Source organism: Streptomyces sp. NPDC057428 (assembly GCF_042803195.1).
GTDB lineage: Bacteria > Actinomycetota > Actinomycetes > Streptomycetales > Streptomycetaceae > Streptomyces.
On sequence record NZ_JBHVCT010000015.1, the window covers coordinates 1 to 56,537 of the forward strand.

At 69.8% G+C, this 56,537-nt stretch carries 49 protein-coding genes and 6 pseudogenes (1 of these 55 running past the window's edge); 21 read left to right on the forward strand and 34 right to left on the reverse strand.

What is annotated here, in order from left to right; all coding sequences use genetic code 11:
• Positions 1 to 106: 106 nt before the first annotated feature.
• Both ACFU5K_RS08595 and ACFU5K_RS08600 read right to left on the reverse strand, forming a co-directional pair.
• Positions 107 to 667 carry an aspartyl/asparaginyl beta-hydroxylase domain-containing protein gene (locus ACFU5K_RS08595; protein WP_384058287.1) on the reverse strand — a complete coding sequence of 187 codons (561 nt, stop codon included), beginning with the start codon at positions 665 to 667 and terminating at the stop codon, positions 107 to 109.
• Between the two features lie 6 nt (positions 668 to 673).
• Positions 674 to 859 carry a hypothetical protein gene (locus ACFU5K_RS08600; RefSeq protein ID WP_384058289.1) on the reverse strand — a complete coding sequence of 62 codons (186 nt, stop codon included), beginning with the start codon at positions 857 to 859 and terminating at the stop codon, positions 674 to 676.
• 400 nt (positions 860 to 1,259) lie between these two features.
• On the opposite strand from ACFU5K_RS08600, the gene ACFU5K_RS08605 reads away from it, so the two are divergent.
• Genes ACFU5K_RS08605 through ACFU5K_RS08615 form a run of 3 tightly spaced genes read left to right on the forward strand, consistent with a single transcriptional unit; the run spans position 1,260 to position 10,080 of the window.
• The gene (locus ACFU5K_RS08605; protein WP_384058420.1) at positions 1,260 to 8,222 is read left to right on the forward strand and encodes an amino acid adenylation domain-containing protein; all 6,963 of its coding nucleotides are present in this window, start codon (positions 1,260 to 1,262) and stop codon (positions 8,220 to 8,222) included.
• A 9-nt stretch (positions 8,223 to 8,231) separates the two neighbouring features.
• On the forward strand, positions 8,232 to 9,146 hold the full coding sequence (locus ACFU5K_RS08610) for a pyridoxal-phosphate dependent enzyme (protein WP_384058291.1): 915 nt from the start codon (positions 8,232 to 8,234) through the stop codon (positions 9,144 to 9,146).
• A gap of 28 nt (positions 9,147 to 9,174) precedes the next feature.
• Positions 9,175 to 10,080 (forward strand): fatty acid desaturase family protein, encoded by a 906-nt coding sequence (locus tag ACFU5K_RS08615; RefSeq protein ID WP_384058293.1) that lies wholly within the window; start codon positions 9,175 to 9,177, stop codon positions 10,078 to 10,080.
• Between the two features lie 518 nt (positions 10,081 to 10,598).
• Here ACFU5K_RS08615 and ACFU5K_RS08620 read toward each other — a convergent pair.
• Complete coding sequence (locus ACFU5K_RS08620) at positions 10,599 to 10,994, reverse strand: transposase (RefSeq protein ID WP_384058422.1); 396 nt, start codon at positions 10,992 to 10,994, stop codon at positions 10,599 to 10,601.
• Entirely contained in the window at positions 10,918 to 11,646 is a 729-nt protein-coding gene (locus ACFU5K_RS08625) for a transposase domain-containing protein (RefSeq protein WP_384058423.1), read from the reverse strand. Before ACFU5K_RS08625 ends, ACFU5K_RS08620 begins: the two co-directional genes overlap by 77 nt.
• A 748-nt stretch (positions 11,647 to 12,394) precedes the next feature.
• On the opposite strand from ACFU5K_RS08625, the gene ACFU5K_RS08630 reads away from it, so the two are divergent.
• The gene (locus ACFU5K_RS08630) at positions 12,395 to 12,928 is read left to right on the forward strand and encodes a TerD family protein (protein ID WP_384058295.1); all 534 of its coding nucleotides are present in this window, start codon (positions 12,395 to 12,397) and stop codon (positions 12,926 to 12,928) included.
• A gap of 150 nt (positions 12,929 to 13,078) precedes the next feature.
• Here ACFU5K_RS08630 and ACFU5K_RS08635 read toward each other — a convergent pair.
• The 3 genes and pseudogenes from ACFU5K_RS08635 to ACFU5K_RS08645 form a co-directional block, all read right to left on the reverse strand.
• Positions 13,079 to 13,226: pseudogene (locus tag ACFU5K_RS08635) on the reverse strand (helix-turn-helix domain-containing protein); the annotation flags it as partial.
• A gap of 128 nt (positions 13,227 to 13,354) precedes the next feature.
• Entirely contained in the window at positions 13,355 to 15,013 is a 1,659-nt protein-coding gene (locus ACFU5K_RS08640) for an ABC transporter permease (protein WP_384058297.1), read from the reverse strand.
• Positions 15,010 to 15,948, reverse strand: a complete 939-nt coding sequence (locus tag ACFU5K_RS08645; protein ID WP_384058299.1) for an ATP-binding cassette domain-containing protein — start codon at positions 15,946 to 15,948, stop codon at positions 15,010 to 15,012. Before ACFU5K_RS08645 ends, ACFU5K_RS08640 begins: the two co-directional genes overlap by 4 nt.
• A 91-nt stretch (positions 15,949 to 16,039) precedes the next feature.
• On the opposite strand from ACFU5K_RS08645, the gene ACFU5K_RS08650 reads away from it, so the two are divergent.
• Positions 16,040 to 16,534, forward strand: a complete 495-nt coding sequence (locus ACFU5K_RS08650) for a GbsR/MarR family transcriptional regulator (RefSeq protein WP_384058301.1) — start codon at positions 16,040 to 16,042, stop codon at positions 16,532 to 16,534.
• A gap of 305 nt (positions 16,535 to 16,839) precedes the next feature.
• Here ACFU5K_RS08650 and ACFU5K_RS08655 read toward each other — a convergent pair whose 3' ends face one another.
• The 6 genes from ACFU5K_RS08655 to ACFU5K_RS08680 all read right to left on the reverse strand — a co-directional run bounded on the left by ACFU5K_RS08655 (position 16,840) and on the right by ACFU5K_RS08680 (position 22,765).
• Positions 16,840 to 17,508: a collagen-like protein gene (locus tag ACFU5K_RS08655; protein ID WP_384058303.1), complete on the reverse strand. Its 669-nt coding sequence runs from the start codon at positions 17,506 to 17,508 to the stop codon at positions 16,840 to 16,842.
• A gap of 67 nt (positions 17,509 to 17,575) precedes the next feature.
• On the reverse strand, positions 17,576 to 18,745 hold the full coding sequence (locus ACFU5K_RS08660; RefSeq protein ID WP_384058305.1) for an ROK family glucokinase: 1,170 nt from the start codon (positions 18,743 to 18,745) through the stop codon (positions 17,576 to 17,578).
• Between the two features lie 132 nt (positions 18,746 to 18,877).
• Complete coding sequence (locus ACFU5K_RS08665) at positions 18,878 to 19,738, reverse strand: ATP-binding cassette domain-containing protein (RefSeq protein WP_384058307.1); 861 nt, start codon at positions 19,736 to 19,738, stop codon at positions 18,878 to 18,880.
• Positions 19,735 to 20,784, reverse strand: coding sequence for an ABC transporter permease (locus ACFU5K_RS08670; RefSeq protein WP_384058309.1), 1,050 nt, complete (start codon positions 20,782 to 20,784; stop codon positions 19,735 to 19,737). The genes ACFU5K_RS08665 and ACFU5K_RS08670 overlap by 4 nt, the downstream gene beginning before the upstream one ends.
• Positions 20,781 to 21,764: a sugar ABC transporter substrate-binding protein gene (locus ACFU5K_RS08675; RefSeq protein WP_384058311.1), complete on the reverse strand. Its 984-nt coding sequence runs from the start codon at positions 21,762 to 21,764 to the stop codon at positions 20,781 to 20,783. The genes ACFU5K_RS08670 and ACFU5K_RS08675 overlap by 4 nt, the downstream gene beginning before the upstream one ends.
• 239 nt (positions 21,765 to 22,003) lie before the next feature.
• On the reverse strand, positions 22,004 to 22,765 hold the full coding sequence (locus ACFU5K_RS08680) for a GntR family transcriptional regulator (RefSeq protein ID WP_384058313.1): 762 nt from the start codon (positions 22,763 to 22,765) through the stop codon (positions 22,004 to 22,006).
• 94 nt (positions 22,766 to 22,859) lie between these two features.
• On the opposite strand from ACFU5K_RS08680, the gene ACFU5K_RS08685 reads away from it, so the two are divergent.
• Positions 22,860 to 23,864 (forward strand): Gfo/Idh/MocA family oxidoreductase, encoded by a 1,005-nt coding sequence (locus ACFU5K_RS08685; protein WP_384058315.1) that lies wholly within the window; start codon positions 22,860 to 22,862, stop codon positions 23,862 to 23,864.
• A 41-nt stretch (positions 23,865 to 23,905) separates the two neighbouring features.
• Here the strand turns inward: ACFU5K_RS08685 and ACFU5K_RS08690 are convergent, their stop codons facing one another.
• Entirely contained in the window at positions 23,906 to 24,634 is a 729-nt protein-coding gene (locus ACFU5K_RS08690) for a response regulator (RefSeq protein ID WP_384058317.1), read from the reverse strand.
• Complete coding sequence (locus ACFU5K_RS08695; protein WP_384058319.1) at positions 24,631 to 25,848, reverse strand: sensor histidine kinase; 1,218 nt, start codon at positions 25,846 to 25,848, stop codon at positions 24,631 to 24,633. The genes ACFU5K_RS08690 and ACFU5K_RS08695 overlap by 4 nt, the downstream gene beginning before the upstream one ends.
• A 145-nt stretch (positions 25,849 to 25,993) precedes the next feature.
• On the opposite strand from ACFU5K_RS08695, the gene ACFU5K_RS08700 reads away from it, so the two are divergent.
• Positions 25,994 to 26,197, forward strand: coding sequence for a hypothetical protein (locus tag ACFU5K_RS08700; protein ID WP_384058321.1), 204 nt, complete (start codon positions 25,994 to 25,996; stop codon positions 26,195 to 26,197).
• A 20-nt stretch (positions 26,198 to 26,217) separates the two neighbouring features.
• On the opposite strand, the pseudogene ACFU5K_RS08705 reads toward ACFU5K_RS08700, so the two are convergent.
• Positions 26,218 to 26,388 (reverse strand): annotated as a pseudogene (locus ACFU5K_RS08705) (EamA family transporter); the annotation flags it as partial.
• Positions 26,389 to 26,635: 247 nt separating this feature from the next.
• Here ACFU5K_RS08705 and ACFU5K_RS08710 point away from each other — a divergent pair.
• Positions 26,636 to 27,280 carry a TetR/AcrR family transcriptional regulator gene (locus ACFU5K_RS08710; protein WP_384058323.1) on the forward strand — a complete coding sequence of 215 codons (645 nt, stop codon included), beginning with the start codon at positions 26,636 to 26,638 and terminating at the stop codon, positions 27,278 to 27,280.
• A 174-nt stretch (positions 27,281 to 27,454) separates the two neighbouring features.
• On the opposite strand, the pseudogene ACFU5K_RS08715 reads toward ACFU5K_RS08710, so the two are convergent.
• Positions 27,455 to 27,706, reverse strand: a pseudogene (locus tag ACFU5K_RS08715) (dihydrofolate reductase family protein); the annotation flags it as partial.
• A gap of 185 nt (positions 27,707 to 27,891) precedes the next feature.
• Here ACFU5K_RS08715 and ACFU5K_RS08720 point away from each other — a divergent pair.
• Positions 27,892 to 28,728 carry an aldo/keto reductase gene (locus ACFU5K_RS08720; protein WP_384058325.1) on the forward strand — a complete coding sequence of 279 codons (837 nt, stop codon included), beginning with the start codon at positions 27,892 to 27,894 and terminating at the stop codon, positions 28,726 to 28,728.
• Between the two features lie 49 nt (positions 28,729 to 28,777).
• Here the strand turns inward: ACFU5K_RS08720 and ACFU5K_RS08725 are convergent, their stop codons facing one another.
• From ACFU5K_RS08725 to allB, 3 genes are all read right to left on the reverse strand, one after another.
• The gene (locus ACFU5K_RS08725) at positions 28,778 to 29,107 is read right to left on the reverse strand and encodes a putative quinol monooxygenase (RefSeq protein ID WP_384058327.1); all 330 of its coding nucleotides are present in this window, start codon (positions 29,105 to 29,107) and stop codon (positions 28,778 to 28,780) included.
• Positions 29,108 to 29,195: 88 nt separating this feature from the next.
• On the reverse strand, positions 29,196 to 30,311 hold the full coding sequence (gene alc / locus ACFU5K_RS08730) for an allantoicase (protein ID WP_384058329.1): 1,116 nt from the start codon (positions 30,309 to 30,311) through the stop codon (positions 29,196 to 29,198).
• Positions 30,312 to 30,313: 2 nt separating this feature from the next.
• Positions 30,314 to 31,657 (reverse strand): allantoinase AllB, encoded by a 1,344-nt coding sequence (gene allB, locus ACFU5K_RS08735; RefSeq protein ID WP_384058331.1) that lies wholly within the window; start codon positions 31,655 to 31,657, stop codon positions 30,314 to 30,316.
• A 335-nt stretch (positions 31,658 to 31,992) separates the two neighbouring features.
• On the opposite strand from allB, the gene ACFU5K_RS08740 reads away from it, so the two are divergent.
• A complete protein-coding gene (locus ACFU5K_RS08740) occupies positions 31,993 to 32,793 on the forward strand; it encodes an IclR family transcriptional regulator (RefSeq protein WP_384058333.1) in 801 nt (266 codons plus the stop codon).
• Positions 32,794 to 32,930: 137 nt separating this feature from the next.
• Here the strand turns inward: ACFU5K_RS08740 and ACFU5K_RS08745 are convergent, their stop codons facing one another.
• Complete coding sequence (locus ACFU5K_RS08745) at positions 32,931 to 33,233, reverse strand: DUF5955 family protein (RefSeq protein WP_384058424.1); 303 nt, start codon at positions 33,231 to 33,233, stop codon at positions 32,931 to 32,933.
• Positions 33,234 to 33,435: 202 nt separating this feature from the next.
• On the opposite strand from ACFU5K_RS08745, the gene ACFU5K_RS08750 reads away from it, so the two are divergent.
• Together ACFU5K_RS08750 and aceB are read left to right on the forward strand one after the other, a co-directional pair.
• Complete coding sequence (locus ACFU5K_RS08750) at positions 33,436 to 34,041, forward strand: NTP transferase domain-containing protein (RefSeq protein ID WP_384058335.1); 606 nt, start codon at positions 33,436 to 33,438, stop codon at positions 34,039 to 34,041.
• Positions 34,042 to 34,307: 266 nt separating this feature from the next.
• A complete protein-coding gene (aceB, locus tag ACFU5K_RS08755) occupies positions 34,308 to 35,927 on the forward strand; it encodes a malate synthase A (RefSeq protein WP_384058336.1) in 1,620 nt (539 codons plus the stop codon).
• A 157-nt stretch (positions 35,928 to 36,084) separates the two neighbouring features.
• Here aceB and ACFU5K_RS08760 read toward each other — a convergent pair whose 3' ends face one another.
• On the reverse strand, positions 36,085 to 37,062 hold the full coding sequence (locus ACFU5K_RS08760; protein WP_384058338.1) for a fibronectin type III domain-containing protein: 978 nt from the start codon (positions 37,060 to 37,062) through the stop codon (positions 36,085 to 36,087).
• A gap of 561 nt (positions 37,063 to 37,623) precedes the next feature.
• On the opposite strand from ACFU5K_RS08760, the gene ACFU5K_RS08765 reads away from it, so the two are divergent.
• Positions 37,624 to 39,594: a multicopper oxidase family protein gene (locus ACFU5K_RS08765; RefSeq protein WP_384058340.1), complete on the forward strand. Its 1,971-nt coding sequence runs from the start codon at positions 37,624 to 37,626 to the stop codon at positions 39,592 to 39,594.
• 152 nt (positions 39,595 to 39,746) lie between these two features.
• Here ACFU5K_RS08765 and ACFU5K_RS08770 read toward each other — a convergent pair whose 3' ends face one another.
• Complete coding sequence (locus ACFU5K_RS08770; RefSeq protein WP_384058342.1) at positions 39,747 to 40,430, reverse strand: alpha/beta fold hydrolase; 684 nt, start codon at positions 40,428 to 40,430, stop codon at positions 39,747 to 39,749.
• A 64-nt stretch (positions 40,431 to 40,494) separates the two neighbouring features.
• On the opposite strand from ACFU5K_RS08770, the gene ACFU5K_RS08775 reads away from it, so the two are divergent.
• Positions 40,495 to 41,298, forward strand: coding sequence for a chitosanase (locus tag ACFU5K_RS08775; protein ID WP_384058344.1), 804 nt, complete (start codon positions 40,495 to 40,497; stop codon positions 41,296 to 41,298).
• A 104-nt stretch (positions 41,299 to 41,402) separates the two neighbouring features.
• Positions 41,403 to 42,272: a chitosanase gene (locus tag ACFU5K_RS08780; protein ID WP_384058345.1), complete on the forward strand. Its 870-nt coding sequence runs from the start codon at positions 41,403 to 41,405 to the stop codon at positions 42,270 to 42,272.
• Positions 42,273 to 42,396: 124 nt separating this feature from the next.
• Here ACFU5K_RS08780 and ACFU5K_RS08785 read toward each other — a convergent pair.
• The 8 genes and pseudogenes from ACFU5K_RS08785 to ACFU5K_RS08820 form a co-directional block, all read right to left on the reverse strand.
• Positions 42,397 to 43,160, reverse strand: a pseudogene (locus ACFU5K_RS08785) (solute carrier family 23 protein); the annotation flags it as partial.
• A gap of 111 nt (positions 43,161 to 43,271) precedes the next feature.
• Positions 43,272 to 44,669, reverse strand: a complete 1,398-nt coding sequence (locus ACFU5K_RS08790; protein ID WP_384058347.1) for an 8-oxoguanine deaminase — start codon at positions 44,667 to 44,669, stop codon at positions 43,272 to 43,274.
• 45 nt (positions 44,670 to 44,714) lie between these two features.
• Positions 44,715 to 44,954 (reverse strand): annotated as a pseudogene (locus tag ACFU5K_RS08795) (purine permease); the annotation flags it as partial.
• Between the two features lie 58 nt (positions 44,955 to 45,012).
• Positions 45,013 to 45,936 (reverse strand): factor-independent urate hydroxylase, encoded by a 924-nt coding sequence (gene pucL, locus ACFU5K_RS08800; RefSeq protein ID WP_384058349.1) that lies wholly within the window; start codon positions 45,934 to 45,936, stop codon positions 45,013 to 45,015.
• Positions 45,937 to 45,942: 6 nt separating this feature from the next.
• The gene (gene uraH, locus ACFU5K_RS08805; RefSeq protein ID WP_384058350.1) at positions 45,943 to 46,332 is read right to left on the reverse strand and encodes a hydroxyisourate hydrolase; all 390 of its coding nucleotides are present in this window, start codon (positions 46,330 to 46,332) and stop codon (positions 45,943 to 45,945) included.
• 5 nt (positions 46,333 to 46,337) lie between these two features.
• Positions 46,338 to 46,859 (reverse strand): 2-oxo-4-hydroxy-4-carboxy-5-ureidoimidazoline decarboxylase, encoded by a 522-nt coding sequence (uraD, locus tag ACFU5K_RS08810; protein ID WP_384058352.1) that lies wholly within the window; start codon positions 46,857 to 46,859, stop codon positions 46,338 to 46,340.
• Between the two features lie 155 nt (positions 46,860 to 47,014).
• A complete protein-coding gene (locus tag ACFU5K_RS08815; RefSeq protein ID WP_384058354.1) occupies positions 47,015 to 47,392 on the reverse strand; it encodes a helix-turn-helix domain-containing protein in 378 nt (125 codons plus the stop codon).
• Complete coding sequence (locus ACFU5K_RS08820; protein ID WP_327113012.1) at positions 47,389 to 47,640, reverse strand: hypothetical protein; 252 nt, start codon at positions 47,638 to 47,640, stop codon at positions 47,389 to 47,391. Before ACFU5K_RS08820 ends, ACFU5K_RS08815 begins: the two co-directional genes overlap by 4 nt.
• A 234-nt stretch (positions 47,641 to 47,874) precedes the next feature.
• On the opposite strand from ACFU5K_RS08820, the gene ACFU5K_RS08825 reads away from it, so the two are divergent.
• From ACFU5K_RS08825 to ACFU5K_RS08835, 3 genes and pseudogenes are all read left to right on the forward strand, one after another.
• Positions 47,875 to 48,714 carry a TIM barrel protein gene (locus ACFU5K_RS08825; protein WP_384058356.1) on the forward strand — a complete coding sequence of 280 codons (840 nt, stop codon included), beginning with the start codon at positions 47,875 to 47,877 and terminating at the stop codon, positions 48,712 to 48,714.
• Positions 48,715 to 48,756: 42 nt separating this feature from the next.
• Positions 48,757 to 49,650: a 2-hydroxy-3-oxopropionate reductase gene (locus tag ACFU5K_RS08830; protein ID WP_384058358.1), complete on the forward strand. Its 894-nt coding sequence runs from the start codon at positions 48,757 to 48,759 to the stop codon at positions 49,648 to 49,650.
• Between the two features lie 184 nt (positions 49,651 to 49,834).
• Positions 49,835 to 50,146: pseudogene (locus ACFU5K_RS08835) on the forward strand (catalase); the annotation flags it as partial.
• 320 nt (positions 50,147 to 50,466) lie between these two features.
• Here ACFU5K_RS08835 and ACFU5K_RS08840 read toward each other — a convergent pair.
• Positions 50,467 to 50,916, reverse strand: coding sequence for a DUF6083 domain-containing protein (locus tag ACFU5K_RS08840; RefSeq protein ID WP_384058360.1), 450 nt, complete (start codon positions 50,914 to 50,916; stop codon positions 50,467 to 50,469).
• Positions 50,917 to 51,157: 241 nt separating this feature from the next.
• On the opposite strand from ACFU5K_RS08840, the gene ACFU5K_RS08845 reads away from it, so the two are divergent.
• Positions 51,158 to 51,916: a hypothetical protein gene (locus ACFU5K_RS08845; RefSeq protein WP_384058362.1), complete on the forward strand. Its 759-nt coding sequence runs from the start codon at positions 51,158 to 51,160 to the stop codon at positions 51,914 to 51,916.
• A gap of 105 nt (positions 51,917 to 52,021) precedes the next feature.
• On the opposite strand, the gene gcl is transcribed toward ACFU5K_RS08845, so the two are convergent.
• Positions 52,022 to 53,806, reverse strand: a complete 1,785-nt coding sequence (gene gcl, locus ACFU5K_RS08850; RefSeq protein WP_384058364.1) for a glyoxylate carboligase — start codon at positions 53,804 to 53,806, stop codon at positions 52,022 to 52,024.
• Between the two features lie 254 nt (positions 53,807 to 54,060).
• Here gcl and ACFU5K_RS08855 point away from each other — a divergent pair, with 254 nt between their 5' ends.
• A complete protein-coding gene (locus ACFU5K_RS08855; protein WP_384058365.1) occupies positions 54,061 to 54,774 on the forward strand; it encodes a hypothetical protein in 714 nt (237 codons plus the stop codon).
• Positions 54,775 to 54,899: 125 nt separating this feature from the next.
• Positions 54,900 to 55,121, forward strand: a complete 222-nt coding sequence (locus ACFU5K_RS08860; protein WP_384058367.1) for a hypothetical protein — start codon at positions 54,900 to 54,902, stop codon at positions 55,119 to 55,121.
• Between the two features lie 40 nt (positions 55,122 to 55,161).
• On the opposite strand, the gene ACFU5K_RS08865 is transcribed toward ACFU5K_RS08860, so the two are convergent.
• Positions 55,162 to 56,537: the 3' portion of an AMP-binding protein gene (locus ACFU5K_RS08865; protein WP_384058368.1), read on the reverse strand. 232 nt of this gene lie beyond the right edge of the window; 1,376 of the gene's 1,608 nt are visible here — the last part of the coding sequence; its start codon lies beyond the right edge, outside the window — the gene reads right to left on this strand; the stop codon is at positions 55,162 to 55,164.

A 56,537-nucleotide genomic window follows, 5' to 3' on the forward strand; every position in this document is an offset into this window, starting at 1 on the left:
CACCAGCGCGACGAGCCCACGCATCACACCACCAGGCACACCGTCACGCCGACATCGAGATATGGCCCATGCGGCCTAAACGAGCGACGTTGCGGTGGATCCAGGGTCAGCCCATCATCTTTCGGATCTCGCTGATCAGCATGGTGAGCGCTGCGCGTTCGGGCACTGTCGTATCCGGGTGCCAGAGGTCTACGAGCAGGCAGGTCCGGGTATCTGTTCCCTTGTTCCACGCCTCATGTTCGAACGAATAGTCGAACAGAAGGCACGAACCCTCCTGCCACTGGCGGGTTTCCTCGGCGACACGAATTCCGGCGCCCTGCGGGATGTAAATGGCCAGGTGCAAGTTGATGCTGAAGTTCCACAGGTCGCAGTGGGGTGCGATTGCAGCCCCGGGCAGCAGCGTCGAGAAGTGCGACTCCAGGAGCGGGCAGATGATGCCCGGCTCGACGGCGTTCTCCTTGAGTACGCGGAACGCGGTGGGCGCGAGCGACGCGGACTCCTCGACGAGAGCGCCACCGCGATACAGGTACAGGGCTTGCCAGTTCTCCTGACGGACCAGGTGGTGCTCGTAGTCGCTGAACCTCTCCCGCTGTCGGTCCCAGGCCTCCTGCTGTTCGGCTTTGATCTGCGCGTGGTTGCTCTCCAGAGCCAGGACCAGCTGCAGCAACTCCGGTTAGGCGTAGGGGTCGTGCCAGGGCACCTGGGGAATTCCGGGCAGGACCCATTTCGCCGCCTGCTGGAGGGGATGGCGCTGCTCGCTGATTCCTGTCGGTTCCAGCATCTGTTTGACCCGATCCAATGAGTCGGCACCGTGCTCCGCCTCGATGACGGCGAAGTACTCATCGATTTCCGGTGTCACTCTTATCTCCCTGCGCCTGTGTGCTGCTTTTCCCGGTGTCCAGCGCGCTGCCCTCCGGGTGGGATTCCCGCGGGAGTTCTCTGGACCGAGGCTCTGACGCAACGGCGTGATGTCCGCCTGGCGTAGCCACCTACCCTGCGCGTCCACAGGTTCAGCAACATGAACGCCGAATGTCTTCACGGGGTGGGCCCGGTGAACACGACAGAGTGCCGATTGAGTGAACACGACTGGAACATCGACGACTGCACGTCAGCCAATTCTTCATTCCGTGTCAATGCGTGACGGACTTTCTCCCCCCTACTGTCTCGTTCTATTCGGTTTCAGGTCTGCGTAGGGGAGTTTCGTGAGTCAGGCAGTCGACGGTTGCGCGGCCACACCGGGGATTGGGGACCCGGTCGATGTGTGGGCGGCCATTGCGGAGCGGGCGCGTCGTTCTCCCGCAGCGACAGCGCTCGTCGATGGGTCGGTCGTGACGACGTACGCGGAGCTGGTCCAGCACGTCGAGGCTCTCGCGGCGGAGCTCGCCGAAGCGGGCGTGCGACCGGGGGACCTGGTCGGCATCCGGATGTCGCGGGGCAGCAGGGCGATCGTCGCGATCCTGGCGGCGCTGCGAGCGGGGGCGGGCTATGTGCCCCTGGACCCCGCCTACCCGGCGGAGCGCACCCGGCTGGTGCTCGACGACACGTGCCCCCGTGTCGTGGTCGACGAGCAAGAGATCTCGCCCGGCCCGCAGTCCGGTGCACGGCCGGAGATGCCGGGTACGGCGTATGTCATCTTCACGTCCGGCTCCACAGGCCGGCCCAAGGGCGTCGCGGTTCCGAGAACCGCCCTCAACAGTTTCTGCCACGCAGTCGCTTCTCGTTACGGCCTGACCGCCGGGGACCGGGTGCTGCAGTTCGCGTCGCTGAGCTTCGACGCCAGCATCGAGGAGATCTTCCCCCCGCTCGTCACTGGTGCCTCGGTTGTCCTGCGCGACGACGACATGATCAGCCGGCCGGACCTGTTCCTGGACCGCTGCGCCGCTCTCGGTGTCACCGTCCTGGACCTGCCGACCGCCTACTGGCACGAGATCGTGACGGCCCTCGTCAGCGGCGAGGCCACCCTGGCTGAGACGGTCCGGCTGGTGATCATCGGTGGTGAGGCAGCACGCCCCGACCTCGTACGTGGCTGGCAGGGAGTGGCCGGCAGCTCCGTGCAGTTACTCAACACGTACGGGCCGACCGAGGCCACCGTGGTGTCCACCGTCGCCGATCTGACCCGGTGGACCGGAGAGGCGGTGCCGATAGGACACCCGCTGCCGGGGGTCACCTGCCGGGTGGTCGATGCCTCGGGCGGACGGGCCGACGTCGGGGAATTGCTGATCGGAGGTTCCGGCGTATCCCTCGGCTATCTGCACCGGCCCGAACTTACCGCCGACCGGTTCCGTCCCGGTCCGGACGGCGGCGTGGAGTACTGGACCGGTGACCGGGTGCGCCGCGCGGCCGACGGTGGGCTCGTGTTCCTCGGCCGACTCGACGACCAGGTGAAGATCCGCGGCTTCCGTGTCGAACTGGGCGAAATCGAGGCGGCGTTGCGCGAGGACGACGCGGTCGTCGACGCGGTCGTACGGGTGGAGGAACGCGCTGGACAGCAGCGCGTGGTGGGCCACGTGGTCGCGGTTGCGGATACCGACCTCCTGACGGTTCGCGCTTCGCTCGGCAGCCGGTTGCCCGCCTACATGATCCCTGCCGCTCTGATCGGGCACACGTCGTTCCCGCTCACAGCCCAGGGCAAGATCGACCGGCAGGCGCTGTCCGCGAGGACGAAGGAGGTGCCCGTCGCGGCTGAGGGACTAACACCGGCGCAAGCCGACGTCGCCGAGCTGTGGAGGACGCTTCTAGGCGTCGGCGATCTGCGGCCCGACGACGACTTCCTCGCATTAGGCGGCAACTCCCTGGCCGCGGTCCGACTGATCGGTGCCCTGCGGCGCAGTCACGGCGTAGACCTTACACTGAGTCAGCTGTTCGCGGCGCCGACGCTGGCCGCGGTCGCCGAACTGCTAGTCGGCAGTTCCGCTCCCGAGGAATCGTCGGATAGCGGCCTACCCGAAGGCGTGGCCCTGCCGCTGACTCCGCTGCAACGCGACTTCTGGGTGGCGGAACGCGTCTGCGCCGACCTTCCGGCCCACACCCTCGGCGTCCGGTTCCGGTGGGACGGTCGCATCGACGCGTCGGCGATGGCCCGTGGTCTGGACGAGCTCACCCGGCGGCATCCGCTGCTCCGCGCCCGCTTTCCTGACGACGGGGCACAACCACGCATGGTAATCGAGGCGGTCGGGCGGATTCCGCTGACCGAGGTCTCCCCATCGGCCGGCGCTGTCACGATCGAGAAGGTCGACCTCGTCGACGGGCCTTTGGCCAGGGCAGTCCTGGTCCGCACCGACGGCGACGACGAACTTGTCCTGCTCATCCATCATCTGGTGTACGACGGCTGGTCCGGGGCCGTCGTCGGCAACGAACTGGCCGCGCTCTACCACGCGGCACTGAGTCACCCTCGAGGCGACGACCTCAGTGCGGCCGCCGGGCTGCCCACGCCCGTCGCCGTACCCGACATGGCCGCACGCTACGCCGCATCAAGGGGCGACGCGCGGCTCGCGGCGTACTGGAAGAGCCGCTTCGAAGGCGCCGCCTTCGACTTGGACCTGCCGGCGGACCGGCCGAGGCCCCCGGCCCGGTCCTTTGCGTCCGCCCGCATCGACCGGCGGCTCAGCACCGCTCTGATCGAAAAGTTGACCGACTGCGGCAAGGAGCACCGGGCCAGCCTGTTCATGGTGGTCTTGGCGGGCCTGCAGGCGGTGCTGGCCCGCTACACCGGGCGGACCGACGTCACGATTCTGTCCCCGGTGGCCGACCGGAGCACCCCCGACCTGGAAGGGATCGTCGGGCCGCTGCTCAACATCCTGCCGCTGCGCGGAGACGTAGGCGGTGAACCGTCCTTCGCCGAGCTCCTCGGCAGGGTCCGGGACGCCGTCCTGCGGGATCTGGACCATCAGGCCCTCGCCCTGCCCGACATGGTCGACGCGTTGAGACGGCCGGGCAGCGGGAACCGAAACCGTCTCAGCCCTGTAGTCCTGACCGTGCACAACATGCCCACGCCTAGCCACCGGGCCGTTCGCTACGTGGGGGAAGTCCCTCCCGTGGCAACCCTCGTGGACCTCTCCGTCAGCCTGGACTTTCCCGCAGACGGACCGGTGCTGAGCATCGACTACGCCACTGAGCTCTTCGACGCGGCCCGCGTCGAAGCCCTGCTCGGGCACCTCCTGACCCTGCTGGCGGACGGTGTCGCCACCCCTGAGAGGGCGGTGACACAGCTCGCTCTGCTCGGTGCGGACGAGCAGCGGCGGATCCTGCACGAGTGGAACGACACCGCAGTCGCAGTGCCGGACGCGACAGCGCTGCACGAACTCTTCGAGCGCCGGGTCGCGGCCGCTCCGGACGCACCGGCGGTGGCGTTCCAAGACACCACGATCAGTTACGGCGAGCTCAACGGCCGCGCGAATCAGTTGGCCCGCCGGCTTCGTGCCGAGGGAGTGCGCCCCGGTGACCGGGTCGCGATCAGCCTGGACCGGGGCATCGACCTGTTCGCCGCCATGTGGGGCGTGCTCAAGGCCGGCGCGGCCTATGTGCCAATCGATCCGGCGTACCCGCGCGACCGCCTCGACCACATGCTGCGGGACAGCCGGTCGGAGGTCGTCATCGACGCTGGCTACATGCGTGGCCCGCTCCCGGCCGACCGCAGCAACCTGTCGCTGGTCACCAGCGAGTCGGACGCCGCGTACGTGATCTACACGTCCGGGTCGTCTGGCAAGTCCAAGGGCGTCGTCGTCCCTCACGGCAACCTGGTGCACGCCGTGGCCATGTGGGAGCACGCATACCACCTCGAACCCGGCTGGACGTACCAGCAGGCCGCCAGCTTCTCCTTCGACATGTTCGTCGGGGAGACCCTGCGCGCTCTGTGCACCGGCGGCCGGCTGGTCGTCGTACCCCGCGAGACCCTCCTCGATCCCGCGGACCTGTACGCGCTGATGCGGGCCGAACAAGTGCAGTGCACAGAACTGGTCCCGGCTGTCCTGCGTAGCCTGCTCGGCTACGCGGACAGGACGGGGCAGAGCCTGGACTTCGTGCGCCTACTCATCGGCGGAGGCGAGAAGTGGCATGTGCAGGAGTACAAACTGGCCCGCCGCCTGGTCGGTCCCGGCAACCGGGTCGTCAACGCGTATGGGGTCACCGAGGCGACGGTCGACAACGTCTACTTCGACGGCTCGGTGGACGACCTCGCCGACGAGGCTCCCCTGCCCATCGGCCGACCGTTCCCGAACAACCGGGTCTACGTCCTGGACGCGCACGGCCGGCCGGTTCCGCCCGGGGTGGTCGGTGAGCTGTACCTCGGCGGCCTGGGCGTGGCGACCGGCTACCACGACCGCCCCGAACTGACGGCCGACCGCTTCGTGCCCGACCCGTTCACCCCGGAGCGGGATGCCCGCATGTACCGGACCGGCGATTCCGCCCGCTACCACCTGACCGGCGATGTCGACTTCCTCGGCCGTCTCGACGATCAGGTCAAGGTGAACGGGTACCGGATCGAACTGGGCGAGATCGAAGCCGCCCTCAGCTCCCTGCCGGGGATCGTGGCGTGCGCGGTCGCGGTCCACCCGCTGCCCTCCGGCATCGCCCAGCTCGTGGGATACGTCGTCACCCACTCGGCGGGGCCGGACGCGGAGCTGATCCGCGACGCGCTCGCCGCCACACTGCCCCTACACATGGTTCCGGCCCGGCTGATGCCCCTGCCGTCACTGCCTACCACGCCGAACGGCAAACTCGACCGCCGTGCTCTGCCGCCACCCGGCGAACTCGGCGTCGAGGCTTCGGGCACCGCCCCACGTACGCCTCTCGAAGAACGGATCGCGGCCGCGTGGAAGGACATACTCGGCATCGACGACGTCGGCATCGACGACAGTTTCTTCTCCCTCGGTGGTGACTCGTTCGGGGCCCTCCGGCTCATCCGGCGGATCGAGCCCGCCCCGACCCTGATCGAGCTCTACCAGCACCCGACCGTACGCCGGCTCGCCGCGGCACTGGACGGCCGTGACCCCGGTGCGGACGCGGAACGCCAGCTGCTGCACCGGCTGACAGCGGGCGACGCCGACCTGCCCACCGGGGGCATCACCGTCGTGGCAGTCCCGTACTCCGGTGGCAGTGCCATCGCCTACCAGCCGCTCGCAGCCGCGCTCCCGGCGAACTGGGCGCTACACGCCGTCGAACTGCCCGGCCACGACCACACCCGGCCGGACGAGCCGCTCCTGGGTGCTGCCGCCGTGGCCGAACTGGTCCTGGCCGAGATGAGGTCGATCGAAGGACCGGTTCTGCTGTACGGCCACTGCCTCGGCGTCGCCGTGACCGTCGAGGTGGCCCGGCAGGCGGAGGCGGCGGGCCTGCCCCTCGTCGGCGTGGCACTCGGAGCAGGCTTCCCCACGGCCAGGCTTCCCGGACGGTTCTTCGACTGGTTCTACCGCATGGTCCCCACCGACCGCTTCACCTCCGACCGCGAATACCTCTCCTATCTCCGCGGCCGTGGCGGCTTCACCGACGTCGACGACCCCGCGCAGGCGACGTTCGTCCTGCGCAACGTGCGCCATGACGCGCGAGACGCCGAGGAGTACTTCACCTCGGCGTACCGAGCGCAGGTCGAGCCACTGAGCACGCCGGTACTGGCCGTCGTCGGCGCCCGCGACCGAGTCACCGAGCACTACGAGGAACGTCACCAGGAATGGCTGCACTTCGCTGACGAGGTGGACCTCGCAGTTCTACCGAAGGCGGGTCACTTCTTCGTCAAGGACCACGCGGCCCCGCTCGCACGGGCACTGGTCACCTTCCTCAAGCGCTCCACGGAAGAACCCGACGAGACGCGGCCGGCCGGCCAGTCCGTGCCGCCCATGGACCGCGGACCTCGCGAGGGCCGCGGCACACGGCGGAGCCGCGTCCCGACGCCCAGCCTGTCGCTGTTCGCTCTGGTCGCGTTCGGTCAGTTCATGTCCATGATCGGCAGCGGACTCAGCGCCCTGGTCCTCAGCATCTGGGTCTTCCAGCAGACCGGATCGATCACCGACTTCGCCGTGGTCAACGCGGTCGGCCTGTTGCCGGGCATCCTCGTAGGGCCACTCGCCGGTGCCGTCGCCGACCGCTGGGACCGGCGCAAGGTCATGCTCGCCAGCGACGGGGCCGCCGCAACGGCCATGGGGGCCCTCGGTGTCCTTGTCCTCACCGGTGGCTTGCAGTTGTGGCACGTCTATCTCGCGGTATCGGTGACCTCGCTCGCCGGAGCTTTCCAACGGCCGGCCTACCTCGCCGCCGTCGCCCAACTCGTGCCGAAGCGGTACCTCGGACACGCCACTGGCATCACCCAACTCGGCATCAGTGTCGGACTCGTCTTCGCTCCCATGCTCGGTGGCGCCCTCGTGGGCATGATCGGCGTGCCCGGTGTGATCGTCATCGACATGCTCACGTTCGCCGTCGGCGTGCTCACCCTGCTGCCGGTCCGCTTTCCGGACCTGATGTTCCGTCGTCGCGAGGAAACCTTCCGCACCCAGATCACCGCCGGGTGGCGCTACATCACCCACCGTCCGGGGCTGCGCGCGGCGCTGCGGTTCTTCGTCATCGACCACGCCTTCTACGCCCTGGGCTTCGCCGTCATCACCCCGATGCTCCTGATCGAGCAGAGCACCGTCGTCCTGGGCCTCGCCCTCGCCGCCGGCGGGCTCGGCGGGCTGATCGGCAGCCTGTTGATGGGGCTGTGGGGCGGCACCCCCCGGCGCGCCCACGGCCTGATCATCTTCATGGGCATCGGCAGCCTGGCCATGGCCGTCGTCGGTGTCGGGACCGGGCCTGCCTTCGTGATGGCCGGCATGTTCCTCCTGACCTTCGGTGAATCCCTCGCCGAGGGCCACTGGATCGCACTGGTGCAGACAAAGGTCGGCTTCGAGCTCCAGGGCCGCGTCCTGTCGATCTTCATCACCGTGATGCTGCTGACGATGCCGGTGGGATATCTCCTGGTCGGGCCGCTCGCCGAACACTATGTACAGCCCCTCCTCGAACCCGATGGCGCGCTCGCCGACTCCGTCGGAAAGCTGATCGGCACCGGGCCGGGGCGTGGTCTTGCCCTGCTCGTCGTCGTCAGCGGCCTGCTGCAACTGGCGTGGGCCGTTCGGGGTTGGTTCAACCCCCGTCTCCGGCTGCTCGAGGACCACCTGCCCGACGCCGTGCCGTCCGCCGAGATCGGCTCCCGTGACGACCTGCAGCGCGAAGCCGACGCCCTGCTCACCCGCTAAGGAACCCCTGTGTCCACAGAAGTACTGCCTTCCGACGCGCCCGTGAACGCCTACGGCACGCCGTTGATCGATGCCGGGGAGCTCGTACCCGGTGCCCGCGTCCTGATCAAGGACGAAACCCGGTACGCCTCCGGCAGCCACAAGGAACCGGCTGCCCGGGCGGTCGTGGCCCGTGCCGCGTCCGACGGCTATGACCGCGTCGTGATCGCGACCTGCGGCAACTACGGCCGGGCCATGGCGATGGCCAGTGCAGCCGCGGGCATGGCGTGCACCGTGGTGCTGCCGGCCGGCTGGAGCGACGGCGGCGCCTTCATGCGTGCCGCCGGCGCCGATGTGCACCTGGTCCCCGGCACCTACGAGGACGCGGTCGACGAGTCCCGCAGGCTCGCGCTTGCCGACGGATCCGTCGACGGGAACGTGGACGGCCCGTACGTGGACGCGGTCTTCGCCGGCCACGGCGTCGTCGTACAGGCCCTGCATCGTGCGCTCGCCGAACCACCCGCGGCGCTGTGGATCCCTGTCGGCAACGGCACCACGATCATCGCGGTGCACCGACAGCTCCGGGCCCTCCGTTGGTCCGTGCCCATCCACGGGGTCGGCTCGGCCGCCAACAACCCGGTCGTCACCAGCTGGCCGGGTGAGTACCGGACGCTCCCTCCCGAGGATGTCGTGACCACGGACCACAATCAGCCCCTGGTCAACTGGCACGCGCTGCAAGGGCCCGAAGCGATGGCAGCGGTCGCCGACACCGGCGGCGCCGTCCACGGCGCCGACGACGAACAGTTGCGCGCCGCCGCCACCCTGCTCTCCCGCCACGGCGCCCGGCCCACCGCAGCAGGGGCGGTCGCCCTGGCCGGACTGCTCGGCCACGCCCGCACCACACCGCTCACCGGAAGCCACGTCGTACTGCTCAGCGGACGCTGAGCGAAGTGAACCCCTACGGAGAATCGCAATGACCGCCGTGGCACCTCCCACGTCGCTGTTCGTTCGCTCGCGGACGGCTGCCGTGGACGAACGGATCTTCATCGCCAAACTTGCAGCGCTGACCGCGCTGACGGCCCTCGGCGTCGCCCTCGCGCTGCGCCCCGAACCCCTCGCCACGGTCACCGGTGTGGTGCTGCTCGCCGCGATGTACACCCACGCGGTCGAACTGCAACACCAGGCACTGCACCACTCGGCATTCCGGCGCGCCTGGCCGCACCGGCTCGTCGGCGTGCCGCTCGGTCTGCCGATGCTGGTGGTCTACAGCCACTACCGCGTGCGGCACCTGCAGCACCACCGCTACCTCGGCACACCGCAGGACGCCGAATTCTTCGGCTTCGACACCCGTCAGCCGCTGACGAAGGGCGCCCTGCTGCGCGGGCTGCTGGACTACTCCAGACTGGTAACCGTCATCCGTGACGTGTGCCGTGCGGCGACCGGCCGTTGGCGGTACGAACTCGGCCACATCAGCCCCGCGATGCGACGTCACGCTGTCACCGAGCATCTGATCCTCGGCGGCGTGATCACCCTGGCGGGGGTCCTGGCCGCCACGGGGTACCACGAGCCCGTCGCGCGCCTGTGGGTGCTGCCTCTGCTGCTCGCGGTGCCGATGCACTTCCTGGTGGAGCTGCCGGAACACATACTCTGCGATACCGACAGCACAGACGTACTGCGCAACACCCGGAGCATCCGTGGCAGCCGGCTCAGCACCTGGTTCACCAACGGCAACAACCTGCATATCGAGCATCATGCCGCGATGAACGTCCCGATCAGCCAACTACCCGCCCGCCACGCGGAAACCGCCCTGTACGCCCTGCACCTGGAACGGACCTACCTGAACTTCTACCGCACCCTGTGGCGGGCAGTGCGCCGCTGAGCCCATGGCGCGGGCTGGTGCCACGGCAGGCAAGGTTCGCCCCGTCGCACCGCCCGGCACGCATCGCGCCGCACCGGACGAAAGCCCGAGTACGTCCAGTACGAGGGCGTTCCCGACGGCGCACGCCAGAGGGGCGGAGCGACCCCGCACGTACACCCCGCGAGCTTGGGGTGAGACCCCGGCCCGGTGTTGATCGCACCGCGTCGGGGTCGTTTCGTTGGGGGCACCGTAAGCAGTCATGGCGCCACGTCGCAAGCTGATCACATTTAGTCATACCTGCTGGCCGTGACGGGGTGGGGGCCCAACCCCCTTCTTCGACCTACCGGTTACCCGAATGCGCTCGAATCCCGGACTCCGGATCCCGACACCCAAATCTCGAAGCTCGAGCGCCGGGCCGGCCCACTCGCGATGTACACACGAACGAGTGCGTTGGCCCCTCCCGGGGCTCGGCACTCGGCGCTCGGGAGGGGACCGGGCCCCAGGCTCCGCCCGTGCGTCCGGTGGGGCGCCTGGGGCCATCAGTGGCTCGCCCGCTCCGGCCGGGGCCGACAGGCCGACCAGCAGATGATCTGGTCGCGGGCGCATTGGAGCGCGACGCTGAAGCTGCCCCGGTCCGGGTCCGCTCCGGGTGTGGTCTCGGTGGCGTCGGCGATCGCGATCCGCAGGACCTGGTAGGCGCTCAGTAGGGCGTAGACCTCCTGGGCGATGCCGGCCCAGGTCTTCGAGCGCAGAACCCGGCCGCCCAGCATCGTTTTCAGGATCGCGAAGTAGGCCGACTCCACTTCCCACCTCTCGTGATACAGGCTGACCAGGTTGGATGCCGGGTATCGGTGGTGGTCAAGGAGGTTGGTGACCAGCCGGTAGAGCCCGGTCCGGTGGCCCTGACTGGTGGTGATGGTGATCTCGCACTCGATGACACGGACCTCGAGGTCGCCGAAGCGGGAGAGGTAGGAGCCGTCGTCGTAGCGGGCCAGGACCGGCGGTTTGCGGGCGGCGGAGGCGCGGGCGAGGAAGGCGGCCTCGGTGGCGCCAACCGCGGCCGGGAACGTGTTCGAGGAAAAGGGCCCGGTCCAGCAACACGATCACGCTGGCGTGCAGTGAGCGCATCAGCCGCTTGCCGTAGACGGTCTCGCCGCTGGATCGGCGGCCGAAGGCGGCGTCCAGGACCGCGCGGGTGCAGCAGGCGACCAGCGCGGTCAGGCAGATCTGCGGGTAGCCGGAGGTCGCGTACTGGTTGGTGCCTTTGCCCAGGTGGGCCCGGTGCAGCGGGCTGTCGGGGACGTCGAGGTAGGTGCCGTCGATCGCGACGGTAAGCAAGCCATCGAAACGGGCGCCGCCGGTGCGGATCGCCGTGGCCGGCCCGCGCAACAGGTCGAACAAGGCCCGCATCGGGCGCACGCCAAGACGGGTCCGCGCGTCCCAGAGTGCCGTGCCGGTGATCTTCGCGACCGGTATCGCTTCCAGTGCGACGGTGAGCTTGCGCCACACCGCCAGGTAGCCGCATTCCTCGAACAGGGCGGCCGCCAGCAGCAGGTAGACCACCACCCGGGCGGGGATCTTCCGCAGTCAGCGCTGGACGGCACCGGTCTCGGCCAGGACAGCATCGACCATCTCGAACGTGACGATCTGGGTGAGTTCCCCCAGATGGCCGGGGGCGAACAGGCCCTTGGCTACCGTGATTTCACGCGTGATAACACACTGATCGGACAGCGGAGCCTCCGGTGCTGTGAACGGCTGTCTTGGTCGACTGCCAGTTCTACCAAGGCTCCGCTTCTCACGTTCCGAGTCACCGCAGATCAGCGGGTACTTGTCAGCGCCTCCGAAGCCCTAACACGGCCTTGCCCTTAGCAGTGACTCGCTCTGGTGACGGAGCAAGTCCGAGCGGTTCTCTGCGCCGTGGCGCGGAGGTGCCTTCCATGCCTGTGTGACATGGCCGACGAGATCGGACGTCGCAGAGGCACCTCACGGTCACCTCCCAGCAGGGCGGAGGAGACCGCCGCATCCCTCTCGTGGGTGGCTTCGTTGCCTTCCCCGCGTCTCACATGCGCGGCGATCCCGTCGAGTGTGTGCAGTGGCACGATCCCGAACCGACCGCCGACGATCCGCCGGTGGCGGGCCGGCCCCTGGCCCAGGCGGTTCCGCGGTCGAGGCCGTGGAGCGGCCTCGGTCACGTCCTCGCTGGTCATCGATGCATCTTCCGTGATCGGGAGTTACACCGAACGTTTGAACGTTTTGCAGTCCCCCTGAGCTGGTGTCGTTCATAATTGCCCGGTGTCCCGTTGCAGTAGTTCGACTGGGGAGAGGTAGCCAAAGGGTGAGCAGCGACAGCCGGGGTGCGGGGAAGGTCGCGGTACGACTCAAGTGGGATCCGAGTCCGTGGAACGAGTCACCGCAGCATTTGGACATCATTGCCACCACCTACTCGAAGGCCGCAGCGTACGGACCGCCTGCTTACGTCGTCCACTTCGACAGCCGCTCACCGGACGGCACCATCAACATGAGCCGGCACAGCCGCACCGGGCAGGGCTTTGGCTATGTCGAAGAGATGACCTTGGAGCTCGATCGCCTCGCTTCCTCCTTCGCACGGGTCGTCGTGGGTGTGGCAATCCATCAGGACGACGGCCGTAAGGTATTCGCCGACATCTCGAACGTCGGAGTTCTGGTTGCCGAGGGATATGAGGAGCTCCTCAAGGACGACTTCTCCCAGGTCAGCGGGTCCTGTGCGGCAACGGTCGCGGAATTCGTTCGGGAGGCTTCCGGGGGGTGGACGTTTCAGCGGATGATCCGCGGGTTCGACAGTGATCCGCTGCTCTTCACGGCAGAGATGGGCCGCCCCACGCAGGCATAAGCGTCCTCCTGTCCGTAACAGGTCGGGCATTGGACCTGTGGCCTGGTGCGCCAGTTGGCAGGTGCGGCACATGACTGGCGAAGGCAGGCGTCGAGGCTGTGAAGTCTCCCCACAGGCCGGGCCCTGAGGGCGGATCGGAGGCTGTGTGCGGGGCCAGTCGAGGATGCGGGCACCGGTCACCGCGGTTTGAAGGGTGTAGCGGTGCTGAGGGGTCGGTGGGGTTGTTTCCTGTGAGCTGATGGATGCGCTCGAGGCGGTAGGTCAGGGCGCGGATGCTGAGCAAGAGCTGGCGGGCTGTTACTCATCGGCCGTCGGCCTCGGCGAGAGGGCCCGGGACAGCGAGGTAGGCGGCGGCAACTTGTGCTCGTTCTTGCCGGTCTTGATGGTCGACTTCCTTGCGAACTCGGAGACGCGAAACCTTGTTCACTACTTGGTCCCCAGGTCACGGCGCCGGAAGCCATCCAGCCCCAGCCACACCAGGCCCACCGCGATCGCAGTGAGGGCGATAGTCGGTGTCCAGTTCATCTCCGCGGCCGGCAGTTGCGGCACATGCCCGAACGGGGAGAGGTTGTTCATCCAGTGCGGGAACCGCAACAGCTTGCCCAGGTAGCCGACCACGAACGCGTACACCGGTACCACCCAGGCCGCGGTCGCCGCGCGTGGCAGCCAGCCGAAGAGGACGGCCGCGACGCCGACGGTGACCCACAACGCCGGCGCGTACGCCAGGGCGGCGCCCACCAGTTCCGGGAACAGCCCGGGGTCCCCGGTCGACGCGGCGCCCGCGACACCGATGCCGAGCCCGGCCAGGAGCAGCAGGACCGTGCCGCCCGTCATGGCAAGGGCCAGGTGACTGCCCGCCCAGCGCGCTCGGGACAGGCCGGTCGAAAGCAATGGTTCGGCCCGGCCCGAGTTCTCCTCTGAGCGGGGGCGCAGGGCTGCCATCACCACGTAGACGGAGGCCACGACCGCGAGGATCACCATGACCATCGACGCGAACGATTCGACCATCGACGTACCGCCGACCTCCTCCAGTGCTTCCTGGATCTGGTCGATGCTCTTCAGCATGTCGCCGGCCTGGCCGAGGATGGATCCGTACATCGCGCCCATCAGGAACAGGCCCGCGCCGAAGCCGACAAGCATCGAGCGGTGCAGTCGCAGGGCGAAGCCGAGCGGTGTGACCAGCGACTCGGACGCGACCGGGCTGCCGAGTCGTGCGGTGCGCAGGCCCGCGCCAACGTCCCGCCGCGTGGACAGCACGAATGCCGCAGCCGCGCAGAGCACGGCGAGGACGAGGCAGAGCAGCAGGGGCCACCAACTGTTGTCGACGTAGACGTACGTGCGCTGTGCCCAGCCGATCGGGGACAGCCAGGACAGCGCGTCGTTGCCGCCCGCGTCACCGGCTGCCCGCAGGACGTAGGCGAGGCCGATGACGGCCAGCGCCATGCCGGAGGCAGCTCTGGTGTGGGCGGTGATCTGTGCGGTGACCGCCGCCACCGCGGCGAAGACGACACCCAGCGCCGCATGGGTGAAGCCGTAGAGAAGGGATCCGCCGGCGTTGATGGAGTCGATGCCCATCGCGCCGAGGCCGAAGCCCAGCAGCAGGGCGAGCGCGAGGTTGGCGAGCACAGCCACGGTGAGTGCGGCGGCGAGGTGGGCGTGGCGTCCGACGACGGTGGAGCGGACGAGCTCTGCGCGGTTGGTCTCCTCCTCGTTGCGGGTGTGCCGGGTGATGATCAGTACGCTCATGAGGCCGACCATGACGGCCGCGAAGCCGATCATCTGGTGGCCCAGCATGGATCCGAAGGTGTAGTCGTCCAGGTAGTGCGGAGGGCCCGTCATAGCGAGACCGGCCGGGCTGTCCATGGTGGTGACGGCGGCGGCGCGGTCCTGCGGGTCGGCGTACAGCTGCTTGTAGTTGCCCGCCGTGGTGACCGTGCCGAGGAAGAGCGCCAGGATCCACAAGGGGAGGCGGACGCGGTCCCTGCGCAGGTTGAATCGGATCAGGATGCGGGTTCCGGCGAGGGCGCCGCCGCTGGCGGCGGGTCGGCCGGGCGCGGGTGTCCGGGTCTCGGTGGTGGCGGTCATCGTACGTCTCCGTGGGAGTGGCCGTTGGCCGCGAGTTCATCGCTGTAGTGCCGCAGCATGAGCTCTTCGAGGGTCGGGGGGTGGCTGACGAGGCTGCGGATGCCGAATTCGGAGAGCTGGCGGACCGCTTGGTCGAGGTGGTCACCGTCCACGGCGAACCGCACCCGGCCCGCGCTCGCGGTCCCCGCGGCGATGATCTGCACCTGGTGCACACCCGGCAGCTGGTCGAGCCCGGTGGCCGGATGGGCTGTCTCGGCCTCGATCGTCGTACGTGTCAGATGACGCATCTCGCTCAGCGACCCGGACTGGACGGTCCTGCCGAGCCGGATGATGCTGACCCGGTCGGCCAGCTTCTCGACCTGGGCAAGAACGTGGCTGGAGAGCAGCACGGTCTTGCCGGCGGCTTTCGCCTGGAGGATCACGTCCTGGAAGACGACCTCCATGAGGGGGTCGAGCCCGGCGGTCGGCTCGTCGAGCAGCAACAGTTCGGCGTCCGACGCGAGCGCGGCAACTATGGCGACCTTCTGGCGGTTGCCCTTGGAGTAGGCCCGCCCCTTCTTCGTCGGATCGAGGTCGAAGCGCTCGATGAGCTCGTCACGGCGCCGCTTGTCGGGGGCGCCGCGCAGCCGTGAGAGCAGATCGATGGCCTCCCCTCCGGTGAGGCCCGGCCACAGCTCGACATCGCCGGGTACATAGGCCAGGCGTCGGTGCAACTCCACGGCGTCGTGCCAAGGGTCCCTGCCGAGCAGCTTGACCGCGCCCGAATCGGCCCGCAGTAGACCTAGCAGGACCCGGATGGTAGTGGATTTTCCCGCCCCGTTGGGCCCCAGGAAGCCGTGGACCTCGCCGGTCTCGACGCTGAGGTCGAGGCCGTTCAGTGCATGCGTCCGGCCGAATGACTTGCGCAGTCCGGCGGCAGTGATTGCCTTCGTCATGTTTTGGACCGTACGCTACATTCACAAAGTTGTGAAGTTAAGGAAGTGTATAAAGTTGAGACATGGGCAGAACAGGGGAGACGATGCGCTGATGACCAGCGAGACCGGTGAGAGTGAAGCAAACGTGCGTGACGAGGAAGCTGTGTCACGGTTCGTCGAGCGGTTCGCCGCCGAGATGACGGAAGCTGGGATGCAGCGCATGGCATCCCGGGTCTTCGCGGCACTCCTCGCGGACGACGACGGCTCCATGACATCGGCCGAACTCGGCGAACAGCTGCGGATCAGCCCGGCCGCCGTCTCGGGTGCGATCAACTACCTGACCCAAGTGGGCATGATCGCCCGCGAGCGAGAGCCGGGTTCACGGCGCGACCGCTACCGTCTGCACGATGAAATCTGGTACACCACTTTCGCCAGCCGCGACCAGGTGCTGACGCGCTGGGAGCGAGCGCTCATGGACGGGGCGCGCACCCTCGGGGAATCCACTCCCGCCGGGGCGCGGCTCGCCGAGACGGCGGAGTTCTTCGAATTCGTCCAGGCCGAACTGGCGGGCATGATGGAACGCTGGCGTGAGACCCGAGGTCGTTAGCCCGCTGGTACTGGTTGACGGTGAGGCGGGCGGATGGCGGGTCGACCGCCAGGCGCTGACTGCGGCGATCCGGGCTCCGTGTCAGGTGTCGAGATCGACTCGACGCATCGAAGCGACGCGCGAAGCAACTGCTGGTACTTCGAGCCGAAGAGCGGTCCGGGCGAGGCGTTTCGCACGCGTGCTGTCGAACGGCCCCGGCTCTCCCTGATCCTCGGCAGCTTGTCACACGCGTGTCACCAACCATGTGGCCGCTCTCACATCGTGAGGTCCTGACCTGGACACACACGAGCGCCGCCCGCTCCCCGTCAGGGGGTCGCCGCGGACACCACGTAGACGACCGGAGCCGCCGGATCCGTCATGTTGACGGTGATGTGCTGGGTGGGGCGCGGGTCCTTGTTCTTGTGGACCGTGCCCGCCCAGTCGACGCCCGGTCCGAAGTACCATCCGGTGATCTTGAGGTCCCGCGCGGCGATTGTGACCTTGCCGGTCTCCAGGGCCGCACGGCCGGTCCCGACGCCGCTCAGGAACCGGTCGAGACCGGCGGAGGTCGTACGGAACTTCACGTACATCCTGCTGGCTTTCCAGTTGTTGGTCTCGTAGTACTGGACCCCGACCGCGTTGCCCGGGACGGGCAGCTCGAAGATCCGCCGCTGCATCCCGGACGGCCAGTCCTCGCGCAGCCCCTGCGCCGCGGCCTCCGCTTCCTTGTCCTTGCCCGACCGGCGGCTCTGGCCTGCGGAGATCACCAGATAGCCGGCCGGGATGCCGATCAGCAGCACGATGATGGTCAGGGTGATCAGGCGACGGCGGATCGCCCTGCGCCGGTCCTGCGGAGGCTTCCCGTCACCGTCGCCGGGCACACCCGGGGAGCCAGGCGCGCCCGGGGAGCCCGCAGAACCCGGGGCCCCGGAGGGCCCCGCGGGACCCGATGAAGGGGGCTGGCGCGGCACGATGTGGTGCTCGGCTGCGGTCATGGTCGGTGATCCCTCGATACTGCGGTACGGAGTGCGGGTGGCGGATGCCGCGTCGTGCGGCCGCGGATCAGTCGGCGGAGCTTCGGGGGCCGCGCGTGTTCCTGATGGTGCTGGCGGCCTGGTCGTAGAACTGGGCGTACCGCTCGTAGCGTTCGACCCGGCGGCGGTTGGTGCGGCGGAATCTCCGGGCGACCAGGCGTGCGAGGTCGGCGGCGCCGACCATACCGGCCTCCGGGCCGAGCTGCGCCTTCGCGATCCGCGCCTCGGGGCGGTAGCCGCGGCCCGTGAGGTGGCGCTTGAAGGCGTCCCTGGCCGGGCCGATCAGCAGGTCGTCGGCCGCGCTGACCCCGCCCCCGATGACGAAGCACGAGGGGTCCAGTGCGGCGGCGAGGTTGGCGATGCCCACGCCGAGCCACTGCCCGATGTCCTGGAGCAGCTCCACGCACATCGCGTCGCCCTCGCGCGCGAGTTCGGTGATGAGCGGCCCGGTGATCTCGGGGATGTTGCCCTTGACCCGCTCGATGATTCCGTGCGCCACCGGGGAGTCCGCCGCGGCCAGTTCCCTGGCCTCGCGCACCAGGGCGTTGCCCGAGCTGTACTGCTCCCAGCAGCCGCGGTTCCCGCACGGACAGCGATGCCCGCCGGGCACCACCTGCATGTGGCCGAACTCACCGGCGACGCCGTACTTGCCGCGCTTGACGTGCCCGTCCTCCAGGATGGCGCCGCCGATGCCGGTACCCAGCGTGATCATCACGAGGTGGTCCTCGCCGCGTCCGGCACCGAAGCGCCATTCCGCCCAGGCCGCCGTGTTGGCGTCGTTGTCGACCATGACGGGGACGACGAGCCGGGAGGCGATGGCGTCCCGGAGGGGTTCGTCGCGCCAGGCGAGATGCGGCGCGAAGAGCACCTTGGAGCGGTCCGCGTCGACCCAGCCCGCAGCGCCGATGCCGACGGCATGCACGTCGTGCCGGTCGGAGAGGTCCAGGACCAGCTCGACGATGGTGTCCTCGACGACCTTGGGGCTCTTGGACTTGTCCGGGGTCTCCGTGCGGAGGGTCTCCAGGATGTTGCCGTCGGCGTCGACGACGCCCGCCATCACCTTCGTACCGCCGATGTCGATGCCGACGGTGGGAACGCGGGGCGCCGTCAGGTGCGAGCGCCGCTCCCTGGTGCCGACGGTCCGCAGGACGGTGGCGCGGGCGGAGCCGCGGTGTGTGAAGTCGCGGTACGTGCTCATCGTCCCTGCGCAGGTCGGGGGGCCGGTCGGTGGTCGGTCCGGCGGCGGACGGCGTCCGCTGTGCACGATTCTGCCATTCCCCCGCCCCCGTAGCCGGTCTCCGGATCGGGGGCGGGGGGTACAGAACGTGACTTAAGGGGTTTCCTCGCCGACCTGGCGACCACCGAGGTGGTCCGGGAGCGGGGCGCGCTCGAGCTCGTGGCTGAGCTCTTCGAGCTCGCTCCCACCGGCCATCTGACGGGTCAGCTCGTCCAGGGTGACATCGTCCCTGGTGTGGCTGCCGGACATCGCGCCACGCTTGAGCAGGACGAACCGGTCACCGACGAGATAGGCGTGGTGCGGGTTGTGAGTGATGAGAACCACGCCGAGCCCGGCGTCCCTGGCGGCCGCGACGTACTTGAGGACTACCCCCGACTGCTTGACGCCGAGGGCGGCGGTCGGCTCGTCCAGGACGAGGACCTTGGCTCCGAAGTACACGGCGCGGGCGATGGCCACGCACTGGCGCTCACCACCGGAGAGGGTGCCGATGGGCTGGTCGACGTCGCGCAGGTCGATGCCCATGCGCAGCAGTTCCGCACGCGTCGTCTCGCGCATCAGCCGGACGTCCAGGCGCTTGAAGGGGCCGGTACCCTTCGTCGGCTCCGAGCCCAGGAAGAAGTTGCGCCAGACCGGCATGAGCGGCACGACGGCGAGGTCCTGGTAGACGGTGGCGATGCCGCGGTCCAGCGCGTCGCGCGGGTTGGCGAGGGTCGTCTCCTCCCCCTCGATGAGGAAGGATCCGGCGTCGTGCTTGTGGAGCCCCGCGATGATCTTGATGAGGGTCGACTTGCCGGCGCCGTTGTCGCCGAGGACGCAGGAGATCTCCCCCGCCCGGACCTCCAGGGAGACGTTCTCCAGGGCCTTGATGTTGCCGTAGTACTTGCTGACGTTCTCGAGCTCGACCAGCGCCGGACCGGCCGTGTCCCGGGGGGCGGGAGCCTGGGTGGCCGTCATTTCGTCGCCTCCGCGCGCTTGCGTACCCATGCGTTGAGCAGGGTGGCCAGGAGCAGCATCGCTCCCAGGAAGAACTTGAACCAGTCGGGGTTCCACTCCGCGTACACGATGCCCTTGCTGGTCATGCCGAAGATGAGGGCGCCGATCGCCGATCCGATCGCGGAGCCGTAGCCGCCGGTGATCAGGCAGCCGCCGATGACGGCCGCGATGATGTAGATCAGCTCGTTGCCGACACCCTCGCCGGACTGCACCACGTCGTAGGAGAACAGCAGGTGCTGTCCGGAGACCCAGGCGGCGAAGGCGACACCGAGGTAGAGCCCGATGCGTGTACGGATCACCGGGACACCGACCGCGCGGGCCGCGTCGGCCTGACCGCCGACGGCGAAGATCCAGTTCCCGAAGCGGGTACGGATCAGGATCCAGGTGGCCACCGCGACGAGCACCACCCACCACAGGATGGTGACCTTGAGCTCGACACCGCCGATGGTGAGGTGGGACGCGAAGACCTTGCGGGCCGACTCGAAGCCCTCCATGTCACCGATGGCCTTGGTCGACACCGTGCCGCTGATGAGCTTGGTGAAGCCCAGGTTGAGGCCGGTCAGCATCAGGAACGTGCCCAGCGTGATGATGAAGCTCGGCAGTTTGGTGCGGGTCAGCATGAAGCCGTTGAACGCGCCGAAGCCCAGAGTGACGAGCAGCGACACGAAGACGCCCGTCCAGACGTTTGCGGTCAGCTGGTAGCTGAAGATCGAGGAGATCAACGCAGAGCTGGTCACCATCACACCGGCGGAGAGGTCGAACTCACCGCCGATCATCAGAAGCGCCACCGGCACCGCCATGATCCCGATGGTGGAAGCCGCGTACAGGATCGTGCCCAGGCTGGACGGCCGCAGGAAGCTGTCCGCGATGATCGCGAAGAACAGGAAGACGGCCACGGCCCCGACGACCGAGCCGAGCTCGGGACGGCCGAGCAGCTTGCGCAGCGGTGAGGCGTGCATCAGACGTTCATCGGTACGGGGCGCCGCCGGTTGCCCGGTCGCGGTCATCGGGTTCCCCGCTTCGCGTACTCGGCAAGGGCCTCGGCGTCGTCGGCGGTGATGATCTGCGGGCCTGTGAGGACGGGCAGGCCGCCGCCGAGCACGTTCTGGTTGTAGCGGTAGAGCCAGAGCAGGTCGACGGCCTCGTAGCCCTGGAGGTAGGGCTGCTGGTCGACGGCGAAGCCGAGCGAGTCGTCCTGCAGTCCGGCGGCCACGCTCGCGTTGAGGTCGAAGGTGTCGATCTCCGCCTTGCTGCCCGCGGTCTTCTTGGCTTTGACGGCCGCGGCGGCGAACGGCGCGCCGAGCGTGACGACGGCGTCGATGTCCTGGTCCGCGCCGAGCTTGGCCTCGATCGACGCCTGGACGTCGGGCAGGTTCGTGCCGTCGACGTAGAGGTTCTCCATCGTCCCGTCGAAGGACTTCTTGGCACCGGCACACCGCTGCTCATGGCCGACGTTGCCCTGCTCGTGCAGGACGCACAGCGCCTTCTTGCGGCCGCGCTTGTCGAGCTCGTCACCGACGGCTTCACCCGCGATGGACTCGTCCTGACCGATGTGGGTGAGCGCGCCGAAGGCCTTGGACTCGGCGGATCCCGAGTTCACCGTGATCACGGGGATACCCGCCTTCACGGCCTTGGTCACGACCGCCTTCAGCGAGTCGGGCTTGGCCAGCGAGACGATCAGGCCGTCGACCTTCTTGTCGATCGCGGTCTGGACGAGCTCGGCCTGCTGCTGTCCCTCGGCGTTGTGCGAGTACAGGAAGTTGATGTTGTCCTTCCCGGCCGCCTGCTCGGCACCCTTCTGGACGATGTCCCAGAAGGTGTCGCCATCACCCGAGTGGGTGACCATGGCGAAGGTCCAGCGGGGCGTGTTCACCGCGGACCGGCCCTCGGCGGCCTCCTTGGCCGCGCGCTCCTCCGCCCGCTTGCCGCCGGTGCTGCTGCATCCCGCGAGGGAGGCCGCCAGTACCGTTGCCAGCACGGCGCCCATCACGCGTACCCCTGTCCGAACCCTTGCCACGACGCCGTGCCCTTCTAGTGCTGCTCGCTGTGCTGCCTGGTGAGACCGGGAGAGCGGACTCGCCGCCCGGCCGGGCCAAGTATCCCCGAGCCCGGACCGGCGGGGCCCGGCAGGGGCGCGGGCCGCGCCCTCCCGACGTTCTAGCGACCTAGCATGACCTCGTCAATGCTTTTGTCCGAACATTCTGACGCGGAGGTGGCGGGAATCGCTCAGGGGCGCACGAGCAGCTGGAACTCGAAGGCGTACCGCGAGGCCCGGTAGACGTGCGAGCCGAATTCGACCGCCCGGCCGCCGTCGTCGAAGGTGGTGCGCTCCATCGTCAGCAGCGGGGCGCCCGCCGGCTCGGCGAGCGGTTCGCCCTCCTCCGCGGTGGCGGCCCGGGCGCCGATGGTCTGGCGCGCGCTGTGCAGGGTGATCCCCGCACCGCGCATCAGCCGGTAGAGACCTGTCGCCTCCAGCCGCTCCGTGCCGAGGTCGAGCAGCCGCGGCGGGAGGTGGTTGCGCAGCAGGGCCACCGGCTCGTCGTTCGCGTACCGCACCCGCTCGACGAGATGGACATGTGCGCCCTCCTCGACGCCGAGCGCGGCGGCGACCTCCGGCCCGGCCGGCTCGAAGGTGTTGCGCAGGACCCGGGTGGCGGGCCGCCGGCCGGCGGTCTCCAGGTCGTCGTACAGGCTGCTCAGTTCGAGAGGGCGCCTGATACGGCTGTGCACGATCTGGGTTCCGACGCCGCGCCGGCGCACCATGAGGCCCTTGTCGACGAGCGACTGGATCGCCTGGCGGACGGTGGGCCGGGACAGGCCGAGCCGCGCGGCGAGCTCCAGTTCGTTGCCGAGGAGGCTGCCAGGTGCGAGCCGCCCCTGCTCGATGGCCCCCTCCAGCTGCTGGGCCAGCTGGTGGTAGAGCGGCACGGGGCTGGTGCGGTCCACGCCCAGCCCCAGGGCGGCGGAGTCGGCGGCGGGTTTGGGCACGGCACGGAGCGTACCGCGTGCCCTTCGCGCCGCACCCTCCAATTTGTCAGGACATATAGTTGACAGTGCGTCGGCAGGGCGGCACGTTGGGTCCATGCGCATCGGACTCATCGGCACGGGCAGGATCGGCTCCTTCCACGCGGGCGTCCTGGCACGCCACCCCGGCGTCGGTTCCCTCCTGGTGGCCGACCCCGATGCCGTCCGTGCCGCGGAGGTCGCCGAACGCACCGGCGCCACCGCACTCGCCTCCGCGGAGGAGGTCCTCGGCGCGGGGCTGGACGCCGTCGTGATCACATCGGCCACCTCGGCCCACGCGGATCTCATCGGCCGGGCGGCGCGGGCCGGCCTGCCCGCCTTCTGTGAGAAGCCCGTCGCACTGGACCTGCGGGGCACCCTGGGGGCCCTGCACGAGGTCGAGCGCGCGGGAAGCGTGCTCCAGCTGGGATTCATGCGCAGGTTCGACGCGGGGTACGCCGCCGCGCGGACCGCGGTCCGGGGCGGAGCCCTGGGGCGGCTGCACACGGTACGGGCGGCGACCTCCGACCCCGCTCCCCCGCCCGCCGCCTATCTGCCGCTGTCCGGCGGACTGTTCAGGGACTGCCTCGTGCACGACTTCGACATCCTGCGCTGGGTGACGGGCCGTGAGGTGGCCGAGGTGTACGCCACCGGGTCCGACGCGGGCCCCGCGATGTTCGGTGCGGCCGACGACGTCTGCACGGCGGCGGCGCTGCTGACCCTGGACGACGGCACGCTCGCCACCGCCACTGCGACCCGCTGCAACGGCGCCGGTTACGACGTACGCATGGAACTGGCCGGTGAGCTGGACCAGATCGCGGTCGGACTCGACGACCGGACCCCCCTCAGGTCCGTCGAGCCGACGGGCCCACCCGCACCGGCGAAGCCGTGGCCCGGCTTCCTGGAGCGCTTCGCCCCGGCGTACGAGGCCGAACTGGACGCGTTCCTCGGCGTCGTACGCGGCGAGCTGGCCAACCCGTGCGACGGCAGGGAGGCACTGCACGCGTTGCGCGTCGCCGAGGCGTGCGAGCTGTCGCGCCGGGAACACCGTCCCGTGCGGATGACGGAGATCCCCGGCGCCTGAGACCACTGACATCGTGCCGCCCCTCCGCCGGCCTGAAGGATTCAGCCTCGGCCGGTGCCCCGCGCCTCGCCCTCGTCCTCGTGAAGGAGTTCCGCGTCGTGCACCAACAGGGCGATCTGCACACGGTTGTTGAGGTTCAGCCTGGCGAGGATGCGGGAGACGTGCGTCTTGACAGTGGCGACGCTGAGGTGGAGCGTGGCGGCGATCTCCGCGTTGGAGCTGCCGCGTCCGACGCCGGCCGCGACGTCCTGCTCGCGCTCCCCCAGTTCGGCGAACCTCTGCCGGGCGCGGGCTCTGCGAACCCTGCCGTCGTCCGCCGGGTCCCCCGCCGCGCGGGCCATGAGCCTGCGGGTGACGGCGGGCGACAGGACGGGCTCACCGGCCGCGACCCGCCGGACCGCCTCGACGATCTGCGCGGGCGGGGTGTCCTTCAGGACGAATCCCGCAGCGCCCGCGCGGATGGCGCGCAGCACCTGCTCGTCGGCGTGGAAGGTCGTGAGGACGATGACCTCGGGGGCTCCGGGCCTCCTCCTCAGTGCCTCGGTCGCGGCGAGACCGTCCATGCCGGGCATCCGGATGTCCATGAGCACGACGTCGGGGTGCACCATGTCGACCAGTGCCTCGACCTCGGTGCCGTCCGCGCCCTCACCCACGAGGAGGATGCCGTCGGCGCCGCCGAGCATCAGGGCGAGCCCGGCACGTACGAGCGGGTCGTCGTCGACGACGACGAGCCGGACCGGTGGTGCCTCCGGGGGCGTGGGAGTGGTCATGCCGGCCACGGTAGCCGGGCGCGCACCGTGAAACCGCCGTCGGACCGGGATCCGTGTTCGAGGCTTCCGCCGGCCAGAGTCGCGCGTTCGGTCAGGCCGATGAGCCCCTGGCCGGATCCGGGGACCGGTCCGAAGGCGGCGTCAGGGGCGGGATTGCCGACCTCGATCGTCAGCCCCTCACCGGGACCGCCGGTCACCGTGACGGCGACCGGGGCACCGGGCGCGTGTTTGCGGGCGTTGGTCAGGGCCTCCTGGGCGACGCGGTAGACGGTGCGCCCGGTGCCCGCCGGCGCCCGGGCCGGTTCGGACACGCCGTTGTCGAGGGTGACCGCCATGCCTGCCGCACGGGACTCCTCGATCAGTGCCTCGAGCGTCACCAGGGTGGGCTGCGGCCTGTTCCCCTCGTCACCGTCCCCGGGAGCCCGTAGGACGCCGATGATCTCGCGCAGGTCCTGGAGTGCCTCGTGGGCGCTGTCCCGGATGACGCCGGCGGCACGGCCGACCTCGGCCGGCGGTGCGTCGGGGCGGAACTCGAGGGCGCCCGCGTGGACGCTGAGGAGTGTCAGCCGGTGGGCGAGGACGTCGTGCATCTCCCGCGCGATGGCCTCACGGGCCAGCCGCTGGGCCTGCTCCGCGCGCAGGGCGGCCTCGGTCTCGGCCCGGCGTGCGCGCTCGCGCAGGGAGACGACCAGCTGGCGCCGTGAGCGTACGGCCATACCCCAGCTGAGCACGAGGAGGACCAGCAGGACGCCGAAGAGCACGGAGGCGAGGAAGGAGGTCTGGGGGTCCGGCCGAAGCATCGGCTGCAGGGGGGCGATGGCGAGGGCGGCCGCGCCGACGACGGCCACCGGCTTGAACGGCCGGTGCACGGCAAGGCTGAACAGGCCGATCAGCATGGCTCCGGCCGCCGCGGGCTCGATGAGGCTGACGGCCGTCAGGGCCACGGCGACGCCGACCGGCCACCTCCGCCGGAGCCACAGTCCGCAGCACGCCGCCGCACCGACGAGCGAGTCGGCGAAGACGACGCTGTCGGACGTGGTCGGGTCGGCCTCGATCGCCGCGAGGGCGAGCACCCCGATGCCGGCGGCGCAGAGGAAGGCCGTGATGTCGACGGCCCAGTCCCGCACGGTACGGCGCGACGTGCCCCGGTCGCCGGGCAACTCGTCGTCGGCCAGGGCCGAGGGCAGCAGCCAGCGGTACTCCGTACGTGTCATGTCGACGAATCTACTCAGGTGAGGGGTGGGAAAAGACGGTTGCGGGCCGGGGAGACACCGAAGTCGCGGCATCCGAGACTTTCGCCGCGCGCCCGCAGACCGATGGCCGACGCGGCCGTCCGACGGGCCACGCCAGCCTCGGGCCATGAAGAAATTCGTGGAGACGGTCGGGTTCATCGTGTTCGTGCAGGGCGCCGCCGGGCTGCTGTACGAGTGGACCGGCTGGTTCCGGCTGTGGGGGCTGGTGGCGAGGTTCGGCTTCCTCGACGACTACGGGATCTTCGTCAGCATCGCGCTGGTCGTGACGGGCGCCGCCGTGATGATCGCGGCGGACTCGATCAGGACCTGACGTCGGCGCGACGGGCACCGCAGCACCATCGCGAAGCGGCGGACGAGGACGGCGATCACGGTGTGGGTCGTGGTGACGCCCTTGGCCGCGAGATAGCTGGCGCCCCGGACAGCGGCGACGAGCAGGAGAGGAAGGTCGGCGACGAACCCCCGGCGCGAGGGGGCGCGGGCGGGCAGGACGGCAGAGGGCACCTGGTTCTCCTGGTTCTCCTGGTTCTCCTGGTTCTCCACAGCGGAATCGGTGTGGAGACCTCGCCGGCTCACACGGGGGGGCGATCACCGTACCGAACGGGAAGTCGCCCCGGGAACTACTATCCGAAGGCTTGCCCCGGGGGGAGCGCCCCAGGGGGGTTCTCACCCGGCCGAAGAGGTCTCCCGGCGGCGTCGGCTCCTCCTAGAATGTCGGCCTTGGGACGCTCGGACACACGGAGTTGGGCACATGGGTGGAGCGCGGCTGGACGGACGGGTCGAGCGGGGGAACCAGACCAGGCAGCTGGTGCTGGGGCGCGCCGTCCACGTCGCCTCGACCGAGGGGCTTGAGGGGCTGTCGCTCGGCCGGCTGGCCACCGAGCTCAAGCTGAGCAAGAGCGGTGTGTTCGCCCTGTTCGGTTCCAAGGAGGAGCTGCAGCTCGCCACCGTGCGCGCCGCCGTGAGCGTCTTCGTCGAGCACGTGCTGACGCCGACCCGGGCGGCTCCGCCGGGGCTCGGCCGTGTCTGGCGCATGTGCGAGAGCTGGCTCGCCTACTCGCAGAGCCGGGTCTTCAGTGGCGGCTGCTTCTTCTACGCGACCATCGCCGAGTTCGACTCCCGCGAGGGCAAGGTGCACGACGCCCTGGCCTCCACGCAGACCGGCTGGGTCACCTTCGTGGAGGAGACGGTCGAGGAGGCCCGGGTGCGGGGCGAGCTCGCGGCGGACACCGATGTCTCACAACTCGCCTTCGAGCTCATCGCGTTCATGGAACTGGCCAACGCGGAGTCGGTCCTGCACAACAACAGCCCGGGCTACACCAAGGCTTCCCGGGCCATCCTGGGAAGGCTGCGCACGGCCGCCCCGGATCCTGCGCTGCTTCCGTCGCCACCCTGATGCGACCCTCGCACGGTTCCCCGGGGCGAGCCCGCTGACCGAACGTCCGTACCGGCACCCGGCAGCGCCCGCACGCCGCTCAGAGGTCGCGCTCGAAGGTCCCGAACCGCGCACGCCCCTCGGCCCTGTACGTCTGGATCGCGATTCCGCTTCCGGTGGTCCTGGCATCCAGCAGGAGGCGATCGGGTCCTCCGGATCGGTGACCCGAGGCCAGTAGGAGGCGAAGATGTCGTAGGTGCGCCGCCCCAGGAGAAAGGCACCCGAGCGGTCGAAGACCTCACCCATGAAGGCGCCCATGTCCGTGTCCGCGAACGGCACCAGCCATCCGCCGTACTCGAATCCCCCGGTCGTGTCCTCGGCCGGCCCGCCGGGCGCCTGCATCACGCCGTCGAGCGACACGAAGGTGGTGAGGGTCAGCTTCGCCATGGTCCTGCTCCTTCACCTCGCTGCCGCGTGTCCGGCAGTCCGCACGCTCGTGCCCGTCACGACCCCACTGTCGGGCGGAACGCACCGGCGCGCCCGGCGAGGACGCCACGCGGCTGCCTCGTGCCGCGCCTCCCGGCGGCCCGTCCTAGGCTGGCGATGACCGCACGCGAAAGGAACGGGAGACCATGAGCCGGACACCGACCCCGGTCCGCGACCTCCGCGACGGAAGCACCGTCCCCGCCGTGGGCCTCGGCACCTGGCCGCTCGACGACGAGGCCGCCGAGAAGGCCGTGGCCGGAGCGCTCGGCATCGGCTATCGGCTCGTGGACACGGCGCTGAACTACGGCAACGAGCGGGGCACGGGCCGCGGTATCGCCCGCGCGGGGGTACCGAGGCAGGAGCTGTTCGTCACGACGAAGGTCCCGGGCCGGCACCACGGCTATGAGGCGACGCTGGCCTCGTTCGAGGAGTCCCGCAGCAACCTGGGGCTGGAGTACGTCGACCTGTACCTCATCCACTGGCCGCTGCCCCGGGTCGACAGGTACGTGGACACCTGGAAGGCCATGATCAAACTCCGCCGGGACGGTCTCGTCCGCTCGATCGGCGTCTCCAACTTCACGGCGGCCCACCTGGACCGGCTGGAGCGCGAGACGGGTGTCCTGCCGGTGGTGAACCAGATCGAGATGCACCCCCTGCTCCCGCAGGAGGAGCTGCGGGCCGTGCACACGGCGAAGGGCATCGTCACGGAGAGCTGGAGCCCACTGGCCCGTGGGCGGCAGGTCCTGGAGGCCCCCGAGGTGATCGCGGCCGCCACCGCCCACGGTGTGACGCCCGGCCAGGTGGTCCTGCGGTGGCACACCCAGCTGGGTGCGGTGCCGATCCCCAAGTCCGCGGACCCCGGGCGGCAGCGGGAGAACCTCGACCTGTTCGGATTCGAACTCACGCAGCGGGAACTCGACCGCATCGGGGCCCGGCCCTCGCACCGCTTCGGCGGGGACCCCGAGACGCACGAGGAGTTCTGACCGGCCGGCGGCCCGCTGTACCGGGCGGGCGGTCGCTGCGCACGTCAGGTCACCGGTTGCGCGGGGTGACCTCCGCCATCCGGGACCAGTCGTCGCCGGGCACGTCGACGTTGATGATCTCCGGAACCTCCGTGACGAGATCGGACATCGTGTCGATCGCCGCCTTGAAGTGTTCCGAGTTCACGTGCGCCACGCCCGCCTCCTGCGAGGCGAACGCTTCGAGCAGGACGAACTGGTCCGGGTTCTCGACGCTGTAGGACCAGTCGAAGAAGAGGTTGCCCGGCTCCTGGCGGGTGGCCAGGGTGAATTCCTCGACGGCGGGGAGCCAGTTGTCCCGCTCGGCGGTACGCACGGTGAACTTGACGGCGATGAAGATCATGGCGGCTCCTGGTCGGTACGGCGGCGTCCCGACAGGGTCCCATATGCCCGCAGGACGGGCACGAACCGGCGCACCGGCCCACGGACCGCTACCCGCCGAGCTCCTCGTGGCGGGCGGTCAGCCGCGCCGCGCCCTCATCGGTGAGCGATCCGAAGAGCCGGAGTCGCGAGATCCCGCCGTCCGGGAAGATGTCGATCCGGACGTGCGAGCCGCGCACCCGCTCCGGCAGCACGAACCGGTGGTTCGTGTCGGGCTGCAGCCGGGTGCGGGGCAGGAGTTCGGCCCACCGCGCGTCCTCCCCACCGCTCACCGAGACCGTCGCCCAGCCCGCCGCATTGCCCTTGAGACAGGCCGTGTCGATCTCCACCGCCCGGATCTCGGAGTCCTCGGCCAGGCGGTAGCGGATCCAGTCGTTGCCCTTGTCCCTGCGGCGGCGGGTCTCCCAGCCGTCGTCCATCTTGCGGGAGCGGCCCGGCGCGATGGTGTTGGTGGCCGGGGAGTAGAAGCGGTCGGAGGCGTCCTCGACCCGCCCGCCGTTCTCCAGGGCCACGAGGTCGAACGTGCCGAGGGCGGCCAGCCAGGCGGGGTCGGGGGCGACCTCGCCGTGGACCCGCAGCCGGGCGATGCCGCCGTCGGGGTGCTGGTTGACGCGCAGATGGGTGAAGCGCCGGCCGGCGTCGACCGCGAAGCCGTTGGCCGCGTGTCCGCCGACAGGTGTACGGGGCAGCAGGGTCGTCCACTCCACTCCGGGGGCCAGGAGGTCCTCGGGGGACGGGGAGCCCGGGAGCGAGGTCGCCTCGACCGAGACGGACTGCGGGTAGTTGCCGCGGAAATGGGCGGTGTCGACGACGATTCCCCGCACGACGCCGGGGGCGCCTAGGCGTACGAGCGCCCAGTCATGGTCCTCGTCGGTGGGGTGCGGTTCGGCGGCGCTCGCACCGCGTCGGCGACGGGTCTCCCAGCCGTCCATGATCTTGCCCTTGTGCCCGAAGCGCTCCGGGTCGAACTCCGCCGGCTCCGGCTTCAGCATGTTCTCGCGTTCGGCGAAGAACTCGTCGTTGGCGGCGATGACACCGCCCCCGAGCCGCCGGTCGGCGAGGTCCACGAGCGAGGTGAAGGAGAAGTCGGCGGTGCGGTAGTCGGCGTACGGGTCGCCGCCCGCGTACGGCCTGGCATCCCCGGTGAAGTGCGGTGTCGCGGTCATGGTCAGTGGTTCCTCTCCAGGAGACGGCCGGCCGGTTCGGCGAGTACGCCGCCCGCCGCGATCCGGCTGCCACGCAGCCAGGTGGACTTGACGACGCCCCGCAAGGTCCGCCCGGCGTAGGCCGTGACCTGGTTGCGGTGGAACAGCCCGGCGGGGTCGACGGTGAAGGTCTCGTCGGGTGCGAGCACGGCGAAGTCCGCGTCACGGCCGGCCTCGATGGCGCCCTTGCGGGTCAGACCTGCGAGGGCGGCGGGTGCGGCGGCCATCCACCGGACGACGTCGTCCAGGGTGTGCCCGCGCCGGCGCGCCTCGGTCCAGACGGCCGGCAGACCCAGCTGCAGGGACGAGATCCCGCCCCACGCCGAGGCGAAGTCGGGCGTCTTGAGGTCGGTGGTGCACGGGGAGTGGTCGGAGACGATGCAGTCGATCGTGCCGTCCGCTAGCCCGGCCCAGAGGGCGTCCTGGTTGGCGGCCTCACGGATCGGGGGGCAGCACTTGAACTCCGTCGCCCCGTCGGGGACTTCCTCGGCGGTCAGGGTGAGGAAGTGCGGGCAGGACTCAACCGTGACCCGCACGCCCTCACGCTTGGCCGCGGCGATCATGGGGAGCGCGTCGCCGGAGGAGAGGTGCAGGACGTGGACGCGGGTGTTGAGCCGCCTGGCGTGGGCGATGAGGCCTTCGATCGCCGCGTTCTCGGCGTCGCGGGGCCGGGAGGCGAGGAAGTCGGCGTACTTCTCCCCGCTCCTCTGCGGGGCGTCGGCCAGGTGGCGGGGGTCCTCGGCGTGCACGATCAGCAGGCCGCCGAAGCCCGCGATCTCGGCCATGGCACGGGCCAGTTGCTCCTGGTCGAGCTCGGGGAACTCCTCGACCCCGGAAGGCGAGAGGAAGCACTTGAAGCCGAAGACCCCGGCCTCGTACAGCGCGCGCAGGTCCTTCGTGTTCGACGGGACCGCGCCGCCCCAGAAGCCCGTGTCGATGTGCGCCTTGGGGGCGGCGACCCGCTGCTTCACCCGCAGGTGCTCGACCGTGGTGGTCGGCGGGAGGGAGTTCAGGGGCATGTCGAGCAGAGTCGTGATGCCGCCCGCCGCCGCGGCTCGGGTGGCCGTCCAGAAGCCCTCCCACACGGTGCGGCCGGGGTCGTTCACATGGACATGGGTGTCGACCAGGCCCGGCAGGATCACGTCGTCGCCGAAGTCCTCGACGCGGGCACCGCCGGGCACCTCGGCGTCGTACGGCAGAACGGCCTGGATCTCCCCGTCCGCGACGGACACCGCTGCGGCGCGGGTTCCCTCCGGGGTGACGACGCGCGTCGAGCGGAGTACCAGCTTCATGTCCGGACCGGGCACCTGTGCTCCTCACGCAGAAATTCAACGAACTGTTGAAGGAGTCTTCACTCGGGGAAGCGGCCAGTCAAGACCTCACCCTCCCCGACGGGCAGTGGCCGGTACGCCACACCGCACCGATTGGACATTTCCACGAAGTAAAAGTTCATTTTCGTCAGGCGGAACGTAGAATGAGCCAGGAGGGGCGTCGCCCGACGTACGCCCACGAGCGGGCCGGACCGTCGACACCAGGACAGAACAGGTTCTGACCGGCAAGGACGCCGCACCGGGAGCAGTGGGCCGATCGGGAACGGCCCGGTAGGCTGCTGCCTTGCCTCCGCTTCGAAAGGACCGTTGACGTGCCGCCGTCCCACGCCAGCACTTCAGACTCCAAGCCCGCCGGTCCCAGTGGCGGGGTCCAGTCCCTCGAGCGCGCCTTCGATCTCCTGGAGCGCATGGCGGACGCCGGGGGCGAGGTCGGGCTCAGCGAACTCTCCGCGAGCAGCGGCCTCCCGCTTCCCACCATCCACCGGCTCATGCGCACCCTCGTCGTGTGCGGGTACGTACGCCAGCAGCCCAACCGTCGCTACGCCCTGGGCCCGCGCCTGATCCGGCTCGGCGAGTCCGCGTCCCGGCTGCTGGGCACGTGGGCCCGGCCGTACCTCCAGCGCCTCGTGGAGGAGACCGGCGAGACGGCGAACATGGCACTGCTGGACGGGGACGAGATCGTGTACGTCGCCCAGGTGCCGTCGAAGCACTCGATGCGGATGTTCACCGAGGTGGGCCGCCGGGTGCTCCCGCACTCCACCGGCGTCGGCAAGGCACTCCTCGCGCACACCCCCGCCGACGAGGTACGCGCGCTGCTGGCCCGTACGGGCATGCCGGCGGCCACCGAGAAGACGATCACCACCCCGGACGGCTTCCTCGACGCCCTCGAACAAGTGCGCAGGGCGGGTTACGCGGTGGACGACAACGAGCAGGAGATCGGAGTCCGGTGCCTCGCGGTCCCGGTGCCGGACTCACCCACATCGGCGGCCATCTCGATCTCGGGACCCGCGGGCCGGGTGACCGATACGGCGACCGAGCGAATCGTGCCCATCCTGCAGCAGATCGCGAAGGAGCTGTCCGAGGCCCTGGCCAGCAGCGGCCCGGCCTCCTGACCTCGCGACCCCTCGGCCGCCGCGACTATGCGAGGCGCGAAGTACCTTCGAGGCGCACCGAGGGCATGAGCCCGCCGGCGCGTACCGAGGACCTGGGCACCCTCCGGCCCTCGGTACGCCTCGAAGGCGTCAGGCGGTCAGGCCTTCGGGGGCTCCCCGAAGAGATCGACAGCGCTCCGGACCTCGCGCAGCCCTGGCGCCAGCGCACTGACCGAGCCGATGGCACCGGCGACCAGCAGCAGCGAGCGGCGTAACCGGGGAACCTCGGGCGCACCGCCGGCCGCCATCGAGTCGAGTGCGGCCAGCTCGTCCTCGGCGATGCCCCGGTCCGGGAACTCGGCTCGATGTCCGGCCAGTTCCCGGCGGAGCCTGGAGACGGCGGTACGCAACTCCATGACCCTCGGATCCTCACCGCTGCCGGTCAACCGCTCCTGCCCCACGCTTCGCAACAAAGCACTCCCCCTCGCACGTCGTCGTGCCGGTGTGTCGACCTGCCCCCCACGGCGGCCAAATGCCTGGGCGTGTCCGTCAGTTAACGCTATGAAAGGTGACGCGCGCCACTCTCCGGACGCGGATCGCGGGTACCTCTGAGGGGTGACGCCCCTTACACGGCCCCGAGCGGCACAGTGGTATCCAGGGCATATGACTCACCCACAACGGATTCCCGTGGTCGCCGGGGTGCTGCTCGCGGCGGGCGGCGGGCGGCGCCTGGGCGGCCGGCCGAAGGCGCTGCTGGAACATCGCGGCCGCCCCCTCGTCGAGCACGCGGTGCGCGCCCTTCGCAACGGCGGGTGCGGCCCCGTCCGCGTCGTTCTGGGCGCCGCGGCGGAGGAGGTCCGGTCCCGGGCGGACCTGTCCGCGTGTGCGGTGACCGTCAACACCCTGTGGGAGGAGGGCATGGGTTCGTCGCTCCGGGCGGGCCTGAGCGACCTGGCCGGGCTGGAGGCGGACGCGGCGCTCGTACTCCTCGTGGACCAGCCCGGGATCGGGCCGGAGGCGGTGGCCAGGGTCCGCTCGGCCTACCGTTCGCGGATGACCCTGGCGGCCGCCGCGTACGACGGGAGGCGCGGCCATCCGGTGCTGTTCGGCGCCGACCGATGGGCGGACATCACGGCCGGCGCGGTCGGTGACCAGGGGGCGCGGGCATACCTGAAGGCGCATCGCGATGCCATCACCCTCGTCGAGTGTTCCGACGTGGCCCAGGCGTACGACATCGACACTCCGGAGGATCTCGGGCACCTTGCGTGAACACGCTGTGCACGGCCTGGCACGCCGGGCCATGAACGCCGGATCTCTGTCGACCCGGAGAATCTCGATATCAACAAAGCATTGAACTTCCACCATGAGGAAACTAATATCCACTGATCAGAGGCGCGCGACACCGCCGCCGCGCCGCTTCCGCACCTGGACGGCACCCACGGCCGTATCTCGGAGCCTTGGCACCCCGTGCCGATCAGGCGACCCGGCGATCGTGGGACGTCGCCCGCGCCGCCCCGCTGAAGGAGTGACAGCTCATGTCCGCACCAGCGCCGTCCCCGCTGGCCATCGTCGACGCCGAACCCCTGCCGAGGCAGGACGAGGTCCTGACCGATGCGGCCCTCGCGTTCGTGGCCGAGCTGCACAGGCAGTTCACCCCCCGGCGTGACGAGCTGCTCGCCCTCCGCGGTGAGCGCCGGGCCGAGATCGCCCGCACCTCCACGCTGGACTTCCTGCCGGAGACGGAGGCGATCCGCGCGGACGGCACCTGGAAGGTCGCACCGGCCCCGGCCGCGCTGGACGACCGCCGGGTGGAGATCACCGGCCCCACCGACCGCAAGATGACGATCAACGCCCTGAACTCGGGTGCCAAGGTCTGGCTCGCCGACTTCGAGGACGCGTCCGCCCCCACGTGGGAGAACGTGATCACCGGCCAGCTCAACCTGATCGACGCGTACAACCGGAACATCGACTTCACCGACGCCACGTCGGGCAAGTCGTACGCGCTCAAGCCCGCCGACGAGCTGGCGACCGTCGTCACGCGCCCGCGCGGCTGGCACCTGAACGAGCGTCACCTCCAGCTCGACGGCACCCCGGTGCCGGGCGCGCTGGTCGACTTCGGCCTCTACTTCTTCCACAACGCGCAGCGCCTGATCGACCTCGGCAAGGGCCCGTACTTCTACCTCCCGAAGACGGAGTCGCACCTGGAGGCGCGCCTCTGGAACGACGTCTTCGTCTTCGCCCAGGACTACGTCGGCATCCCGCAGGGCACGGTCCGCGCGACGGTCCTGATCGAGACGATCACCGCCGCCTACGAGATGGAGGAGATCCTCTACGAGCTCCGCGAGCACGCCTCCGGGCTGAACGCGGGCCGCTGGGACTACCTCTTCTCCATCGTCAAGAACTTCCGCGACGGCGGTTCGAAGTTCATCCTGCCCGACCGCAACCTCGTCACCATGACCGCGCCGTTCATGCGGGCTTACACCGAACTCCTGGTCCGCACCTGCCACAAGCGCGGCGCGCACGCCATCGGCGGCATGGCCGCGTTCATCCCGTCGCGGCGCGATGCCGAGGTCAACAAGGTCGCCTTCGAGAAGGTCAAGGCCGACAAGGACCGCGAGGCGAACGACGGCTTCGACGGTTCCTGGGTGGCCCACCCGGACCTCGTCCCGATCGCGATGGCCTCGTTCGACGCGGTCCTCGGCGCGAAGCCCAACCAGAAGGACCGTCTGCGCGAGGACGTCTCGGTGGCGCCGGGCGACCTGATCGCCATCGACACCCTGGACGCGAAGCCCTCGTACGACGGCCTGCGCAACGCGGTCGCGGTCGGCATCCGCTACATCGAGGCCTGGCTGCGGGGCATGGGTGCGGTCGCCATCTTCAACCTGATGGAGGACGCGGCCACCGCCGAGATCTCACGCTCGCAGATCTGGCAGTGGATCAACGCGGACGTGGTCTTCGAGAACGGCGAACACGCCACGGCGGACCTGGCCCGCAAGGTCGCCGCCGAGGAACTGGCGGCGATCCGCTCGGAGATCGGCGACGAGACCTTCGAGGCCGGCAAGTGGCAGCAGGCCCACGACCTGCTGCTCCAGGTCTCCCTGGACCAGGACTACGCGGACTTCCTGACGCTTCCGGCGTACGAGCAGCTGGGCTGATTGACGGCACGTCAGCACCACACCCCCCGCCGGGCGACGGACGGGGGGTGCGGGGTGAGGCTGCTCGTGGTTCCGCTCGCCGGACCGCCGGCGTTCCTGTTCGCCGGGGTACCGCAGAACCGGCGCCGGTGAGCGCAACCCGGCCGCCCCGGCGGGCTCAGCCCGGCAGCACCACCGTCCGTTGCGCCGAGAAGTCGCCCCACGTCCCGTCCGGAAGCTTGGGGCGGATCTTGAGCGAGTAGCGGGTGCCCGGCGGGTCGGCGAGAGTGAGCCGGTACGTCGCCCGGCCCACGGGCGGAGTGCCGCCCCAGACGATCGTGGTCGTCATCTTCCCGTTCAGGAAGAGTTGGTACGCCGGAATCGTGCCACCGGTGTCCGGCTGGTCCCAGGAGAGGTCGACAAGGAACTCCTCGCCGTCCGGCTTCGTCTCGGCCCGCAGGCCGGTGGGCGCCGTGCTCGCGGGGGCGCCGGGAGCGGACGGGGTGGCAAGGTCGAGGGTGTTGCTGTCCGGTGACGACGTGTCGGCGGCGTCCCGGGCCCGCACGGTGAACGTGTAGACCGTGCCGGGCCGCAGTCCGGTGAGCCGGGCCGTGGTCAGCGTGCCGGAGACGCTGTGGATCCTGGCGTCCTCCTGGTAGATGTCGTACGCCGTCACGCCCAGGTCGTCGGTCGAGCCGCCCCAGGAGAGCGTGACCGTCCGGCTGTCGTCCGCCCTTCCCCGCAACGCGACGGGTGCCGTGGGGGGTTCATCGTCGGCGGGCGTCGGAGCGGGCGTGGTGACGGGGACGGCGGCGCTCGGGCCGGAGAGGTTCCCCGCGGCGTCGCGGGCCCGGACCGTAAAGGTGTACGCGGTCGAGGCGATCAGGCCGTCGACGTCCGTCATGAGCTTCGCGGCGGGCACCGTGGCGACCTTCTCGCCCTCGCGGTAGACGTCGTAGCCGGTGATCCCCCTGTCGTCGGAGGCCCGCTCCCACATGACGTGGGCGGTGGTCGCACTGCCGGCCTGCGCGGTCACCCCCTGGGGGGCGGTCGGCTTCCTGGTGTCCGCTTCGGCGGACCCCGCACAGGAGGTGAGCGCGGTTGTGAGCAGCGCGGCGGAACAGGCCAACGCGGTGCGTGCGTGGGGGCGTTGCACGTGATGCCTTCCATCCGAGAGGAATGGTCCAGACCTATATCCCACGCGAACGAGGGTGCGGACAAGGGGGCGGATCGGAACGTTCCATGACGCCCACGGCGAGTCCGGGACGCGGGAGAGGCCTGGAGGCGGACGCGGACACGCCGGAACCACAGCACGGAAGGCCAGGGCGGCGGGCCGAAAACCGCAGGTCGGGCGCTCGCCCCCACCGACGGGCGACCGCCGGACGCACCACAGCCTGCCGCACCCGCGTGATGCCCGGACCTTTATCGACCCACCCCTGCCGCAAGGGCGCGACACACGGGGGCCCTCTCCACGAAAACCACACTTTATTTGCACGGTCAACATCTCTATGGTCTACTTCCCCCGAACGGAACCAGGAAAATCGTACAATCACGGCGAAAGTCCGGAACCGTTCGCCTGGGCATGCCGCGCCACGCACCCCTGTGGTCACGCGAGCCGCCCTTTCCCTGCCGCACCCAATCCCGGTACTGCGGCCATGACGGCTTCTGCACGGGTGCGTTCACGCGCATCGAATACTGATTTAGGACAAGCAGACAGATGACAGGCACGTCCAGGCGGTCCATTCTGGGCATGGCCGGCTTCACCACGGCAGCCGTCGCCGTAGCGGGAACCGGCATCCTCCGCTCGAACGACTCCGGCAGCGACGCGGTGCTGGCCGCCAAAGCCCTTCCGGGGGTGAGCGAGCCGACACACACGACGCTGACACCGTTCGAGGACCCGCTGCGCATACCTCCCACGCTGAGGCCCGGGAACAAGGGCATCACGGAGGTCGACCTCGTCGAGACCCGGCTCCGGCTGCACTCGCAGATGCCCACCACCCGCCTGTGGACCTACAAGGGACACTTCCCCGGTCCCACCATCGAGGCGCGGCGGGGGCACACGTTCCGGATCGCCTGGAACAACAAGCTGTCCGGCACCACGCCGGTGAAGGCCGTCTGGGTGCACGACGAGGGCCCCGGCCCCGGCCTGCTGCCCTACAACCGCCCGGGCACCCAGGGCTCGTACCCGCGCCCCGAGGTCGACAAGCTCACCGCGTGGACGACAGTGCACCTGCACGGCGGACACCAGAACGCCATCAACGACGGCGCGGCCGAGTACGGAGTCGGCCCCGGCTCCACGCAGTTGGCCGAGTACGCCAACGACCAGGCGGCGACGCACCTCTTCTACCACGATCACGCCATGGCGGTGACCTCGCTCAACGTGTCCGCGGGCCTGGTGGGCAACTACATCATCCGCGACAAGGAGGAGTCACGGCTGGACCTGCCCAGCGGTGACTACGAGATCCCCCTGACGATCCAGGACGTCAACTTCGACACGGACACGAAGGGACGGCTCAACGGGCAGGTCGTCTTCAAGCGGATCATCGGCGGGTCCGGCGCCCCAGAACCCGGCACGCTGCCGTCGGCGCTGTCCGTCCTCGCTCCCTTCACCCTGGTCAACGGCGTCGTCTGGCCGCACCTCGAAGTGGAGGCCCGCGCCTACCGCTTCCGGGTCGTCAACACATCGGACACCCGCATCTACCGGCTCGTCGTCGTCGACGAGGAGACCGGGAAGGCCGTGCCCGACGCGATGAAGCTGATCGGCACGGACATGGGCCTCCTCGGGAAGCCGCAGACCGTCGAGGAGGCGATCTCCCTCTCCCCCGCCGAGCGCGCGGACGTGGTGATCGACTTCGCCGCCTTCCCCGGCAAGCGGCTCAAGCTCGTCAACACCATCGCGGGACAGCAGCCCGGAGCGCCCCTTCCGGACTTCGCCATCCCCTACCCCGAAGTCATGCAGTTCCGCGTCAGCAAGAAGCGACACGCGCCGACCCCTATCCCGACAACGTTGTCAGGATCGTTCCGCAAGCTCAAGGCATCCGACGTCCCGTCGAACGCCACCGAGCGGTTCGTCATGATGGCCTTCGACAGGACCGGCGGGATGCCGCAGCTCTGGGAGATGCAGGAGGTGGCGGCGAACACGCCGCCCGAGGACGGCATCGTGCAGATAGTAATGGCGGGCAGGACCCGGACGCTGCGCCGTACGGCCGCCATGTTCGAGGACACCACCACCTTCTTCGCGGCCGCCGGCACCTGGGAGAAGTGGCACTTCATCAGCGCGGGACCGGCGGAGCTGCCGATCTACCACCCGATGCACATCCACCTGATGAACTTCCAGGTCATCGAGCGTCAGGCCCTGGACGGTTCGGGCCTGGACGTCGCCGCCGGACGGACGAAGAGGCCCCTGACCCTGGGTGCGCAGATGCCCGTGGCGCCCGAGGAGTCGGGCTGGAAGGACACCATCACGGTCACCGCCAACAGCCTTGTCACGGTGGCCGGACGCCTCGCCGACCAGACCGGCAAGGTGATGTACCACTGCCACATCATGTCGCACGAGGACGAGGGGATGATGCGGCCGTTCGTGATCATGCCGCCGGCGGTCCACGAGATCCACGCCATGTCGATGGCCATGAACGGGGCCATGGGAACGGGTGGAACGAAGGGCATGCACTCCGGCATGACGATGTGACACCGGCCCGGCACGGCGTGACGGCGTCACACCGACCCCGCACGGCGTGCCGGACGCCGCGTCACGGGGACCCACGTGGCGCGGCCGGGCCCCGGGCCGGCGGCGAGCTCGCCGTCGGCCCGGGGCGCCCCGGCCACGCCGCGCGGTACCCGTCAGCTGGTGAAGAACTCGGTGATCTGCTGGGCCACCTGGTCCGCGTGCCTCTTGTGCACGTGGTGACCGCCGCCCAGGGTGATGAGCCGGCAGTCGGGGATGAGCGAAGCCATGTCGGCGAGCCTGCCCTGCGGCATGGTGCTCTCCGGGCCCCCCGCGATCATCATCGTCGGGGCGACGATCTGCCCGAGCTCCTCCGCCCACCGGGGATCCGGATCTGCGATCTGGGCCCGGACCTCGTCCACGGCGTTCTCGTCGTAGTCCACCGGGCCGCCCGGGTGGCCGCCGGCGACCAGTTGTCCCGGGAACGGCGGCGGGGTCTCCACCAGCACCAGCCGCTCCACGCGGTCCGCGTGCTCCTCCGCCAGCAGATACGCGACCACTCCGCCCATCGAGTGGCCGACGAGGCCGACCCGGTCGAGCTCGCAGGCGTCGAGGAACTCCAGGACGTCGTCCCGCATCTGCTCGAAGCTGTACTCGTCCGGCCAGTCGCTCTCGCCGTGGCCGCGCAGGTCGACGGCGTACACCCGCCACTCCTCGCCGAGCAGGCCGCCCACCGCCTCCCAGCTCAGGGACGAGCCGCCCAGGCCGTGCAACAGGACCACGGGGGAACCGAACGGGTCGCCCCAGGTCCGGTACGCCAGCCGCACATCGCCGACGTCCACAACAGACTGATCTTCCATATCCCGAACGCTACAGGCGTCTCGCCCCGGCCGGCCCCGGCCCCCGGCCTGGCACGCTTGGTGCGTGAAGCACAGACGTCTCGCCCTCGCCGCGGCTGCGGTCCTCGTCCTGACCGGCTGTTCCGCCTCCGGTACCGGCTCCTCGGAGAAAGGGCTCGACGATCCCGCGAAGAAGGACATCGCGATGCGCCTGGTGTCCAGCGCCGAGAACTCGACGCTGGACTGGAAGGCCCAGTACGGCTACATCGAGGACATCGACGACGGCCGCGGATACACCGCCGGCATCATCGGGTTCTGCTCCGGCACCGGAGACATGCTGAAGGTGGTCGAGCGCTATACGGCCAAGCGCCCCGGCAACGGCCTGGAGCCCTTCCTGCCCGCCCTGCGCGCGGTCCGGGGCGGCGACTCGCACGAAGGGCTGGGCGACGCCTACACCTCGGCGTGGGTAAAGGCGGCGGACGACCCGCTCTTCCGGTCGGCCCAGGACGCCGAGCGGGACCACACCTATTTCGACCCCGCGGTCGAGCGGGCCGAGGCCGACGGGCTGAGCGCGCTCGGCCAGTTCATCTACTACGACGCCTACGTGATGCACGGTGGCGCCGACTCGGCGGGCACCGTCGGCTTCCGCACGATACGCGCCCAGGCCCTCGCCGAGCAGGACACCCCCGCCGAGGGAGGGGACGAGGAGACGTACCTGAACGCGTTCCTGGACGCCCGGGTGGCGGCCATCCGGAGAGAGCCCTCGCACAGCGACACCAGCCGGGTGGAAACCGCGCAACGCGTCTTCGTCCGCCAGGGAAAACTGCAGCTGGAGACCCCGTTGGCGTGGAAGGTCTACGGGGAGCACTTCCGCATCGACGGGAACTGACGACCGATGGTCATGGGTGCACGGGAGGTTACCACGCGCTCCGACCTCTGGTAGGAAAGTTTCCTAACAGAACATCGGAACGACGAACTCCTTTTGGAGGACCGGTGCATCACCCCCACACCAGCACCTCGCGTCGCACCACCCGACTCACCCGCAGCGTCGGATTCGCCGTGCTGGCCCTCGGGCTGACCTTCACGGCGATTCCGGCGACCGCCCAGGCCGACGCCGCCCCCACGCCGTCGGTGTCACACCTGGAGGCAGCCGCGACCGGACTCGACGATCCCGCGAAGAAGGACATCGCGATGCAACTGGTGTCCAGCGCCGAGAACTCGACGCTGGACTGGAAGGCCCAGTACGGCTACATCGAGGACATCGACGACGGCCGCGGATACACCGCCGGCATCATCGGGTTCTGCTCCGGCACCGGAGACATGCTCGACCTGGTCGAGCTGTACACCGAGCGCGTCCCCGGCAACGCGCTGGCCAGCTACCTGCCCGCCCTGCGCGAGGTAGACGGCACCGATTCGCACGACGGGCTCGACCCCGGATTCACCGGGGCCTGGGCCAGGGCGGCGTCCGACCCCGCCTTCCAGCGGGCGCAGAACGACGAGCGTGACCGTGTGTACTTCGACCCGGCGGTGCGTCAGGGCAAGGCCGACGGCATCGGGACGCTGGGGCAGTTCGCGTACTACGACGCCATCGTCATGCACGGTGGCGGCGGGGACAGCACGGGTTTCTGGGCCATCCGCGAGCGGGCCCTGTCGCAGGCCCGGCCGCCGTCGCAGGGCGGTGACGAGGTCGCCTACCTCGACGCGTTCCTGGACGCGCGGGTCTGGGCGATGAGGCAGGAGGAGGCCCACTCGGACACCAGCCGGGTGGACACGGCCCAGCGCGTCTTCCTGCGCGCCGGGAATCTGAACCTCGATCCGCCGCTGGACTGGCACGTCTACGGCGACGCCTTCCACATCGGCTGACACCGGCGACCCGGTGCGCGTACGCGGTGTCCGCGAGGGTTCCCGTACGCGCACCGGTGGGTCAGTGGGCCACGGGTACGGCCATCGGGTCCTTCGGCTGTGTGCCGGCCTCGGCCTCCGGCTACCGGCCCCAGTGGTTGAAGGCCAGGTTCAGAACGATCGCCACGACGCAGCCGGTGGAGATGCCCGAGTCCAGGACCACGAGCGTGTCCTCGGGGAAGGCGTGGTAGAAGTCCGGCGCGGCGATCGGTATGAGGCCGACGCCGACGGCCGCCGCGACGATACCGACCCGAAGAGCACTATCCCGGCGCCGCCGAGGACCGGCAGCGGGACGAGGGCGATGACGGACGCGGCGACCGGAACCAGGCCGAGCAGCACCAGGATGACACCGCCCGCGGCGACGACGAACCGGCTGCGGACCCTGGTCATCGCGACCAGCCCGATGTTCTGGGCAAAGGCACTGCACATGAAGCCGTTGAAGAGCGGGCTGACGGCACTGCCCAGGGTGTCGGCGCGCAGACCGCCCTCGATGGTCCGCTCGTCGGCCGGGCGGCCGACGATCTTGCCGAGTGCGAGCATGTCGGCGGTCGACTCGGTCATGCAGACGAGCATCACGATGCGCATGGAGACGATGGCCGCGATCTCGAACTGCGGTGCGCCGAAGTGGAACGGCGTCGGGAAGCCGACCAGATCGGCGTCGCCGAGCGCCCCGAAGTCGGTGATACCGGCAGGGATCGCGATCAGGGTGCCGACGACGAGACCGAGCAGGATCGCGATCTGCTGGAGGAATCCCCGCAGCAGCTTGCGCAGGGCGAGCACGATGACGAGGGTGACGGCGGCCATGGTGATGTTGGTCATCGAGCCGTAGTGGTCGGCGGTGGCGTTGCCGCGGTACGGCTCGTACGCGCACCGCACGGGCTGCTGCGGGCCTTCACGGGTCCGCAGCGGCCGGCCGAGGGCCGTCCCCCTCGGCCGGCCTGTTCATGGGGGTGCGGGGCCTCAGGCCCCGGCGGCGATCTGCGCGAGGCGCCTGGCCTCGTCGCGGGTCGCCCGCGCGATGGTGTCCTCGTCCACCGTGGTGAGGCGGTTGTCCTCGACGACGGGTCTGCCGTTGACCAGGGAGAGGGTCACGGGGGCCGCTGCGCCGAAGACCAGGGCGGTCACCGGATCGGCGATGGAGGCGTGGGCCAGGGTGTCCAGCTTCCACAGCACCAGGTCGGCGAGCTTGCCCGGCTCCAGCGAGCCGATCTCGTCGGCACGGCCGAGGACCCTGGCTCCGCCGTGGGTGCCCAGTCGCAGCGCCTGGCGCGCGTCGAGCGCCTTCTCACGGTGGGCACCGAGACGGTTGATGAGGAGGGCGTTGCGCAGTTCGGTGTGCAGTTCGCCGGACTCGTTGGAGGCGGTGCCGTCGACACCGAGGCCGACCGGGACGCCGGCGGCGAGCATGTCGGGGACGCGTGCGATGCCCGCGGCGAGGCGGGCGTTGGAGGAGGGGCAGTGGGCGACGCCGGTGCCGGTGCGCGCGAAGGCGGCGATGTCGGAGTCGTTCATGTGGACGCAGTGCGCCATCCACACGTCGTCGCCGAGCCAGCCGGTGGACTCGAAGTAGTCGGTCGGGCCCATGCCGAACAGTTCCTTGCAGAACTGCTCCTCCTCGACGGTCTCCGAACCGTGCGTGTGCAGCCGCACACCGCGACGGCGTGCCAACTCAGCTCCCTGTTCGAGAAGTTCGGTCGACACGGAGAAAGGCGAGCAGGGCGCGACGGCGATCCGTGTCATCGCGTCGAAGGAGACGTCGTGGTGCTCGTCGATGGTCGCCTCGGTCGCCGCGAGGGCGCCGTCGAGGGTCTCCACGGCGAAGTCCGGCGGCAGACCACCGTCCTTCTGGCTGCGGTCCATGGAGCCGCGGGCGAGGGTGAACCGCACACCCATGTCGCGGGCGGCACCGATGATCGCGCCGGACAGGTCGCCGGAGCCGCGGGGGTACACGTAGTGGTGGTCCATCGCGGTGGTGACACCGCCGCGGGCCATCATGGCGAGCGAGCCCTGTGCGGCGGTACGGGCCATCGGCTCGTCGATGCGCGCCCACGTCGGGTACAGCGCGACGAGCCAGTCGAAGAGGTTGCGGTCGGTCGCGAGGCCCCGGGTGATCCACTGGTAGAAGTGGTGATGCGTGTTGACCAGACCGGGTGTGACGAGGTGTCCGGTGCCGTCGATCCGGCGTACGACGTCGGTGAGTCCCTGCGGTGCGCTCCCCGCGCCGACGGACTCGATGCGGTTGCCCGCCACGACGACGTGTCCCGAGGCGTACTCCGTGTCCTGGGCGTCGACCGTGGCGATCGAACAGTTCTCGATGACGATGCGTTGCGTGGGCCTGAGGTCCGCCGAAGCTGCCATGGTGCTTCCTTCTTCTGACTCTGGCGATGTGGGCACGGCAGGACCCTAGGGGGATTTGAGTGCCACAGCGTTACGGCTGTGGGTGCCGAGATGGTGGAGGAACAGGTTGAGCAGGACCGCCACGAGCGTTCCCGCACTGATTCCGGAGCCGAGCACGGTCTGCGTCCAGGAGGGGAATCCGGCGTGGAAGACGGGTGCCGCGAGCGGGGTGATGCCCGCGCCGAGTACAGCCGCCACGAGAGAGCCGTGGTCGAGCCCGGCCCCGGCCAGGGTCCGGATGCCGCTCCCCTCCGGGATGACCGGCGCCCGCCCGGCCGGGGGCGGGGGCCGGTTCAGCTCCGCGTCAGAGGTTGGTCATGTCGACCGGGATCTTCGGCTCGACGCCGTCCCGGAGCACCGTCGCCTCGATGAGGCCGTACGGACGGTCGGCCGCGAAGTAGACCTCGTTGTCGTTCTTGAGGCCGAAAGGCTCCAGGTCGACGAGGAAGTGGTGGTTGTTCGGCAGGGAGAAGCGGATCTCGTCGATCTCGCTGCGGTTGTTGATGATGCGCGAACCCATCTGGTGGAGGGTCTGCTGGAGCGAGAGGGAGTACGTCTCCGCGAAGGCCTGGAGCATGTGCCCCCGCGTCTGCTCGTAGGACTTCTCCCAGTTGGGCATGCGCTCCTCGTCGCTGGTCCAGTTGTACCGCCACCGGGCGGAGACGTCGGTCGCGAGGATGCGGTCGTACGCCTCCTTCAGCGTCGTGTACTTGTCCTTGACGTAGCCCCAGAACTCGGAGTTGGTGGAGTTCAAGACGGTGAGGTCCTTGAGGCCGGAGACGACCTCCCACTTCGCCCCGTCGAAGGTGATCTGGGCGACGCGGGTCTCCTGGCCCTTGCGGACGAAGGAGTGCTTGACCTCGTCGGCGCCGATGAACTTCGAGTTGCCGTCCGAGGTCGCGATGCGTTCCCAGCCGTACTCCTCGATCCGGATGCGGGCGACCCTGATCGGCTCCTGCGAGGTGACGAAGTGCCGCGCGAGGTGGATGCCGAACTGCTCGGCCGACTCGATACCGTGTTCCTTGGCGAAGGCGAACACCGTGTTCTTGGTGGTGTCCGTCGGCAGGACACTGGCGTTGGAGCCGGAGTAGTGGACGTCGTCCATGTCGCCGGAGAGCGCGACCGAGACGTTCAGGTCCTTGATGTGGTGGGTGTCGCCGTCCCGCACGATCCTGACGACGCGGTTCTCTGCTTTGCCGTACTGGTTCTGGCCGAGAATCGTGGGCATTGTCTGCTAGCTCCCTCGGTAAACGGAGTAGCCGAACGGGTTGAGCAGCAGCGGTACGTGAAAGTGCTCGCCCGGGGTGACGGCGAACGCGATCGCCACCTCCGGGAAGAACGCGCCGCTGTCCCTTACGCGGGGGGCGTCCTGCTGCGCCTCGGCTTGCTTCTTGGCTGTGAAGTACGACTCGGTGTCGAACGCGAGCCGCACGTGGGTGGTGCCTTCCGGCAGTGCCGGCAGGTCCTTGCAGCGCCCGTCCGCGTCGGTCACGGATCCGCCGAGTGCCACGTAGTCACCGCTGCCGCGGCGTGCGGCGAGCGAGACGGCGACGGCTGCGGCGGGGCGGCCGATGCTGGTGTCCAGGATGTGGGTGGACACCGATGCGGTGGTGTCGGTGCTCAAGACCGTCACACTCCTTGTTCTGGGGAGTTCTGCACGAGGCGGGTCAGCCGGATGCGGTTGATCTTGCCCAGTTCGGTGCGCACGTGTCCGCGCTCCTCACCGGGCGAGTTCCCGATCCTGGACTTCACCGCGTCACGCAGCTGCTCACCGGTGGCGCCGGTGGCGCAGATCAGGAAGACGTGCCCGAACCGCTCCTGGTAGGCGAGGTTCAGTTCGAGCATCTCGGTCCTGAGGTCCTCGGACGCCCCGGCCATGCCCCGCTGCTCACGGGCCGAGGCCGGGTCCCCGGGCTTCGGGCGGCCGATGGGCGGGTGGCCCGCCATCGCCTCGGCCAGGTCCTGCGCCGAGAGTTCGGCCATGGCGGCGTCACTCGCGGAGAGAAGGGCTTCCACGTCGGCGTAGGGCCGGTGGGCGAGGACGAAGTCTCCCCACGCCGCACTGGCACACACCTCGTGCAGCGCGGCTGTGGCCTCGCCGGCCGCCAGGGTGTTGAACCGGGCGAGGCCCGGTGTCGAGCTCGAAGTCACGGGAGCCTCCGTGGCCGTATTTCGCTGTGCGTCGTCGGGCTGCGGATAGCTAACGCCCTTCGCAACACCACGTCAACAGTTTGTTGAAATTCCGCGAACAGATGATGCCGCCGCCCGAGGTCCCGGACGACGGCATCCACCCGCATTGCGCTCGACTACTCACCCTTGGCGGAATCATCCCGGTTCAAGTAGTTGTAGACGGTGAAACGGCTGACACCGAGCGCACCGGCCACCGTCTCCACACCATGTCGCACGGAGAAGGCACCGCGCGCCTCCAGGGTCCGCACCACGCCCTGCTTGGCCTTCCTGTCCAGGCCGGCGAGCGGCATCCCGTGCCGTCGCTCCATCGCGGCCAGGATGTGGTCCAGCGATTCCGAGAGCTGCGGCAGCCGTACGGCGATGACGTCCGAGCCCTCCCAGGCGAGGACCACGTCGTCGTCGGCGGCCTGTTCCGGGTCCAGCAGTTCGGCGCCCATGGCGTCGACGAGCGGCTTCACCGCGGAGACCAGGGGGTGGTCGGCCGGTTCGGTCACGGGGTGTCCTCCCCGATCACGTTGACCTGGAGGGAGACCCTGGTGGCACCGGAGGCCAGGGCCTTGCGCAGCAGGGAGTCCACAGCCGTGAGGACCTGGTCGGCACCCCCCTCGGCCGTGTTCCCGAAAGGGCCCACGTCGACGGCGTCGAGGTCGGCCGCCTGGATGACCTCCCGGGCCACGACCGCGTGAGCGGGTGCCTCGTCGAGATCGAACGGCTCGGTGGTGAATTCCACCCTCAAGCGCACGGTGCCTCCCTCATGTCCCGCCGCATCCATCGGCTCGCACGGCTCACTCCGACCCTATGGCACGTACGCGCGGGGGCCTGCGGGCCCGGACCCGGGGCCCGCAGGCTCGCCGGTCGGCCTCCACCCCGCTCGGATGTGTCCGGAAATCCGGGCGGCCTCTTGACAGTCCTGTCACCTGCCGGGCAATCTTCCGTTAAGTAGAAAGTAACTTCCGCAATACGGAAGGAGTGCAGAATGGGTTTCTCGGACCAGCGCTTCGATGTGAACCTCTCGATCCTCTTCACCGAACTCCCGCTCCTGGAGCGCCCGGCGGCGGCAGCCGCGGCAGGCTTCACCGCGGTCGAGCTCTGGTGGCCCTGGATCGAGACCCCCACCCCGGCGCAGGCCGAGCTCGACGCCCTGAAGAAGGCGCTCGACGACGCGGGAACGCAGCTGGTGGGACTGAACTTCTACGCGGGCCGCCTGCCCGGCCCCGACCGCGGCGCGGTCTCGGTGCCAGGCGCGGAGTCGGACCGCTTCCGCGCCAACATCGAGGTGGCGGCCGGTTTCGCCGCCTCGGTCGGCTGCACGGCGCTCAACGCCCTGTACGGCAACCGCGTCGAAGGCGTGGACCCCGCCGTACAGGACGAACTCGCCCTGGAGAACCTGGTCCTGGCCGCCCGCGCGGCCGACCGGATCGGGGCGACCCTCCTGGTCGAGACCCTCAACGTCACGGAGTCGCCGCTCTACCCGCTGGTGAGCGCACCGGCCGGCATCGAGGTCGTCGACCGCGTCAACGAGGCGACGGGCCTGGGCAACGCCGCGTTCCTGCTCGACCTGTACCACCTGTCGATGAACGGCGAGGACCTCAGCCAGGTGATCAAGGCTTACGCCTCGAAGACCGGCCACGTCCAGATCGCCGACAACCCGGGGCGCGGCGCGCCCGGCACCGGCTCGCTCCCGCTGGAGAGGCTCCTCGACGAGCTGACCGAGGCCGGTTACGACGGCTGGGTCGGCCTGGAGTACAAGCCGGGCGGCCGTCCGAGCGCCGAGTCGTTCGCATGGCTCGCGGCCGGGCACCGGCCGGCCCGCTGAGGGCCCCGCCCCACGCACACACGTTTACCGGAAGGCACCCACATGAGCAGCAACCTCCCCAAGGTCGCCTGGATCGGCCTCGGCATCATGGGCTCCCCCATGTCCGAGAACCTCATCAAGGCCGGATACCAGGTGACCGGTTACACCCTGGAGCAGGACAAGATCGAGCGGCTCGTCGCGGCGGGCGGACGGGGCGCCGCCTCGATCGCCGACGCGGTGCGGGACGCCGACGTCGTCGTCACGATGGTCCCCGCATCCCCACAGGTCGAGGCGATCGCGTACGGTCCGGACGGCATCCTGGAGAACGCCCGCCGGGGCACCCTGCTGATCGACATGTCGTCGATCACCCCGCAGACCTCCGTGGACCTGGCCGAGAAGGCGAAGGAGAAGGGCATCCGTGTCCTGGACGCCCCGGTCTCCGGCGGCGAGGCCGGCGCCATCGAGGCCGTCCTGTCCGTCATGGTCGGCGGCGAGCAGACGGACTTCGACACCGCGCAGCCCCTGCTCCAGGCGCTGGGCAGGACGATCGTGCTGTGCGGCCCCCACGGCTCCGGCCAGACGGTGAAGGCAGCCAACCAGCTGATCGTCGCGGTCAACATCCAGGCCTGCGCCGAGGCCGTGGTCTTCCTCGAGAAGTCCGGCGTGGACCTCGGCGCCGCGCTGGACGTCCTGAACGGCGGCCTCGCGGGCTCGACGGTACTGACGCGTAAGAAGGACAACTTCCTCAAGCGTGACTTCGCTCCGGGCTTCCGGATCGACCTGCACCACAAGGACATGGGAATCGTGACGGACGCCGCCCGCAACGTCGGCGCGGCCCTGCCCGTCGGCGGGGTCGTGGCCCAGCTGGTCGCCTCGCTGCGCGCCCAGGGCGACGGCGGGCTCGACCACTCGGCGCTGCTGCGCTCGGTCGAGCGGCTGTCCGGCTCCCAGGTCTGACACCCCGGCCCCTTCCAAGGCCCCCCTGAACTCCGGGTCGCGGCGGCGCTGACACCTGTCCTGTCGCGCCCAGGTGCCGCCGCGACCCGGAACCCACTCCTCCAATTTCAACAAACTGTTGACGCACCGTTCCCGGCTTATCTACGCTCCTGAAGCCGTCAGCAGCCCCGTACGGATGGCCTCCATGTCCCAGCGTGTGCTCACGACCGAGTCAGGCGCCCCGGTCGCCGACAACCAGAACTCCGCCACGGCCGGCGCCGGCGGGCCGGTCCTCCTCCAGGACCAGCACCTGCTGGAGAAGCTCGCCCGCTTCAACCGTGAGCGCATCCCGGAGCGCGTGGTCCACGCCCGCGGCTCGGGCGCGTACGGCTACTTCGAGGTGACGGACGACGTCACCGGCTTCACCCGCGCCGACTTCCTCTCCGAGGTGGGCCGCCGCACCGAGACGTTCATCCGCTTCTCCACGGTCGCCGACTCGCTGGGCGGTGCCGACGCCGACTACGGCCGGCGCGTGGAGGAGGCGGTCCGCGCCCTGCGCGAGGACTGAGCCTTCTTCCCAGGGCCCTGCCCGTGCCGCGCACCCGGACGAGGGGCAGCGTGCGGCACCGGCAGGACGGGACCGCGGCGGCGGACGACGCCAGTGCGGTGGCGAAGGGCCGGGAGGCCCGCTCCAGACCTGAAGGAGCCGGCCTCCCGCACCCAGGTCCGCCGTCGCGGTCACTGTGAACGCAACAGGGGTGCGGTGTACGCCGGTCGGCGTGCACCGCACCCCTGTTCCGTGTGCCGGGAACCCGTTCATGTCCGACGGCCGCGGGGTCACCCTGTGTCCGGAAGGCCCTGCTCCGGAAGCTCGAACAGGCGTTGCGTGCGCTGCAGGTTGTGCTGCCGCAGAGCCGTCACCCAAGGCCAGTGGTCCTCCGGCTCCAGACGGGGGCAGGCGATGCGGTGCGGGATGCGGCACAGGGCGCCGGGGAGCGGCTCCGCGTCCCAAAGGTTCATGGCGGTCCCGGTCGAGGTGATGATCCAGCGCCGCCGCGGGGGCACGGTATGGGCCGGGACGAGGATGCGGGGTTCGAGGAGGACCCAGTGCCCGGCGTACGAGGTGGCGTACCGGTCCTGCCGCAGGTCGCAGAACGGGCACTCCGGCAGGGCCGGTGGCCGCGGGGCGGTGGCGCCTTCGAGGAGCACCTGCCAGGCTGCCGTGTGCCGGCCGGTGTCACCGTCGGGACGGTCCGGGCAGGACGCGGTGTTCTCGATGTCCCCCATGGGCCAAGGATCGGGCCGAGTCACGGCTTCCGGTAGGACGCGATCCGGCCGCGACGGATGGTGGGCGGGGGCACCCGTGCGCCGGATGTCGCTCCATGAGGCGCACCGGGCCACCGGCCTCCCGGACACCTCGGCCGGTCGTCGTCCATGTCCTCGTGGCAGGCGGGCCGCCGGACCCCGGCTCGGCCGGATGAGTACGCGGGCGGATGGACGCCGCCGTCCGCGCGGCGAGACTGGCCGTATGACCAAGACCCGTGTCCGTGCCGCATTGTCGCTCCCGCTCAGCGTGTTCCTCGCCCTCACCGGCTGTTACGCGCAGGACGGTGCCACCGATCCCGAGGAGGTACGCGAACTCGCCGGAGGCACCCGGGCGCGGCAATCCCGTGAGGGAGCCGAGGAGCATCTCAGGTCCGTCGTGCGCGCGTACGACAGGAAGACGCCGCTCACCCTCGGCCTGGTCACCCTGGACGACACGTGCGCGGGCGGTGCGGCCGAGGAGTGGCTCTCGTCCTCCGACGACGACCGCTACAGGATCAGGTGCACGCTGCGCGTGAGCGCGTACTACGGTGCCGATCCGAAGCGGATCGGCACCGTCCTGGAGGGAATCTTCACCGCGGGCGACAAGAAGCCAGCCGCTGGTGGTGGGGCGGCGGGCACGATCCCGTTCGGTCACGACGACCACCGCAGGCGTCTCGTCGCGTACTACGAGGGCCGCGGCCCGAACCCGACGGGCCCGGGCACGCCGGAACCGGCCCAGGTGTCCGACCCCTCGCAGACCCTGTCCTGGGACACCGTGCGCGGCGACTCACCGACCCGGGCCGAGGAACCCGCCCTGCCGACGGCGGGTGATCCTCCCGTGAGCCGGCATCTGCGCGAGCCCGCGTCTACGACGGTGGCGGATGTCCGCGCACGTCACGGCATGGTGTTCCGGCTGGAGTTGTCCGCCGTGGACTACTTCAGCGTGTCCAAGGACGGCAGGTCCGTGGAGACCTGGGACTGAGCAGCGCTCCGGCCGGTCCGCCCTCGTCCACCCACCGCGGCCCGGCCGCGTCGTTCCCCGGTGGGGACGGGCGGGCCGGGCCGCGGGCCGGGCGGTGGCCGCGGGTCAGGAGACCGTCAGCGGACGGATCGCCGTCGGGGCGTGTCCGGGCTCGGTCGCCACGTCCTCGAACTCGTTGACGGAAGCGATGTCCGTCCCGCTCATCGAGATGTTGGTGACCCGCTCCAGGATCGCCTCGACGACGACGGGCACCCGGTGCTCGGCCGCGAGCTTCTTCGCCTCCTCGAAGGCGGGCAGCAGCTGGTCCGGCTCGGTGACCCGGATCGCCTTGCAGCCCAGGCCCTCGACGACCTTGACGTGGTCCACGCCGTAGACGCCCAGCTCCGGGGAGTTGAGGTTCTCGAACTGCAGGTTGACCTGGAAGTCGATGTCGAAGTTGCGCTGCGCCTGACGGATGAGCCCCAGGTAGGAGTTGTTCACCAGCACGTGGACGTAGGGGATGCGGTGCTGCGCCCCGACCGCGAGCTCCTCCAGCATGAACTGGAAGTCGTAGTCGCCGGAGAGGGCGACGACGGAGCCGTCCGGGTCCGCGGTGGCGACACCCAGCGCGGCCGGGATCGTCCAGCCGAGGGGACCGGCCTGGCCGCAGTTGATCCAGTGCCGCGGCCGGTAGACGTGCAGCATCTGCGCGCCGGCGATCTGGGAGAGGCCGATGGTGCTCACGTAGCGGGTCTCGGGGCCGAACGCCCGGTTCATCTCCTCGTACACGCGCTGGGGCTTCAGCGGCACGTCGTCGAAGTGCGTCCGGCGCTGCAGCGTGGCCCGGCGCTCCTGGGTGGAGGCCGCCCACTCCGAGCGGTCCTTCAGCCTTCCGGCCTCCTTGAGTTCCCGTGTCACCTCGACGAAGAGCTCGAGGGCCGCCTTCGCGTCGGAGGCGATGCCGAGGTCCGGGGCGAAGATCCTGCCCAGCTGGGTCGGTTCGATGTCCACGTGGACGAAAGTGCGGCCCCGCGTGTAGACGTCGAGCTTGCCGGTGTGCCGGTTCGCCCAGCGGTTGCCGATGCCGAGGACGAAGTCGGACTCCAGGAAGTTCGCGTTGCCGTAGCGGTGCGAGGTCTGCAGGCCGACCATGCCCGCGTTCAGCCGGTGGTCGTCGGGCAGGACGCCCCAGCCCATCAGGGTGGGGACGACAGGCACGCCGGTCAGCTCGGCGAACTCCACCAGCAGCGCGGAGGCGTCCGCGTTGATGATGCCGCCACCCGCGACGAGCAGCGGCCGCTCCGAGGCGTTGAGCATCTCGACGGCTCGCTCGATCTGCCTGCGGGTCGCGGCGGGCTTGTGGACGGGCAGGGGCTCGTACAGCTCGGGATCGAACTCGATCTCGGTGAGCTGGACGTCGATGGGCAGGTCGACGAGGACCGGTCCGGGCCGGCCCGTGCGCATCAGGTGGAAGGCCTGCTGGAAGACGCCCGGGACCTGCGCGGCCTCCAGGACGGTCGTCGCGGCCTTGGTCACCGGGGCGGCGATCGACGCGATGTCGACGGCCTGGAAGTCCTCCTTGTGGAGAACGGCGGTCGGCGCCTGGCCGGTGATGCAGAGGATCGGGATCGAGTCGGCGATGGCGGAGTACAGGCCGGTGATCATGTCGGTGCCGGCGGGCCCCGACGTACCGATGCAGACGCCGATGTTCCCGGCCGCGGCACGCGTGTACCCCTCGGCCATGTGGGAAGCGCCCTCGACATGACGGGCGAGGGTGTGATGGACCCCGCCGGACGCCTTGAGAGCCGCGTAGAACGGGTTGATCGCCGCACCGGGCACACCGAACGCGTTGCTGACGCCTTCGCGCTTGAGGATCTCAACTGCCGCTCGGGCAGCGGTCATACGAGGCATGAGTGCTCCTGCTCGGACCTGGTGGAGTCGGGCTCTGTCGCGCCACCTGAGAGCACCAATTCCGCATAATGGAAGTTCACTTCTGCTATACGGAATCAACTTAGAGGCGCCTCACGCAGTCGTCAAGGGAGGGCGGAAAAGGGGCACCGGACATACGGCGGAGTGCTCCGTTCCCCTCCCCGGACGGTCGCTCCTGGTAGACGATGGGGGACGGAACGCGACCGCCGCGGGAGCGGCGAGGAAAGGGGCGGCACGTGGAGTCCGTACCGGTGCGCTGCCCGGTCTGCCACCGGGACCACGCCTACATCACGCCGGTGTACCCCTGCCCCTGCGGCTCGCCGACCGCCCCGCCGCTCATGCGCGGCGCCCCGGCCGTGCCCATCACCCACCGCACGTGGAACGACGACTGGGTGAGCGTGCGCTGCCACTCCTGCGGGCGGCACGACCAGTGGCCTCACCCCGAGCTCTGCTGCCCCTGCGGCGCGGTACTGCGGATCCCCGTACGCCCTGTCGCCACGAACCGAGTCGCGCCACCCGCCGCTTCCGGCCCCTCCCACATACCGCTGCCACGCACGGCCGCCCATCCGCGCCCGTCGTTCCGTCCCCTGGTGATACGCACCGCCCGCGACGCGGTGAGCACGGCCGCGCTGTATCTGCGATGGCTGGGCTACCGCGACGTGGTGCAGCCCGAGGCGCGGCCCACGTCCCGGATCGACCTCAGAGCCGCCGGCCTCATCGCCCAGGTCGACACGACGATCCGACCGACCGCCGTCCGCGACGTCGAGTGCTTATGGCTCAACGCACTCAACTCCTCCGTGTCCAGCGTGCTCTTCTCGCTGGCGGGTTACACCGACGAGGCCCGCTCACGGGCGGACGGGCTTGCCATCCCCCTGTTCGCCCTGGACCTCACGGGCACACCGCAGCCCGTCAACGGATCCGCCGACGAGTTGGTCAGCATCGGTCCCTGACGGCACGTCACATCACAGGCCCTCCCGCAGGCCCGCCGAGTCCCCACAGGATGATTTCGGTCACCTGTACCCCCCTGGCCTCATATGTTCGGCCTGTTGTCAGTATGAGGACGTAGAGTGAAGGCATGGTCTTAACTCCTCGGCATCCCACCCACTCCACCCCCGTTTTCCTGACCCAGCCCGCACACCCGTCCGCCGTCGAGGCGAACGACGCCATCCGCGCACTCGTGGACGCGCGGGCGGGCCAGGACTGGACGCCGGTGGAGGCCGCGGAGTACGAGGTACTGCTCATCGAGTGGGCGGCGGCCACCCAGGGCATCGGTTCCGGCGTCATCCAGGCCGCCTGACCCCTCGGTCGCGCAACGGCCTCCGGCACCCGGCCCTGAGTTACGCGCCGTACCCCTCCCGCAGTTCGACCTTCCGGACCTTCCCGCTCACCGTCATCGGGAACGCCTCCAGGATGCGCAACGCGCGCGGGATCTTGTAGTGGGCCAACTGCTCGCGACAGTGGGCCGCCACCTCTTCCAGGGTCGGCGGGTCCGCGAGGTCGCGGGGAATCACACAGGCCAGGATCTCCTCGCCGTACACGTCGTCGGGAACGCCCACGACCTGGACGTCCGCGATCTTGGGATGGCCGTAGAGGAATTCCTCGATCTCGCGCGGATAGACGTTCTCGCCCCCGCGGATGATCATGTCCTTGATCCGGCCCACGATCTGGACGTATCCGTCCTCCCGCATCACCGCGAGGTCCCCCGTGTGCATCCACCGTCCCGCGTCGACGACCTCGGCCGTCCGATCCGGCTGGTCCCAGTAGCCGAGCATCACGCTGTACCCACGGGTGCACAGCTCGCCGGCCTCACCGCGCGGCAGCGTCACCCCGGTCGCGGGGTCGGTCACCTTCACCTCGATGTGCGGCATCACACGGCCGACCGTGCCCGTACGACGCTCCAGATCGTCGTCCCGCCGCGTCTGGAGGGACACCGGAGAGGTCTCCGTCATGCCGTAGCAGATCGAGACCTCTTCCATGTGCATCTCCGCGACGACCCTCTTCATCACCTCGACCGGGCAGGGTGACCCGGCCATGATCCCGGTGCGGAGCGAGGAGAGGTCGTACGAGGAGAAGCCGGGCAGATCGAGCTCCGCGATGAACATGGTGGGCACCCCGTAGAGCGAGGTGCAGCGCTCCTCCTGCACGGCGGCCAGCACGGCGGCGGGCTCGAAGGCCGGGGCGGGGATCACGATGCAGGCGCCGTGCGAGGTGATGCCGAGGTTCCCCATGACCATGCCGAAGCAGTGGAAGAACGGCACCGGCAGGCAGACCCGGTCGTGCTCGGTGTAGGCCACCATCTCCCCGACGGAGTACCCGTTGTTGAGGATGTTGTGGTGGGAGAGCGTCGCACCCTTCGGGAAGCCGGTGGTGCCTGAGGTGTACTGGATGTTGATCGGGTCTTCACAGGACAACTCCGCCTCACGTCCGACGAGTTGTTCGGCGGTCACCGCGTCCGCGGCGCGCGTCAGCTCCTCCCAGGACGGGTCGCCGATGTAGTGGACGGCCCGCAGCGCGGGGCAGCCGGCCCGGACCTGCCCGACGAGCGCCCGGTAGTCGCTGGTGCGGTGGGCGAGCGAGGCGATCAGGAGGGAGATCCCGGCCTGGTCGAGCACGTACTTCAGCTCGTGGGCCCGGTAGGCCGGATTGATGTTGACCATGACGGCGCCGATGCGGGCCGTGGCGTACTGGACGAGGACCCATTCGGGACAGTTGA

Excerpts from the sequence above, each read along its gene's own strand:
- gcl (WP_384058364.1), bottom strand. The coding sequence starts at position 53,806 with ATGCCTCGTATGACCGCTGCCCGAGCGGCAGTTGAGATCCTCAAGCGC.
- ACFU5K_RS08615 (WP_384058293.1), top strand. The coding sequence starts at position 9,175 with ATGACCGCCGTGGCACCTCCCACGTCGCTGTTCGTTCGCTCGCGGACG.
- ACFU5K_RS08655 (WP_384058303.1), bottom strand. The coding sequence starts at position 17,508 with ATGACCGCAGCCGAGCACCACATCGTGCCGCGCCAGCCCCCTTCATCG.
- pucL (WP_384058349.1), bottom strand. The coding sequence starts at position 45,936 with ATGCCCACGATTCTCGGCCAGAACCAGTACGGCAAAGCAGAGAACCGC.
- alc (WP_384058329.1), bottom strand. The coding sequence starts at position 30,311 with ATGACCGCGACACCGCACTTCACCGGGGATGCCAGGCCGTACGCGGGC.
- ACFU5K_RS08700 (WP_384058321.1), top strand. The coding sequence starts at position 25,994 with ATGAAGAAATTCGTGGAGACGGTCGGGTTCATCGTGTTCGTGCAGGGC.
- ACFU5K_RS08695 (WP_384058319.1), bottom strand. The coding sequence starts at position 25,848 with ATGACACGTACGGAGTACCGCTGGCTGCTGCCCTCGGCCCTGGCCGAC.
- ACFU5K_RS08830 (WP_384058358.1), top strand. The coding sequence starts at position 48,757 with ATGAGCAGCAACCTCCCCAAGGTCGCCTGGATCGGCCTCGGCATCATG.
- ACFU5K_RS08710 (WP_384058323.1), top strand. The coding sequence starts at position 26,636 with ATGGGTGGAGCGCGGCTGGACGGACGGGTCGAGCGGGGGAACCAGACC.
- ACFU5K_RS08725 (WP_384058327.1), bottom strand. The coding sequence starts at position 29,107 with ATGATCTTCATCGCCGTCAAGTTCACCGTGCGTACCGCCGAGCGGGAC.
- ACFU5K_RS08690 (WP_384058317.1), bottom strand. The coding sequence starts at position 24,634 with ATGACCACTCCCACGCCCCCGGAGGCACCACCGGTCCGGCTCGTCGTC.
- ACFU5K_RS08660 (WP_384058305.1), bottom strand. The coding sequence starts at position 18,745 with ATGAGCACGTACCGCGACTTCACACACCGCGGCTCCGCCCGCGCCACC.
- ACFU5K_RS08845 (WP_384058362.1), top strand. The coding sequence starts at position 51,158 with ATGACCAAGACCCGTGTCCGTGCCGCATTGTCGCTCCCGCTCAGCGTG.
- ACFU5K_RS08640 (WP_384058297.1), bottom strand. The coding sequence starts at position 15,013 with ATGACCGCCACCACCGAGACCCGGACACCCGCGCCCGGCCGACCCGCC.
- ACFU5K_RS08770 (WP_384058342.1), bottom strand. The coding sequence starts at position 40,430 with ATGGAAGATCAGTCTGTTGTGGACGTCGGCGATGTGCGGCTGGCGTAC.
- ACFU5K_RS08840 (WP_384058360.1), bottom strand. The coding sequence starts at position 50,916 with ATGGGGGACATCGAGAACACCGCGTCCTGCCCGGACCGTCCCGACGGT.
- ACFU5K_RS08665 (WP_384058307.1), bottom strand. The coding sequence starts at position 19,738 with ATGACGGCCACCCAGGCTCCCGCCCCCCGGGACACGGCCGGTCCGGCG.
- aceB (WP_384058336.1), top strand. The coding sequence starts at position 34,308 with ATGTCCGCACCAGCGCCGTCCCCGCTGGCCATCGTCGACGCCGAACCC.
- ACFU5K_RS08860 (WP_384058367.1), top strand. The coding sequence starts at position 54,900 with ATGGTCTTAACTCCTCGGCATCCCACCCACTCCACCCCCGTTTTCCTG.
- ACFU5K_RS08765 (WP_384058340.1), top strand. The coding sequence starts at position 37,624 with ATGACAGGCACGTCCAGGCGGTCCATTCTGGGCATGGCCGGCTTCACC.
- ACFU5K_RS08825 (WP_384058356.1), top strand. The coding sequence starts at position 47,875 with ATGGGTTTCTCGGACCAGCGCTTCGATGTGAACCTCTCGATCCTCTTC.
- ACFU5K_RS08670 (WP_384058309.1), bottom strand. The coding sequence starts at position 20,784 with ATGACCGCGACCGGGCAACCGGCGGCGCCCCGTACCGATGAACGTCTG.
- ACFU5K_RS08750 (WP_384058335.1), top strand. The coding sequence starts at position 33,436 with ATGACTCACCCACAACGGATTCCCGTGGTCGCCGGGGTGCTGCTCGCG.
- ACFU5K_RS08645 (WP_384058299.1), bottom strand. The coding sequence starts at position 15,948 with ATGACGAAGGCAATCACTGCCGCCGGACTGCGCAAGTCATTCGGCCGG.
- ACFU5K_RS08685 (WP_384058315.1), top strand. The coding sequence starts at position 22,860 with ATGCGCATCGGACTCATCGGCACGGGCAGGATCGGCTCCTTCCACGCG.
- ACFU5K_RS08675 (WP_384058311.1), bottom strand. The coding sequence starts at position 21,764 with ATGGGCGCCGTGCTGGCAACGGTACTGGCGGCCTCCCTCGCGGGATGC.
- ACFU5K_RS08790 (WP_384058347.1), bottom strand. The coding sequence starts at position 44,669 with ATGGCAGCTTCGGCGGACCTCAGGCCCACGCAACGCATCGTCATCGAG.
- ACFU5K_RS08720 (WP_384058325.1), top strand. The coding sequence starts at position 27,892 with ATGAGCCGGACACCGACCCCGGTCCGCGACCTCCGCGACGGAAGCACC.
- ACFU5K_RS08650 (WP_384058301.1), top strand. The coding sequence starts at position 16,040 with ATGACCAGCGAGACCGGTGAGAGTGAAGCAAACGTGCGTGACGAGGAA.